The organism is Variovorax sp. VaC1 (assembly GCF_043658315.1).
In the GTDB taxonomy this organism is placed as follows: domain Bacteria; phylum Pseudomonadota; class Gammaproteobacteria; order Burkholderiales; family Burkholderiaceae_C; genus Variovorax.
Genome location: NZ_JBIGLT010000004.1, coordinates 57,127 through 113,356 on the forward strand (window position 1 = coordinate 57,127; position 56,230 = coordinate 113,356).

The window sequence follows — 56,230 nt, forward strand, 5'->3', positions numbered from 1 at the left end:
TGAGCACCAGCGCCGCCAGCCCGGTGTAGAGCGTGTAGCTGCCGTCGCCGATCACGAAGGTGTGGACCGGCTTGATGCCGTCCGAGAAAGCCAGCCAGCTGCCACCGACCAGCCCCACGGCCCATCCGGTGAGCAGCGCGGGCGCGCGGAACCAGCCAAAGAACAGGCCGAACACCACCGAGGGGAAGGTCTGCAGGATCCACAGGCCGCCCAGCAATTGCAGGTCGAGCGCGAACTGCGTGGGCAGGAACAGGATGAACACCAGCGCCCCCAGCTTGACCACCAGCGACACGATCTTCGCGACCTTGGCCTCGCCCGCCGGCGTGACGTCGGGCCGCACGTAGGCCTTCCAGAAGTTGCGGGTGAACAGGTTGGCCGCGCCGATCGACATCACCGCCGCCGGCACCAGCGCGCCGATAGCAATGGCCGCGAACGCGAAGCCCGCGAACCACGAGGGAAACAGCGCATTGAAGAGCGCCGGCACCACGTCGTTGTTGCTCTTCACCGAGAGATGGGCCGCGTACGCCATGTAGCCCAGCAGCGCGATCAGCCCCAGCAGCACCGTGTAGGCCGGCAGGAAGACGGCGTTCTTGCGGATGGTGTTGGCGCTCTTGGCCGCGAAGATGCCGGTCAGCGTGTGCGGGTACATGAAGGCCGCCAGCGCCGAGCCCAGCGCCAGGCTCGCGTACGGCAGGTACTGCGCGGGCTTGAGCGTGAGCCCGGTCGCGCCGCCCTTGGCCGTGAAGGCATCGCCGGCCACCTGGAACACGTGGCCGTAGCCGCCGAGCTTCATGGGCACCAGCACCACCGCCACCAGCACCACGATGTAGATCATCAGGTCCTTGACGAAGGCGATGAGCGCTGGCGCGCGCAGCCCGGCCGAGTAGGTGTAGAGCGCAAGAATCACGAAGGCGGCCGCCAGCGGCAGCTCGCCCGTGAGGCCCAGCGCCTTGATGACGACCTCCATGCCCACGAGTTGCAGCGCGATGTAGGGCATGGTCGCGACCACGCCGGTGACCGCAATGGCCAGCTCCAGCGCGCGCGAGCCGTAGCGGCCGTAGACCACGTCGGCCGCCGTCACGTGGCCGGCGCGGTGCGCGGCATGCCAGAGCCTGGGCATGATGATGAAGACGATCGGATACACAAGGATGGTGTACGGCAGCGCGAAGAAGCCGTAGGCGCCCACGGCGTAGACCAGCGCGGGCACGGCGATCACGGTGTAGGCGGTGTAGAAATCACCGCCCACCAGGAACCAGGTGATCCAGGTGCCGAAGTTGCGGCCGCCCAGGCCCCATTCGTCGAGATGGGCGCCCTTGCCCTTGGCGCCGCCGCTTTGCCAGCGCGAGGCCCAGAAGCCCATCACGGTGACCAGGAGGAAGAAGAAGACGAAGACCGCCAGCGCGGTCCAGTTGATCTGGCCGGCCATCATTCGTCTCCCTCGTCATAGTTGCTGCGGTAGACGACCCAGATCAGCAGGGCCGTCACAGGCACCCACAGCAGCTGGTACCAATAGAAGAAGGGAAAGCCGAACAGTGCCGGCAACTCGCTGTTGTAGAACGGCGGCCACAACAACCCCACGAAGGGCAACAAGAGCAGGGCCCACATGTGCTGTTCTCCTTGGTGTGATTTTTACGAAAGCACCCAAGGCTTATAGATCAAAAGCCGAACACGCGGCGGCGACCGGGTCGTTGGACTAGGGAGTGCGGCCCCCGCTGAAGGCATACATGCGCTCACCCAGAGGCGCCAGGAAGTCGCGCAGCAAGGGCTCGCGCATCAACGCCTGGACGTAGCCGGGCGCAAGACGACCGCCTTGTGCATACACGGCCAGGACGCGAAGGCACTCGCCGCGCAGCACGGTAGCGGCATGGGCATCGTCCTGCTGTCGGCAGGCGTGCGCGATCTCTCGCAGGAGCGCCGTGGCATCGGACGCATCGGGCGCCCATTGCAATCCATAGAGCCGCGCCAGGCGCTGGGCATCGGCCGATGGCAGACCGGGGAAAACCAGTGGGAGCAGACGTTCGCGAAGATGGGCCAGTGCGGTCACTTCCCTGGGCATCGGGGCAGCCGTCGCACGGCTGCCCGTGCAATGGCTCAACCCCACGTTCAGGTTTGCGAGCAAGGCATGGCCCTTGACCAGCTCCAGCAGCAGGCCGAGCCAGGCGAACTCGCCCAGGGTGGCATCGAAGCCGAGGCCGCTCTGCCGGACCCGCGGCAGCGCGAGCATCAGGCTGCCCATCAGCAGCGGCTGTTCGCGCGGCATGTGGGCCAGCAGCCCGGCGAGGATCTGCGGGTGCGTCTCGGGCAGGCGACGGATGGCGGGCTTGCCGTCATCGCCTGGGCCGGCAACGGTGTACCAAGACCCGACAGCGCCGACGGTCGGCAAGAGCCGCAGGAACGCGGCTTGCACTTGCAGCCGGGTCGCGTCGCTGCGCACGGAAGCCGGCCACAGGGCCAGCCCGTCGCCGTGTGCCTGCGACAGCCCCCACTGGGCCGCTGCCGCCCATCCCATCGGAACCGACGCCTGCAGCAGCAGGAGCCTGGAAAGACGCGGGTCGGCCTTCATCCGCTCGCGAATCACGGCCACGGTGCCATCGGTCGATGCGTCGTCCACCACGATGATCCGGTGCGGGGCGAGGGTTTGCGCCGCCATCGACGCCAATGCGTCGGCGATGTGCGCCTCGTCGTTCTTGGTGACCGTCAGCGTCGACACCTTGAAGTCGGTGTCGCTCGTGCCCAGCGCCTGCTGGCACGCCAGGCGTTGCCGGGCCGCCGCAAGATAGCGCTGCATCGCCGTGGCGAGCACCTCGTGCTGCGGCTGCAGCCCCAGCAGTGCCGCCGGCCCCGCCTTTTCGAGGGCACGACGGCGCGGCGCGTCGGCCACCAGGGCGCGCACGCGGTCCACGAGCTCGTCCCTCGAACAGCCTTCCACGGCATCGCGCACCGCAGGCGGCACTTCGGAATGGGGATAAAGCTCGGACACGACGGCCTTGCGATGCCGCAGCAGGATGGACAGGCGCGGCATCTCTGCCGTGGCCGCTTGCCCCGCCTTGCGCATGTTCAACCCGACCTTGGCGCGTGGCAGCAGGGCATCGCGTTGCGCCGGCGTCCAGGCCTGCCCGGTGGGGTAGACCACGCGCAGCCCGCAGGCGCTTAGCGCCTCCAGCACCTGCACGCGCTGGGTCGTGGTTTCGCCGAAGAAGATGACGTCGATGTCCTGCCCGGCGTCGTCGAGCACCTGCGACTCCGGTACGACGGGCGTGGCCCGCGGCTCGAAGGTCAGCGGCACGTAGTCGGACCTGAAGATGCCCAGGGCCTGGTGCTGCATCAGGTTCTCGAGGCTGTACTCCCACACGTGGGCGCGCTGCAACAGCCGTTGGTAGCCGGGCTGCTCCGCCAGCAGCTCGGGCAGGGCCGGCTCGAAGTTGACGACGATGGCATTGGGCGGCAGGTCGGCATCGGACGGCAGGCTGAGGCCCATCGCGAAGAAGAAGATGTTGATGTCGGCGTTGTCGATGCTCGGCGCCGCATCGACGCTGGTTGCGTAGCCGATCCGCTCGCACGCCAGCCTGAAGCTTTCCATCACCTCGGCGACGTTCTCGTTGCCGAGTGAACAGAATCGCAGATGCGGCCGGTACGGCAACCCCTCCGGCCAACCGGCCGGTTGCGCGCTCACAGCCGCCCTTCCTCCACCGCGTGGCAGGCCACCTGCACGCCCGCAATACCCAGCAGCTTGGGCCGCTCCGACGAACAGCGCGCATTGGCATGCGGGCAGCGCGGATGAAAGGCGCAGCCCGTGGGCGGGTTCAGCGGATTCGGCACCTCGCCCTGCACCGCCGTGCGCGCGCGCCCGGTGTGCTTCATCTGCGGAATCGCATCGAGCAGCATGCGCGTGTACGGATGCCGGGGCTCGGCAAAGAGCTTCTGCTTGTCGGCCACCTCGACGAGCCGGCCGAGGTACATCACACCGACCTGGTCGGCCACATGGCGCACCACGGCGAGGTTGTGCGAGATGAAGAGATAGGTCAGGCCCTGCTCGCGCTGCAGGTCCTTCATGATGTTGAGCACCTGCGCCTGCACGCTGACGTCGAGCGCCGAGGTGGGCTCGTCGCACACCAGGAACTCGGGCTGCGTGGCGAGCGCGCGCGCGATCGAGATGCGCTGGCGCTGGCCGCCCGAGAACTGGTGCGGGTACTTGCTCATGTCCAGCGGCGAAAGGCCGACCGACTTGAGCAGTTCGCCCACGCGCTCGCGCAGCGCGGCCTTGTCGCTGAGGATGTCGTGCTCGCGCAGCGGCTCGCCGATGATGTCTTCGACGATCCAGCGCGGGTTGAGGCTCGCATACGGGTCCTGGAAGATCATCTGGATGCGGCGGCGCAGCTTGCGGCCCTCGGGGGTCTTGAACGCGGCGTGCGCGTCCTGCCCGTCGAACTGCAGCCCGCCGCGCGTCGGCGCATAGAGGCCCACCAGCAGGCGCGCCACGGTGCTCTTGCCGCAGCCCGATTCGCCCACCAGCGCCAGCGTCTTGCCGCGCTCGATGGAAAAACTCACGCCGTCGACCGCATGCAATAGCACGCGCGGCTTGCGCTCCAGCACACGGTTGAGCCAGGGCGGCGAAACGTCGAAGGTGCGCGCCAGGTCGTGCGCCACCACGAGCGGCGCGCCGGTTGCGGCCTCTCTGCGGGGGTCGATCACGGCGCTCATCGGGTCACCTCGGCGAGCGGTTCGGCCGCTTCGGGCGTGGCGCGTTCGCCGGCCACCAGCGCGTCGTGGTGCCGGGCCGCGATCTCGGCCTGGCCCGCATGCGGATCGGCGGCATCGTGCAGCCAGCAGGCGGCGCGCGTGGCACCGGCGTGCATCAGTTCGGGCCGGTCGGTCAGGCAGCGCGCGAAGGTGCGCGGGCAACGCGGGTTGTACGCGCAGCCGGTCGGAATGGCATTGAGCCGCGGCATGGCGCCGTCGATCTGGTTGAGCCGCTCGCGGTCGCTCGTCATGTCGGGAATCGAGGCCATCAGGCCCGAGGTGTAGGGGTGCGCGGGCTGGTGGATCACTTCGTGCACGGGGCCGATCTCGGCGATGCGGCCGGCGTACATCACGGCCACGCGGTCGCAGGTCTCGGCGATCACGCCCATGTCGTGCGTGATGAGCATGACGGCCGCGCCGCGCTCCTTGCAGATGCGCTTGAGCAGCTGAATGATCTGCGCCTGGATCGACACGTCGAGCGCGGTGGTCGGCTCGTCGGCCACGATCAGCTTGGGCTCGGCCGCGAGCGCCAGCGCGATCACCACGCGCTGCCGCATGCCGCCCGAGAACTGGTGCGGGAAGTGGTCGATGCGCTGCTCGGCAGCGGGAATGCCGGTGTCCTGCAGCAGGCCGATGGCCCGGCGGCGGGCTTCGGCTTCGTTCACCGGCAAGTGGGTGCGGATGGTTTCGACCAGCTGCTGGCCCACGGTGTAGAGCGGGTTCAGCGAGGTCAGCGGGTCCTGGAAGATCGCGCCGATCTTGCGCCCGCGAATCGGGCGCATGGCATCGAAGCCGAGGTTGTCGATGCGCTGGCCCTCGAGCACGATCTGGCCGCCGGCCACGCGGCCCGGCGGTTCGAGCAGGCCGATGATGGCCGCACCGGTGAGCGACTTGCCCGCGCCCGATTCGCCCACCACCCCAAGGATTTCTCCCGGTGCGATGTCGAACGAGATCTGGTCGAGCGCGCGCAAGGTGCCGCGGCGGTGGGGAAATTCGACGACGAGGTCTTTGACCTGGAGCAGCGTCATGGTGGCGTTGTCCTTCTTGTCTTCAGCGCAGGCGCGGATTGAGCGCGTCGCGCAGCCAGTCGCCGAGCAGGTTCACGCTCAGGGCGATCAGCACCAGCATCAGGCCCGGGAACACCGTGATCCACCATTCGCCCGAAAACAGGTACTGGTTGCCGATGCTGATGAGCGTGCCCAGCGAGGGCGAGGTCGGCGGCACGCCAACACCGAGGAACGACAGCGTGGCCTCGGTGATGATCGCGGTCGCGACCTGGATCGTGGCCAGCACCATCACCGGCCCCATCACATTGGGCAGCACGTGGCGCAGCATGATGCGCAGCGGCGCGACACCGGTGACGCGCGCGGCCTGCACGTATTCCTTGTTGCGCTCCACCAGCGTGGAGCCGCGCACCGTGCGGGCGTACTGCACCCATCCGGTGAGCGAAATGGAAATGATCAGCACGCCGAAGGCCAGCGACTCGTGCGCGGCCGGGAACAGCGCGCGGCCGACGCCGGCAATGAGCAATGCGACGAGGATGGGCGGAAACGACAGCATCACGTCGCACACGCGCATGAGGAACGAATCGAGCCAGCCGCCGAGAAAGCCCGCCAGCAGGCCGAACACGACGCCGACGACGACCGACAGCACCACCGACACCAGGCCGACGATCAGCGAAATGCGTGCGCCATAAATGACGGCCGAGAGAATGTCGCGGCCCTGGTCGTCGGTGCCGAGCAGGTACTTGGAGGAGCCCTCGGCGCTCCACGCGGGCGGCAGCCGCGCGTCGCCCAGTTCGAGCGTGGCGAGGTCGAAGGGGTTGTGCGGCGACACCCAGCCGGCGAACACCGAGCAGAAGACACACACCAGCGCAATGAGCGCGGCGGCCATCGCGACCGGCGACGTGCGAAAGCTGTAGCCGACATCGCTGTCGAGCCAACGGGCAAGGGTTTTTTTCATCGCCGGGCCGCCCCAAGAAGGAAGGCGGCCCCCTCGGGGGGCAGCGGACCTTGCACAGCAAGGGAAGCGTGGGGGTTATTTTTCATCGTGAGGCAAAAAGGAATGGGCCCGCAAGAAGCGGGCCCATGGCCGGGCCGCTCAGGCGGCGGCCCACTGTCGAGTTACTTGATGCTCATCCACTTGAAGTACATGAAGTTGTCGGCCAGTTGCACCAGCTCGACCTTCTTGCTCACGCCCCATGCCAGCGACTGCTGGTGCAGCGGCAGGTGGCCCACGTCGTCCGCGTGGATCTTGAAGGCCTCCTTGATCATCTCGTTGCGCTTGGCCTTGTCGGACTCGGACTGGATCTTCTTGGTCAGCTCGTCGAGCTTGGGATTGCAGTACGCACCCAGGTTGAACTGGCCGGTGCCCTTGTCGTCGGGGCAGGAGGTGAGCGAACTCAGCGCGTTGTGCGAGTCATACGTGGTCGGCGTCCAGCCCAGCATGTAGAAGCTGGTGTCGCGACGCAGCACCTTCGGGAAGTAGGTGCCCTTGGTCTCGGCCACGAGGTTGATCTTCACGCCGATCTTCGCGAGGTTGGACGCGACGCTCTGGCAGATCTGGCCGTCGTTCACGTAGCGGTCGTTCGGGCAGTTGAGCGAGACCTCGAAGCCGTTCGGGTAGCCGGCTTCGGTCAGCAGCTTCTTGGCGGCTTCGACGTCGTACGGGAGGCGCTTGTCCTGCTCGGCGGTCCAGCCGTTGATGCCGGGGCCGACCAGCAGGCCGGTGGGACGCGAGGCGCCGCGCATGACGGTCTTCTGGATGCCGACGATGTCGATGGCCTGGTAGAAGGCCTGGCGAACGCGCTTGTCCTTGAACGGGTTCTTGCCCTTGATGTTCGAGTACTGCAGCTCATCGCGCTTCTGGTCCATGCCCAGGAAGATGGTGCGCATCTCTGGGCCGGTGATGACGCGGGCGTTGGGCGCGGCATTGATGCGGGCGATGTCCTGCACGGGCACCGGCTCCATCACGTCGACTTCGCCGGAGACCAGCGCGGCCACGCGGGTGGCGGGGTTGGCGATGGGCGTGAAGATGATCTCTTGCGCGTTGCCTTCGATCTTGCCCCAGTAGGTGCCGTTGCGCGTGAACACGGTGCGCACGTTGGGCTGGCGTTCGCGCACGCGGAACGGGCCGGTGCCGTTGGCCTTGAAGGAGGCGGTGTTCTCGATGCCCTTGCGTCGGTCGACGGGTTTGGTGGCCTGGTTTTCCTCGCACCACTTCTTGCTCATGATCATGGTGAGCGAAATGACGTCGGGCAGGATGGGGAACGGGCCGTTGGTCTCGATCTCGACGGCGAGGTCGCCGACCTTGCGCACGGCCTTGATGTCGCTCAGCGTGGCGCGCATGTCGGAGCCGTCGCCCTGGGCACGTGCGAAGCTGAAGACCACGTCGTCGGCGGTGAACGGCGTGCCGTCATGGAACACGACGCCCTTGCGCAGTTCGAAGCGCCAGACGTTCGGCGAGGTCTGCTTCCAGCTGGTGGCGAGCAGCGGCGCAAGGCTCAGGTCCTTGTTGCGACCCACGAGGGTTTCATAGACGTTGGCGGTCACGCTCAACTGCAGCGATTCGTTGAGCGAATGCGGGTCGAGCGACAGCGCGTCGCCCTGGTTCGCGATCCGGATGGTCTGCGCATTGGCGACCAGGCTGGCGGCGCCCAGTGCGCACAGGACAGCGACCGCAGCCGCTTTCTTCTTGAAACTCATGGGAACACTCCTCGGGTTGAAATCGGACACATCACGACGCCGCGGTGGCGGCGGCTTTCCCTGGCTGCGCGCCGCGGGTAGCGGCAAGCGGCATGCCCTGCTCGATCAGGCCCGCGTGCAACGCGGCGCCAAGCGGCAGGATCTCGTCGTTGAAGTCGTAGCGGCTGTTGTGCAGGAAGGCGCCTTCGCGCACGTCCTGGCCGATGCGCAGGTAGGCGCCCGCCTTTTTCTGCAGCATGAAGGAGAAGTCTTCGGCGCCCATGCTGGGCTCCATGCTGCGGTCGACGTTCTTTGCGCCGACCAGCGACTCGGCCACATCGGCGGCAAACATCGCCTCGGGGGCGGTGTTGATGGTGGCCGGGTAGATGCGCTCGTACTTGATGGTGGCGGTGGCGCCGAAGCCGGAGGCCACGGCGGTGCACAGCTCGGTCAGGCGCTGCTCGACCTGCGCCTGCACGCGCGCGCTGAAGGTGCGCACGGTGCCAACCAGCGTGGCTTCTCCGGGCACCACGCTCATGGCACCAAGGTCGCCCGCCTGCATCGCGCAGACGCTGATGACGGCGGCATCGATCGGGCGCACGTTGCGCGAGACGATGCTCTGCACCGCGGTGATGATGTGCGCCGCGACGATCACCGGGTCGACGGTGAGGTACGCATGCGCCCCGTGACCGCCCTTGCCCTTGATGCTGATGGTGATGCGGTCGGCCGCAGCCATCATCGCGCCGCGGTTGATGCCGACGGTGCCGGCCGGCATGGCGGGCCAGTTGTGCATCGCGTAGACGGACTGCACGGGGAAGCGGTCGAAGAGGCCGTCCTCGATCATCACGCGAGCGCCGGCAAAGCCTTCTTCGCCGGGCTGGAAGATCAGCACGGCGGTGCCATCGAAGTCACGGGTCTCGGCGAGGTAGCGGGCGGCGCCGACCAGCATGGCGGTGTGGCCGTCGTGGCCGCAGCCGTGCATGAGGCCGTCGCTGGCGGAGCGCCAACCGAAGTCGTTGTCCTCGCGCATGGGGAGCGCGTCCATGTCGGCGCGCAGGCCGATCATGCGGCCGCTGGCGGTCGACTTGCCGCGGATGACGCCGACCACGCCGGTCTTGCCGATGCCCTCGTGGATCTCGTCCACGCCGCAGGCACGCAGCGCCTCGCGCACGCGGCCCGAGGTGTAGACCTCTTCGAAGCCGAGCTCGGGATGGGCGTGCAGGTCGCGGCGAAAGGCCGTGATCTCGGGATAGAAGTTCGCGATGTGCGCAAACGCTCTGCCAGAGGCTTGCAGGCGCGGCGCGGTGGCTGTCGTCATTTCAATGCCCTCCTGCCTTGCCCACGCGCAGGCGCGGATCGACCACGAAGTACAGCAGGTCGACCACAAGATTGATCACCACAAAGATCAAGGCGATGAGGCACAGGTAGGCGGCCATCACCGGGATGTCGGCGAAGGTCACGGCCTGGATGAACAGCAGGCCCATGCCGGGCCACTGGAACACCGACTCGGTGATGATGGCAAAGGCGATCAGGCCACCGAGCTGCAGGCCGGTGATGGTCATCACGGGCACCAGCGTGTTCTTGAGCGCGTGGCCGAAGTGGATGGCCCGGTTCGAGAGGCCGCGTGCGCGCGCGAACTTGATGTAGTCAGTGCGCAGCACCTCGAGCATCTCGGCTCGCACCAATCGCATGATGAGCGTGAGCTGGAAGATCGCCAGCGTCACCGCCGGCAGCACGATGTGGTGCCAGCCGTCGGCGCTGAAGAGGCCGCTGGTCCACCAGCCGAACTTCACGGTATCGCCTCGGCCGAAGCTCGGGAACCAGCCCAGCGTCACGGCGAAGACGAGGATCAACAGGATACCGATCAGGAAAGTGGGCAGGGACACGCCGAGCAGCGACACAGTCATGAACACTTGGCTCATGAAAGTACCGCGGCGCAATGCGGTGTAGACGCCCATCGGAATGCCGATGAACAGTGCCAGCGCGGCGGCCACAAGTGCGAGCTCGAGCGTGGCCGGGAAGCGCTCGCCGATCAGGCGCGACACCTTCGCGCCCTGGCGCAGGCTCAGGCCGAACTCACCTTGCGCGGCATTGACGAGGAAGTGCCAGAACTGCACGAAGAAGGGCTTGTCGAGCCCCAAGGCGGAGCGCAGTTCACGGATCTGGTCGGGCTTGGCGTCTTGTCCCAACAGGAACACGACGGGGTCGCCGACATACTGGAACAAGAGGAAGGCGATGAACGCGACCGCGATCATCACGATCACGGCCTGGATCAGGCGGCGCAGTACAAAGGCAGTCATTCAGCAAACGAAGTGATCGGGCATGCTAGCAGTGCAAGGTGCGTGCCCGCACGGTGGTTCCCCGGGGGTGCGCTGCATGCTTTTCCGGGTTGCAGAACGAAAAAAGCCACTCGACTTTCGTCGAGTGGCTTTTGAGCTTTTCGATTCGAAGCTGGCTTACGCCAGCGTCAAATTAGAAAGCGTGACGGATACCGAAGTCGTAGCCGGTTGCGCTCTTCGGAGCGTAGCCGCCACCGTTGATGTAGCCAGGCGAACCACCGGTCACAGCGCCCATGACGGACGGGTTGTTGTAGGCGTTCTTCAGGTTGATGCGCGACAGCGTAGCGTACAGGGCAGTGCGCTTCGACAGGTTGTGCACGTAGCCGATGGCGAACTGGTTAGCACGGGCGTTGCCGTTGTTCGTGTTGAAGAAGTTGAACACTTGCGGAGCGCCGTTCTTGTACTTCACCGACGAATACGAAGCGCGGATCAGGCCAGCACCGACCGGCACCGTCACACCCAGCAGGTAGCCGTTGTACTTGTCGTTTTGCGTCGAGGTCGTCAGGAACGGGATGCCACCGAAGTTGATAGGCGTGCCCAGTTCGTTCTTGTCCTTGACTTGCGAGTACTCGCCGAACAGCTTGGCGGGGCCGAAGTCGTAAGAAGCACCCAGGTTGAAGGTGTTGATCTTGCGATTCTGCGTGCCAGCCAGTGCTGCCGAGTCGGCAGCCGTGCTTTGGCCGTACGAAGCGGCGACGTCCAGCGGGCCGTTGGCGTAGCCGAAACGACCACCAACGTAACGACCCTTCGACGACGGGCTGCTGAAGCCGGTGTCGCTGGTCTTGACGTTTTCATGCAGCGCGTACATGAACTGACCGTAGAAACCACCCAGGTTCGGCGGCAGGAAGTAGCCGATCGAGTTGCTCGAACGAACATAGTTGTCGCTGGTGGAAACTGCGGAGCCAGGGCCTGCAGCGCTTGCCAGACGGGTGCTGATGTTCGAGATCAGGTTGGTGCCAACGCCGTTGGTGCCGAACGGATCGAACACGGTGTCGTTCCAGAACGTCGGGGTGTAGTCACGGCCGAGGCGGACTTCACCGAACGGACCCGACAGGCTCACCGTCGAACGACGGTTGAAAGCCAAGCCACCGTTGCGATCGGTCGTAACGCCAGGGGTACCCGACAGACCACCGAGACCGGTGTCGTTGTTCAGACCAGCTTCGAGCCAGAAGCTTGCAGCCAGGCCACCACCGAGGTCTTCCGTACCACGGAAGCCCAGGCGGCTCGAGTTGTAACCCGAGTTAGCCAGTGCGGTTTGGCTTTGCTTGCGGCCAGCGGGAACAGCGAAAGGCTGGATCGCGAACGGGGTCGACGGCTGCCAGGTGCTCTTGGTCGAGTAGTTACTGATCGACGCGTCGACCACACCGAACAGCGTGACGGACGACTGGGCCGAGGCAACACCGGCAACAGCCAGGGCAGCCAGAGCAACTAGAGATTTTTTCATTGCAAGTTTCTCCAAGGTTAAACATAGGGCTCCGGTGCGAAGGGCTCACCGTGACTGGCACTTTTGTGCTCCCACCGGACCCCGGGCCAACCTCCTTTTGGGAAGTTGTTGCTATTGCACCAGAGCCGCTGCGGCAGGGCAAAACAATTCGCCCGAAATCTTGGATGGCCTGCGCGTTTCGTTGCAGTCCTGCAACAAAGGACTTAGGTCACCTGCCGCACCACAATATGAAATCAAGCGGTGCACCGGTGCGGCCTTTGTCATGTGCGTTCAAATAGCTGCATGACGCTCTTGCTCGACCCCGTCCTGACCGCCGCAGATGCGGCGTTGCGTACGCTCTTTGCCCGTCCTCATGCCACCCGGCTCATGCCCCTCCCCTCCCACACACCTGGAGAGATGAGCGACAACGAACGCCGGGATGCCGGCGCATTGATGCGCGTGAATCACGTAGGTGAAGTCTGTGCCCAGGCGCTTTACACGGCCCAGGCGGCCGTCGCAGGCGACCCGGCTCTGCGCGCCCAATTCCTTGAGGCTTCGCATGAGGAAACCGATCATCTGGCCTGGACACGCCAGCGCCTCGATGAGCTCGGCGCTCGGCCTTCAATCCTGAACCCACTCTGGTACGCGGGCGCATTCAGCCTGGGTCTTCTCGCAGGACGCCTCGGCGACCCGCTGAGCCTGGGGTTCGTCGCCGAAACCGAGCGCCAGGTGGAAGCTCATCTCGACAGCCATCTGGATCGCCTCCCTCCCGCAGACAGCGCATCCCGAGCGGTCGTCGAGCAGATGAAACTCGATGAAGCGCGCCATGCGGCGCAGGCCGTCGATGCAGGCGCGGCAGAGCTTCCGGCGCCTGCGAAAGCCCTGATGCGCGTGGCCTCCCGCGTGATGACCACGCTGGCGCACCGCATCTAGCGCGTCGACGTCAGGTTTCGATCAGATCGAAACTTGTAGTGATCTCGGCGGTCTTCGCCAGCATGATGCTGGCCGAGCAATAGGTTTCGTGGCTGAGCGCAATCGCGCGCTCCACAGCGGAAGCCGGAATGCCCTTCCCTGCAACGGTGAAATGCATGTGGATTTTCGTGAACACCTTGGGATCTTTTTCCGCGCGCTCGCTGGTCAACTTGACGCTGCAACGCTCGACACGATGCCGCCCGCGCTTCAGGATGAGCACGACGTCATAGGCGGTGCAGCCTCCCGTGCCGGCCAGCACGGTTTCCATCGGTCGTGCCGCGAGATTTTGCCCGCCGTTCTCGGGCTTTACGGCATCAGGGGCGCCGTCCATCATCAGAACGTGGCCACTGCCCGTCTCGGCAACAAAGCCCATGGCCGATCGGGTGCCTGCATCACCGGTCCAACTTACTGTGCATTCCATGGTTTTTGAGGGCTCCAGTCGAGGATGTCGGGCACAAATGCACGGCAACATCCATTAATGTGTGGGAAAAGCATCACTCGCTTGTTGCAACGCAACAAACAGTCGATATACTTTATTTCATTGCGCGCCAAGCTGTGCGCACCCAGTTGTCTCCTCCACCCTTCCAATTGGTGGATTTAGCCCCGAGCTGCAAAGCTCGGGGCTTTTTTCTTTCCAGCGGTCCAAGAGGCCCCACGCACTGCGGCGCCACTCTAGTGCGCCACACGAAAAGGGCAGCTGCTCTGGCTGCCCTGGCTGTTGCCGGTGTTGCCTCGGCCCAGTCGTCCGTCACGCTGTTCGGTGTGGTCGACGCGTCGATCAGTGGCTATTCGAACAGCTCGCGTGACGTGCGCAACGCCTTCCTCAATCGGGGCAGCGTCAAGACCAGCAGCCGCCAACTGGCTAACGGGGGCTACAACTCCAGCCGTTTGGGCTTCCGTGGCACGGAAGACCTTGGTGGCGGCCTCTCGGCCAGCTTCTGGCTCGAAGCCCCGATCAGCAATGACGACGGCCAGCAAGGCGTCGCGACGTTCAATCGTCGCTCGACGGTGAGCCTGTCGGGTCCGTTCGGTGAAGTTCGCCTCGGCCGTGACTACACCCCGACGTTCTGGAACGACACCGTGTTCGATCCGTTCGGCACCAACGGCGTTGGCACCAACCTGATCTCGACGGCCAACACCAGCTTCGGAGCCTTCGGCACTCCCGCAGCGACGGTGGGGTCCTTCGCCAATGGCGGCAAGAGCAACTACGACCGCGCCAGCAACACCATCGGCTACTTCCTGCCGCCGAACCTGGGTGGCTTCTACGGTCAACTGATGTACGGCTTCAGCGAAAAGACCAAGTACAGCCCTGGCATCGCGACGCCCGACATCCTGAACACGCAGCGTCAAGGTCGTTACGTTGGCGGTCGCTTCGGCTACGCCAACGGCCCGCTGGATGTTGCGTTGGCCTATGGCAGCAGCACTGTTGGCGACGACTACTATGCAGGCATCACCAGCAAGGTGAACACGTTCAACCTCGGCGCTTCGTATGACTTCGGTCCTGTGAAGCTCTTTGGTGAGTACTCGAAGGCCAAGAACAAGCTGGACTCCGACAACCAACGGTTCACGTTCAGCAACGTCAACTCGAATTCAGTCGACCTGACCGGTTACCTGCTCGGCGTGACCGTGCCAGTCGGCGTAGGCCTGATCCGCGCTTCGTACTCGGCGGTCAAGCTCGACCTGAACCAGCCGTTCGCATTCAACCAACGTGACCCGAAGGCCAACAAACTGGCACTCGGTTACGTACACAACCTGTCGAAGCGCACGGCGCTGTATGCGACGGTCGCTCGTATCAGCAACAAGAACGGCGCTGCTTTGACGACCGGCGGCCCCGGCTTCATCGCCAACAACACCTTCACCCCGAAGACATCGACCGGCTACGACTTCGGCATCCGCCACGCGTTCTGATCCGCAGGTCTTGATTCCCATGCTGGCTCGCGCCAGTTCGAATCGACAAAGCCTCAAGTCGCCCAGCTCACGCTGGGCGACTTTTTGCTCTTTCTCAGCTCATTCGTCCACGCCTGCTTTGCAGCAACCCCACATTCATTTCTCCGCTCAGCACCGATGCGTAGAAACGCTCGACCATGTTGACGCTCGTTCGCGCATTGCGCGCCAAGGTCAGCATGTCGATGCCCTGCCCATACAAGAGCCGCAACGTGATCGCGGTATGGCGCAGGCAATACAGCGTCCTCGACTGACCCAGCGGTCCCTTCTCGAGTCCCGCTTTTTCGAGCACCCAGTGAAAGAAGAAGTTGAGCACCGCGAGCGCGTGCTCGCGGTTCCTCAACTGCGGCATGAAGATGTAGTCTTCCGCCCCGCCAAAGCCATGCTCGCGACGATAAGTGAGCAAACATTCATGAACCCGCACGGCCGGACGCAAGCTCACGATGGGCTGGCTGTGTCGCTTGGTCTCGGGCAGGTTCATTCGCAGGTAGACATGCTTGCCGCGCACGACCTCGATGTGCTTGTGCTTCATGAGCTTGATGTCGCTCGGACGCACGAAGGTGTTCACCATCCAGCGGATCAGCCAAGGCAACTCGTCCGGCATGACGAGCAGTTCGCGCGCAATCCAGAAGCGTTCGCCGGGGGCGAGTTGATCGAGCACCGGATGCGAGTGTCCGCGCAAGCTGCGCGCGGTCTCGATGATCGTCCGGTACTCGGCGACGCTGAAGCTGCCGCGCGGCTGGCTGCGCACCTTGACCTTCGGAAATGCAGGCGCATCGCGAAGCACCCCGATGTGCACGCCGTGCATCACCACCTTGCGCAACAGCACCAGGTACTGGGCAATCGTCGTACTGGTGAAGCCCTGCTCTCCGAGGCGATCTATCAAACGTTGCGCGTCGGTGGTTGCAAACGACTGCGCCGGCACATCGCCCAGCAGCGGAACGATGTGCGCACGCAACCTGTTGCCCATCACTTGCCACGTTGCACGCCCAATTTCCTTTCGCTGGACGCGCGCGGCCTCCGCCTGCATCAGCCCTTTGGAAAGGTCGCTGACAGAAATTGATAACAAATTTTGCTCTGTCTTGAATTGATTGACGGTCGCGCGAACCGTGGGATAAGTGCGTTCAAAAAATCCCGAATCATTTGCAGCTGGGGCTTTGTTGAAGAGGTTTATGACATTTGTGTCCATGTCATATCCGCAAGCAATCCCGATGCCTCTTATCATCGTCAGTTAGCAAATGAAAACTCCCTTGAAAAAAATCATGCGCGGTGCGCCTGTTCATTCGGCGCTGACGCCCGCTGACTATCTCAGAAAAATTCTCAACGCCCGGGTTTATGACGTTGCGGTCGAGTCCGCGCTCGAGAAGTCGCGTGCACTCAGCGAGAGGCTCGGCAACACCGTGCTGCTCAAACGCGAGGACCAGCAACCAGTCTTCAGCTTCAAATTGCGCGGCGCGTACAACAAGATGGCGCACCTGAGTGCCGAGCAATTGGCAAGCGGCGTGATTTGCGCGTCAGCTGGCAATCACGCGCAAGGCGTCGCATTGGGTGCGCGCAAGCTCGGCACGCGCGCGGTCGTCGTCATGCCGGTGACGACGCCTCAATTGAAGATCGATGCGGTGCGCGGCTTCGGTGGCGAAATCGTCTTGCACGGCGACAGCTATTCAGACGCTTACTTGCACGCGCTCGAATTGCAGGCGCAGCAAAACCTGACCTTCGTTCATCCCTTCGACGACCCCGATGTGATTGCGGGCCAGGGCACCATCGCCATGGAAATCCTGCGGCAACACCAGGGACCGCTCGATGCCGTGTTTGTCGCGATCGGCGGCGGCGGTCTGATCTCCGGCGTGGCCAACTACATCAAGGCGGTGCGCCCCGAGATCAAGGTGATCGGCGTCCAGATGAACGACTCCGACGCGATGATGCAATCGGTTGCCGCACACGAGCGCGTGAACCTGCCCGACGTGGGCCTGTTCTCTGACGGCACCGCCGTCAAGCTCGTGGGCGAAGAAACCTTCCGCATCGCCAGCGAACTGGTGGACGACTACATCGCCGTCGACACCGACGCCGTGTGCGCCGCCATCAAGGACATCTTCGTCGACACGCGCAGCATCGTCGAACCGGCGGGCGCGCTGGCGGTGGCGGCCATCAAGGAATACGTGGCGCAGCACGGTCGCCATGGCGAGACTTACGCGGCCATCCTGTGCGGCGCCAACATGAACTTCGACCGCCTGCGTTTCGTCGCCGAGCGCGCCGAAGTCGGCGAAGAACGCGAGGCGCTGTTCGCGGTCACGATCCCCGAGGAGCGCGGCAGCTTCCGCCGCTTCTGCGAGCTGATCAGCGAGATGCCCGCGAACACCGCCGCGCCTGCGGGTGGTGGCGCGCCGCGCAACGTGACCGAGTTCAACTACCGCATCAGCGATGCCGCCAAGGCCCATGTGTTCGTCGGCCTCACGACATCGGCGCGCGGCGAATCGGCCACCATCGCGAAGACCTTCATCGACCACGGCTTCGATGCGCTCGACCTCACGCACGACGAACTCGCCAAGGAGCATCTGCGGCACCTGGTCGGCGGACGCACGGGCCTGGCGCACGACGAGCGGCTGCTGCGCTTCGTGTTCCCCGAGCGCCCGGGTGCGTTGCTGAAGTTCCTGAGCCTGATGCGGCCGAACTGGAACATCAGCCTGTTCCACTACCGCAACCAGGGCGCCGACTACGGCCGCATCCTGGTCGGGCTGCAAGTGCCGGCCGGTGAGGCCGCCGCGTTCGATGCCTTCCTCGAAACGCTGGGCTATCCCTACGTCGAGGAAACGGCCAACCCCGCGTACCGGCTGTTCCTGCAGGCCTGACGCACGGCGGAAAAGAAAAAGCCGGCGCAAAGCCGGCTTTTTTCATTCATTCGCTCGTTCAACAACGGCGCTGCTACTGAGCGGCGGCCCCCTGGGGCGGCGGCGTCATCGCCGGCTGCTGTTGCAGGGACCCGCCGCCCATCTGCGGCGGCGCCGCGACAGCCGGCATGGTCGCGGGCAGAAGCCCTGCTGGCGCGGCCTGGGGCGCAGGCGTTGCCAGCGGAGGCGGCGGCACGCTGCTGCTGACGCTGATCGGCGCGCGCACGGGCAACTGCAGCGTGAACGCGGCCGGTCCATCGACCTGCGCACCCAGCGTCGCCGCACGCACACCCACCGACTGCAGCACGTAGTTGTCGCCCACCTTCGAGCCAACACGGAACGGCCGGGGCGGCTTGCCATCGATGGAAATCAGCGCGGCCCCTTGCTTCGAGGGGTCCGCCACCACACCCGACAGCGCGAAGCGACTGGCCGCCTCGGGGGCCACGGGTGCCGTGCTCGTCGAAGGCAGCACGCCGAGCAACCGCGCGACCGCATCGGAATCGGCAGACACCGAAGGCCGGGGCATCGTTGCCGCGGCCGCCACGGCGTCGGCCGGCGAGGCCAGGCGCAGCCCCCAGAACACCGCGGCGCCGGCGGCCAGTGCCCAAAGGCCGGTCGTTGCAAGTGGGGCATGCCAGCGGGCTGCGGAGTAAGGACTTGTCATGGCCGCGGATTATCATGCAGCGCGCTTTCCGAACCATGTCGCCCAACCTATGACCAAATTCCTTCGTGCCACCTCCCGCACCGCCCAACGCGGCTTCACGCTGATCGAGCTGATGGTGGTGCTGGTCATCATCGGCGTGCTGGCAGCGCTGATCGTGCCGAACGTGATCGAGCGCGCCGACGACGCCCGCGTGACGGCCGCCCGCACCGACATCAACAACCTGATGCAGGCGCTGAAGCTCTACCGCCTGGACAACCAGCGCTACCCGACCGCCGAGCAGGGCCTGCAGGCGCTGCTCACGCGCCCGACCACCGGCCCGGCCGCCCCCAACTGGAAGCCCTACGTCGAGAAGCTGCCCAACGACCCCTGGGGCCATCCCTACCAGTACCTGAACCCGGGCATCAAGGGCGAAATCGACGTGCTCTCGTTCGGCGCGGACGGCGTGAGCGGCGGCGAAGGCAAGAATGCCGACATCGGCAGCTGGCAATAGCGGCACCGGCGCCCGCCGCCACCCCAAGCAGCAGCGCCGCGCCCTCGGCGGCTTCACCCTGCTGGAGTTGATCGTCGTGATCGCGATCATCGCGATCGCCACCGCCAGCGTGAGCTTCGCGATGCGCGACACCAACGCCGCCAAGCTCGACCGCGAGGCCGACCGGCTCGCCGCCCTTCTCGAATCGGCCCGCGCTCAATCGCGGGCCAGTGGCGTCGCGGTGCGTTGGCGGCCAGTCGAAGGCAGCTTCGTGTTCGATGGCCTGCCGGCCGACGCACTGCCTGGCGGCTGGGTCGCCGAAGGCATCACGGCCCAGGTCTCGCTCGCTAGCGGCGTGCTGGTTCCCGCCTTGCAGCTCGGACCCGACCCGATCATTGCAGCCCAACAGGTCACGCTGTATTCCGCCGGCCCGCCCGCGCGCGCGCTGCGCATCGCCACCGACGGGCTGCGCCCCTTCACCGTCTCCGCCGTGCCATGAGCCGCCGGCCCTTTTCTTCTTCCTCGCGCAGCGACGGCGGCTTCACGCTGATCGAGGTGCTGATCGCCCTGGGCATCGTCGCGCTGGCGCTCGCCGCCGGCTCGCAGGCCACGATGTCGCTCACGCGCAATGCGCAGCGCCAGTCCGACCTGGTGCTGGCCGACCTGTGCGCCGAGAACGAACTCGCCAAGGCGCGCCTGTCGCGGCAGATGCCTGCGGTGGGCGACTCGGGTTCGATCTGCGTGCAGGCGGGCGCGTCGTTCAACGTGACGACCTCGACGGTGCCCACGCTCAATCCCAATTTCCGCCGCGTCGACGTGCAGGTGCGCGACGAAGGCAACGCGCCGATCCTGCGCATCTCGACCATCGTGGGGAGGTACTGATGACCGGCCCCAGGCTGCACGCGCCTCGCGTCGCTTCTCCTTCTTCTCCTTGCCGGGCGCAACACCCACGGCCGGACGAAGCCCGCTCCCCGATGCTCCAGCAGCGGGCCTCGCGACATCGGGCGCGCGGCTTCACTCTGATCGAGTTGCTGGTCGCCATCTCCGTGATGGCGCTCCTGTCGCTCGTGAGCTGGCGCGGGCTCGACAGCATGTCGCGCGCCACCACGCAGAACCAGCAACGCGCCGACGCCGTGCTGACGCTGCAAGCCACGCTCGCCCAGTGGGGCGCCGACCTCGACGCCACGACCGCGCTCGCCCAGACCCGTCCGATCGACTGGGATGGCCGCGTGCTGCGCCTCACCCGCCGCAACAGCGACGCGGCCGCACCGGCGGTGCAGGTGGTGGCATGGACACTGCGCGGCGGCCCCGACGGCGTGCGCTGGCGACGCTGGCAATCGCCCACCTTCACCACGCGCGGCGAATGGCAGCAGGCCTGGAACCTCGCCGCCAGCTGGGCGCAAGACGGTGGCGCGCAACCGGGCGGCTACGGTGATGTCGCCTTGATGGCCGCCGACAGCTGGCAGCTTTTCTTCTTCCGCGACAACACCTGGGTGCCGGCCGGCGAGTTGCCCGCCGCCACGCCGCCGCCGACCAATCCGCCCACGCCGGGCAACCCGGCCAGCCCTACCACCCCCATCGTCAACATGCCCGATGGCGTGCGCCTGGTGCTGAGCCTGCCGCCCGGCGACGGGCTGTCGGGCGTCCTCACCCGCGACTGGGTCCGGCCGACAGTCGGAGCGCCGAAATCATGACGACGCCGCGCACCACCCCGCCGATGCAACGCGCGCGCCGCCAGGCCGGTGCCGCGCTGCTCGCCGCCATGCTGACGGTGATGCTGGTCGCCACCTTCTCCGCCGCGGCGCTGTGGCAGCAATGGCGCGCATCGGAAGTCGAAGGCGCCGAGCGCGCGCGCGTGCAAGCCGCCTGGGTGCTGATCGGCGCGCTCGACTGGTCGCGCCTGATCCTTGCCGAAGACGGCCGCGCCGGCGGTGCCGATCATCTGGGCGAACCCTGGGCTGTGCCGCTCGAAGAGGCGCGCCTCACCAGCTTTCTGGCGGCCGACAAGAACGCGTCGAGCGACAGTCTCGACGGCCTGCCCGATGCCTTCCTCTCGGGCCGCATCGTCGATGCGCAGTCCAAGCTCAACGTGCTGTCGCTGGTCGATGGCGGCAAGCCGGTGCCGGCCAGCGTCGCCACCTTCACCCGGTTGTTCAACCTGCTGGGGCTGCCGCTGTCGGAACTCAACCGGATGACCGCCGGCCTGGCCAGCGCGCTGTCGAACGGCACCACGGCCGATGGCAGCGCCGATGTCGATGCAGGCGCCGCGCCGTTGCTGCCGCAAGAGGTCTCGCAGCTGGTGTGGCTGGGCCTCTCGCCCTCGACTGCCACGGCGCTCCAACCCTACGTGACGATCCTTCCAGTACGCACCAGGCTCAACATCAATACGGCAAGTGCCGAGGCGATCAGCGCCAGCATGGAATCGCTCAGCATCGCCAACGCGCGGCAACTGGTCGACCGCCGCACACGCGCCTTCTTCAAGGACCTCCCTGCCGCCAACGCCGCATTGCCCAGCGGCAGCAGTTCGCTCTTCAACGAGGCGCAGCATTCTGTGGGCACCAACTACTTCGAGGTGTATGGCCGCCTGCGCCTGGACCGCACCTGGGTCGAGGAACACTCGCTCCTGCAGCGCAACGGCATCACGGTGACGACGGTCTGGCGCACGCGCGGCGCCGGTGCGACGAACACTCCGGTCAAACCCTGATGTCGAAAGTAATCTTCCTCCTCAAAAAGGCCGTTCCAGAAGCGTCATATCTGCGAGTTACGCTATCGAAATAAGAGCGCTCTACTGTAAGACGCCCACCTACAATCACCGGCTTTTCCAAGATCGACATGACTCCCCTGCTGCTCATTGCCCCCCTCCCTCCGGCCGACGCCGCGGGTGAGTACGACTGGGCCCAGGCAGGCGACGACGGCATTGCGTTGCGCAACCAAGGCCGCGCGCTGCTGGCGCTCCTGCCATCGAGCACAGAAGTCACGCTCGGCATTCCTTCCGCCGCGTTGTCGTGGCACCGCGTCACGCTGCCCAAGGGCAGCACGGGCAGCGCCTCCAAGCTGCGCGCCGTGCTCGACGGCCTGCTGGAAGAGCACCTGCTCGACGACCCCGAGGCATTGCACTTCGCGCTCGAACCCGACGCCAAGGCTGCCGGCACGCCGGTGTGGGTCGCGGCCTGCAACCGCATCTGGCTGCGCAGCGTCGTGCAGGGGCTCGAAGCGGCGGGGCGGCGCGTGGTGCGCATCGTCCCCGAGTTCGCGCCGCAGCCGGCCGACGGCCCGCCGCTGCTGCAGATCACGGGCGAACCCGAGGCGCCGCAGCTCACCGTCTGCGATGCCGACGGCGTCGTCTCGCTGCCGCTGGCCGGTGCCGGGCTGGCCCTGTCGGGCGGCCTGCCGCTCGACACCGCCGTCATCACCACCGAGCCCGCCGTGGCCGAAACGGCCGAGCACCTGCTCGGGCGCCGCGTGCCCATCGTGCAGACGCCGCAGCGCTGGCTGCAGGCCGCACGCACGCCCTGGGAGCTGGCGCAGTTCGACCTTGCCGCAACCGGCCGCGCGCGTGCCGGCAAGCGGTTCGCCTCGGTGCTCCAGACCCTGCGCTACGCACCCGAGTGGCGCGCCGCGCGCTGGGGCGCCGTCGCGCTGCTGCTGACCCAACTGATCGGCCTCAATGCCTGGGCCTGGAAAGAGCGCAACGCGCTCGAAGCCAAGCGCAAGGCTGCCGACGCCATCCTCACCCAGACCTTCCCCTCGGTGAAGATCGTGGTCGACGCACCGCTGCAGATGGCGCGCGAGGTCGCGGCACTGCAGCAGGCCGTGGGCGACGTGGCCAGCAGCGACTTCGAACCGATGGTCGGCGCGCTCGCCACCAACCTGCCGCCGGGCAAGGTGCCGGCCGCCGTCGACTACAGCGCCGGCCAGCTGCGCCTGCGCGGCCTCGGGCTGCAACCCTCCGAGGTCTCCCAGCTCACCGGCGCGCTCGCGCCGCGTGGCTACAACGTGCGCACTGAAGGCGATCTGCTGCTGGTACAGGCCGAGGCCACCCGATGAATTTCAGCGAACAGCTCAAGGCCCGCTGGGCCACCCTTGAAGCGCGCGAGCGCCGCCTGGTCGCCGCCGCGGTCGCGCTCGTGGCACTCGCCTTGCTTTGGTGGATTGCGCTCGCCCCCGCGTTGCGCACGCTGGCCGCGGCCCCGGCCGAACACGCGAAGCTCGATGCCCAGCTGCAGCAGATGGCCACCTTGCAGAACCGCGCGAAGGCGATGCAGTCGCAGCCCCGGCTGAACCGCGACGACGCCATGCGTGCGCTCGAAACCTCGGTGCGCGAGGGCCTGGGCACCCACAACGCCCAGCTCATGAACGCCGGCGGCGACGGTGCCACCGTCACGCTGCGCGCGGCGCCCGCGCAGGCAGTCGCCCAATGGCTGGCGCAGGCACGCGGCAACGCCCACGCGGTGCCGCGCGAAGCCCACCTGACCCGCGCCCCCGCCGCAACGCCGACGACGCCCACGACACCCGCAGCGGGAGGCAAGGACGCATCGGCGCAAGCGCCGCAGGTCCGCTGGGAAGGCACACTCGTCATGGCGCTGCCCGCGGCGCGATGAGCCACGGCAACCCGGCGGCATGGTGACGCGCCCCCTTCTCCCCGAAACCAGGCCGCGTGGCGGCTGGCGCTGGGCCCTGCTCGGCGTCGTGATCGGTGCCGTGCTGACGGTGGTGCTGTTCGCGCCCGCGCGCTGGCTTTCGGCCGCGCTGTCGAACTGGAGCCAGGGCCGGCTGGTGCTGGCCAACCCGCGCGGCACCGTCTGGAACGGCACGGCCGCCGTGGTGTTCGCCAGCGGTGCCGGCGGCGCCGAAGCCATCTCGCTGCCGGGCCTGCTGCACTGGCGCATGCGACCGAGCTGGAGCGGCATGTCCGCCAGCCTCGACCTGCCCTGCTGCGCGGCCACGCCGCTCGAACTCAAGGCCAGCCCGCGCGCCAAGGGCATGCAGCTCGAATGGCAGGACGCTCGCTCGCGCTGGCCCGCGACCATGCTCACCGGCCTGGGTGCGCCCTGGAACACGCTCAAGCTCGACGGCGCGCTCGACCTCTCCACCAAGGCCTTCGCGATGCAGTGGGACGGCCCCACGCTGCACATCGCGGGGCAGGCGACGCTCGACGCCACCGATGTTTCTTCCAGCCTGTCGACCCTGCGGCCGATGGGCAGCTACCGGCTCACGCTCGAAGGCGGCAACCGCCCCACGCTGCTGCTCAGCACGCGCGAGGGCAGCCTCGAGCTGAACGGCAGCGGCAGCTGGAACGGCACCACCTTCCGCTTCAATGGCGAAGCCAGTGCCGCGCCCGGCCGCGAAGACGCGCTTTCCAATTTGTTGAACATCATCGGACGACGCGACAACGCGCGTTCGATCATCACCCTGGGTTGATCCGATCATGATGAAGCCACTGTCTTCGCCCGGCGCCCGCCTCGGCATCGTCGCCATCGCGGCGCGCATGCTGATCGCGGCGTCGCTCCTGCAGGCCGTCTCGCCTGCCTTCGCACAGGCCGGCGACGCACCGCGGCGCGGCGAACCGATCACGCTGAACTTCGCCAACGCCGACATCGAGGCCGTGGCCCGCACCATGGCCGTGGTGACTGGGCGCGACGTGGTGGTCGATCCGCGCGTCAAGGGCACGATGAACCTCGTCACCGACCGCGCCATCGCACCGGCAGCCGCGTTCAACCAGTTCGCCTCGGCGCTGCGGCTGCAGGGCTTCACGGTGGTCGAGGCCGACGGGCTCTACAAGGTCGTGCCCGAGGCCGACGCCAAGCTGCAGAGCAGCACGGTCAACACCTCCATCGGCGCGACCGCGTCGAGCGGCAGCAACCAGATCGTCACGCAGATCTTCAGGCTCAACTACGAGTCGCCCAACAGCCTGCTGCCAGTGCTGCGCCCGCTGATCCCACCGAACAACACCATCAACGTGAACCCGGGCAACAACTCGCTCGTGATCACCGACTACGCCGACAACATGCGCCGGCTGGCCCGCATCATCGCGTCGCTCGACGTGCCCAATGCGTCGGACATCGAAGTGATCCAGCTCAAGCACTCGGTCGCCACCGACCTGCTGCCGCTGGTCCAGCGGCTGGTCGACGGCAGCGGCTCGGGCGCACCGGGCGCCGCCGCTGCGCCGGGCGCGGCCGATGCGTCGTTCCGCACCACGCTGCTGGCCGATCCGCGCAGCAACTCGCTGATCTTGCGCGCGGCCAATCCGGCGCGCGTGCAGCTCGTGCGCACGCTGGTCGAGAAGCTCGACCGCGCACCCACGGACAGCGGCAACGGCGCGGCCGGCAACATCTACGTGGTCTACCTGAAGAACGCCGACGCGGTGCGGCTGGCGGCCACGCTGCGCGCCGCGATGGCGGCCAACCAGCAGTCGGGTACGCAAGGCGCCGTGGGCGGTGGCGGCAGCAGCCCGGTGCCGCAGCAAAGCAGCGCGCCGCAGGCCATGCAGACCAGCATGAGCGGAAGCAGCGGCGGTGGCTCGGCCGCCGCCAATGCGCCGCTGAACAACAACAACCAGCCTTCGACCGGCGGCCAGATCCAGGCCGACCCGACGACCAACTCGCTGATCATCACCGCGCCCGAGCCGCAGTACCGCCAGATCCGCGCGGTGATCGACAAGCTCGACGGCCGCCGTGCGCAGGTCATGATCGAAGCGCTGATCGTCGAGGTCAACGCCACCAAGGCGGCCCAGTTCGGCGTGCAATGGCAAAGCGCGCTCGGCAGCAACGGCGTCATCGGCACCAACTCCAGCCTCAACAAGTCCAACATCCTGGCACTGACGCAGGCATTGGCCACCCGCAACCCCGCCAACCTGGCGGGGTCGATCCAGCCGGGGCTGAACATCGGCATCGCGGGCAAGATCGGTGGCCAGTACATCCTGGGCGCGGTGGCGAACTTCTTCAGCAACGACAACGACGCCAACGTGCTGTCCACGCCCAACCTGCTGACGCTGGACAACGAAGAAGCCAAGATCGTGATCGGCCAGAACGTCCCCTTCCCCACGGGCTCCTATGCCAGCACTTCGGGCTCGGTGGGCGTGAACCCGTTCACCACCGTCGAGCGCAAGGACGTCGGCCTCACCCTGCGCGTGCGTCCGACCATCAACGAGAACGGCACCGTGAAGATGACGATCTTCCAGGAGACCTCCAACGTGACGGCCGGCACCCTCACCGACCCGAACGGTCCGACCACGGACAAGCGCTCGCTCGAATCGAGCGTGCTCGTGGACGACGGCGGCCTCGTGATGCTCGGCGGCCTGTTGTCGGACACCTACGGCACCAGCATCGACAAGGTGCCGCTCGCCGGCGACATCCCGGTGTTCGGCAATCTGTTCAAGAGCGAGAACCGCTCACGCAGCAAGAAGAACCTGATGATGTTCCTGCGCCCGGTCGTGATGCGCGACAACGCGTCGACCGAGGCTTTCGCCTACGACCGCTACGACCAGATCCGCGCCCTGCAACAAGTAGCCCAACCCAATGCCGACAACGTGATGCTGCGCGCCGTCGATGCCGCGCCGGTGCTGCCGCCGCTAGGCACCTCCGACAACCGCAACGGCACCCTGCGCGAGCAAGGCACCCAGCTGATTCCGCAGCCGTCCGCGCCGGTCGACAACCGCAAGCTGGCCCCGAGCCCCCTGCGCGGCGCGCTGCCGCCCACGGGCGACCCGGTGAGCGCGCGCGAGCTGCCCTGATCGCCCCGATCGTTCTATCCTCCGTTTCAACGACGCCATCCACGCACACGCCCCGCCGACCCTGCCCATGCGCTATCCCCTGCCCTATGCCTTCGCTCGCAGCCAGCAATTGCTGCTCGAAGAGGCCGACGACGGCCGCTACACGCTGTGGATGTCGGCCCAGCCCGCACGCAGCGCGGTCGGCGAGGTGTCGCGCAAGTACGGCGTACAGGCCTTCGAGGTGCTGGCCGACGGCACGCTGGCGCAGCGCATCAGCGCGGCCTACGCGCAGGGCGAATCGAGCGCCGCCGCAGTGGTGAGCGAAGTGCAGAACGACGCCGACCTCTCGCGCATGATGCAGGAGCTGCCGGCAGTCGAAGACCTGCTGGCCAGCGCCGGCGACGCGCCCATCATCCGCATGCTGAACGCGCTGCTCACGCAGGCCGCGCGCGACGGCGCCAGCGACATCCACATCGAGCCCTACGAGCGCACATCGTCCGTGCGCTTTCGCATCGACGGCACGCTGCGCGAAGTGGTGCAGCCCAACCGCGCGCTGCACGCCGCGCTGATCTCGCGCCTGAAGATCATGGCCGACCTCGACATCTCCGAGAAGCGGTTGCCGCAGGACGGGCGCATCTCGCTGCGCATCGGTACGCGCGCGGTCGACGTGCGCGTATCGACGCTGCCGAGCGCGCATGGCGAACGCGCCGTGCTGCGCCTGCTGGACAAGAGCGAATCGAAGCTCACGCTCGAATCGGTGGGCATGCAGGGCGACACGCTGCAGCGCTTCGAAAAGCTCATCACGCAGCCGCACGGCATCATCCTCGTGACCGGCCCGACCGGCTCGGGCAAGACCACCACGCTGTATGCCGCGCTGGCCCGGCTCGATGCGACGCGCAGCAACATCATGACGGTGGAAGACCCCATCGAGTACGAGCTGCCGGGCGTGGGCCAGACGCAGATCAACGCCAAGATCGAACTCACCTTCGCCAAGGCCCTGCGCGCCATCCTGCGGCAAGACCCCGACGTGATCATGATCGGTGAAATCCGCGACTTCGAAACCGCGCAGATCGCCATCCAGGCGTCGCTCACGGGCCACCTCGTGCTGGCCACGCTGCACACCAACGATTCGGTCAGCGCCGTCACACGGCTGACCGACATGGGCGTGGAGCCCTTCCTGCTGAGTTCGTCGCTGCTGGGCGTGCTCGCGCAGCGCCTCGTGCGCAAGGTCTGCACGAGCTGCGGCGGCGCCGGCTGCGATGCCTGCGGCCAGACCGGCTACCAGGGCCGCACCGGCATCTTCGAGTTGCTGGTGGCCGATGAAACCGTGCAGGGCCTGATCCACAGCAAGGCGGCCGAGAGCGAACTGCTGCAAGCCGGCGCGCGCGGCGGCCTGCGCCTGATGCGCGAAGACGGCGAGCGGCTGGTGCAGGCCGGCATCACCTCGCGCGCCGAGCTGTTGCGCGTCACGCGCGACTAGCGATTAGCGTTCCGGCCCCGCCATGCCCGCCTATTCCTTCGAAGCCATCGATGCCAGCGGCCAGTCGCGCGAAGGCGTGCTCGAGGCCGACACCGCGCGCAGCGCCCGCAGCCTGCTGCGCGCGCAAGCGCTGATTCCGCTGTCGGTTACGCCGGTCGGCAGCGATCACATCAACGGCACCGGCGAACGCAGCGGCCTCGGCCGATGGCTCGGCGGCGGCAAGCGCGTCTTCAATTCCACCGGGCTTGCGGTGTGGACGCGGCAGCTCGCGGGCCTCGTGTCTTCGGGCCTGCCGCTCGAACGCGCGCTGACCGCGCTCACCGACGAAGCCGAGTCCGAGCCGCAACGCAACCTCGTCGCGTCGCTGCGCGCCGAGGTCAATGCGGGTTCGCCTTTTGCGCGTGCGCTGTCGGCGCACTCGCGCGAGTTCTCGCCCATCTACACGGCCGTGATCGGTGCCGGCGAGCAGAGCGGCAACCTCGGGCTGGTGCTCGACCGCCTCGCCGACGACCTCGAAGAACGCCAGGCGCTGCAGCAGAAGCTGATCGGCGCGGCGCTGTACCCGGCCATCGTCACGCTGGTGGCCATCGTCATCGTGATCTTCCTCGTGAGCTACGTGGTGCCGCAGGTGGCGCAGGTGTTCGCGGGCACCAAGCGCTCGCTGCCCTTCCTCACCACCGTGATGCTGTCGCTGAGCGCGGGCGTGCGCAACTACGGCTGGTGGATGCTCGGCGCCGTGGTGCTGATGGCCATTGGCGCGCGCTTGGCGCTGGCTCAGGAAGCCTTTCGCATGAAGTTCGATGCCGCGTGGCTCAAGCTGCCGCTGGTCGGCAAGCTTGCGCGCGGCTACAACGCGGCGCGCTTCGCGAGCACGCTCGCCATGCTGGCCACGGCCGGCGTGCCGATCCTGCGGGCGCTGCAGGCCGCCTCCGAAACGCTGGGCAACCGCGCGATGCGCGCCGACGCGCTCGACGCGCTGGTGCTGGTACGCGAAGGCGCGCCGCTGGCCTCGGCACTGGCGCAGAAGAAACGCTTTCCGGGCCTGGTCTCGATGTTCGCGCGGCTGGGCGAGCAGACCGGCACGCTGCCGCTGATGCTGCAGCGCGCGGCCAACCAGTTGGGCGCCGAGGTGCAACGCCGCGCGATGCACCTGGCCACCATCCTCGAGCCGCTGCTGATCGTGGCGATGGGTGGCGTGGTGATGCTGATCGTGCTGGCCGTGATGCTGCCGATCATTCAACTCAACCAGTTCGTCAAGTGACAACGGCCAGGAAGCAGAACGCATGCCGGTAACGCTCGAAGACAAGCTCGTGGTCGCGATCTCCTCGCGGGCGCTGTTCAACCTCGAAGAAGAAAACCGCATCTTCGAGGCCGGCGACAACGAAGGCTACATGCGGCTGCAGCTCGACCGCATCGACGTGCCGGCCGCGCCCGGCATCGCCTCCTCGCTGATCCGCAAGCTGCTGCGCTTCAACGAAGACGGCGTGCAGCGTGTCGAGGTGGTGATCCTCTCGCGCAACGACCCGGTCTCGGGCATGCGCATCTTCAAGTCGAGCGCGGCCGCCGACATCAAGCTGCAGCGCGGCGTGTTCACGCAGGGCCGCCCGCCCTTCGGCTACCTGCGCCCGTTGCGCGCGCACCTGTTCCTGTCGGTCAACGCGCAAGACGTGCGCGAGGCGCTGGCCGCGGGCTTCCCCGCCGCGCGGGTGCTGGTCGAATCGGTGAAGGCCAGCGATGCGTGGCCGAACGAAGTGCGCATCGCCTTCGACGGCGACGCGGTGCTGTTCTCGGACGAGGCCGAGCGCGTGTTCCAGGCCGAAGGCCTCGACGCCTTCCAGGCGCATGAACTCAGCAAGGCCGACCTGCCGCTGCCCGAAGGCCCGTTCAAGCCGCTGCTGGCCGCGCTGCACCGCCTGCAGCTGGCCGGCAATGCGCAGATGCGCATCCGCACCGCGCTGGTGACCGCGCGCAGCGCACCGGCGCACGAGCGCGCGATCCGCACGCTGATGAAGTGGAACATCCGCGTCGACGAGGCCATGTTCCTCGGCGGCCTGCCCAAGGGCGAGTTTCTGCGCGAGTTCGAGCCCGACTTCTTCTTCGACGACCAGACCGGCCACGTCGATGCGGCATCGCTGCACGTGCCCGCCGGCCATGTGTCCAGCGGCATCAGCAACGAGCCCTGAACGCGGCGCGATGCCGCGCCACGTTTTCGTTGCGGCTGTTGTTCCGGTCCGTCGATGGGCATGGCGCTGTCACGCCCATGGCGTAGAACCCGGAATGCCCTGGGCGCCCTGCACGCCACGAACCGACGGAGCACGACCATGACCTCACGCCGCCAATTCCTCACAGGCACCGCCACCACGGGTGCCGCCGCGCTGGCGCTCTCGGCCTTTCCGCCGAGCATCCGCCGCGCCCTCGCCATTCCCGCCAACAACAAGACCGGCACGATCATGGACGTCGAGCACGTCGTGATCCTGATGCAGGAAAACCGCGCCTTCGACCACTACTTCGGCACGCTGAAGGGCGTGCGCGGCTTCGGCGACCGCTTCACCATTCCCCTGCCCAACGGCCTGAGCGTGTGGCAGCAACTCGACGACGCGGGCCGGCAGGTGGTGCCCTACCACCTCGATGGCACCAAGGGCAACGCGCAACGCGTGAGCGGCACGCCGCACACCTGGATCGACTCGCACAAGGCCTGGGACGGCGGCCGCCTGTCCCAGTGGCCGCGCTTCAAGAAGGTGAGCAAGACGGCGCCCTTCACGCAGTCGATGGGCTACCTGACGGAGGCGGAGCTTCCGTTCCAGTTCGCGCTGGCCAACGCCTTCACGATCTGCGACGGCTACCACTGCGCGATGCACACCGGCACGCACGCCAACCGCGCCTTCCACTGGACCGGCACGAACGGCCCGACGGGCGCGAATGTGGCCTACGTGAACAACGTCAACAGCTGGGCGATGACCGGACCTTCGACCGAGGGCTACGAGTGGAAGACCTATGCAGAGCGCCTGCAGGAGGCGAACGTCAGCTGGCTGGTCTACCAGAACATCTCCAACAACTACGGCTGCAATCCGCTGCTGGGCTTCAAGCCCTACCGCAAGGCGAACGAAGCATCCGCCAGGCCGGTGAACTCCACCGACGCCCAGGGAACCGCACACGCCTATGCACCCGGCGACGATGCCGGCAACCCGCTCTACAAGGGCACCGCCAACACGCTGCCGGTGGCCGACCAGGCCGCCTTCGACGCGGGCGCGATCTTCGATGCCTTCCGCGCCGACGTGAAGGCAGGCCGGCTGCCGCAGGTGTCGTGGATCATTCCGCCCGACGTGTACTCCGAGCACCCCGGCCCATCGAGCCCGGTGCAGGGCGCATGGTTCATCCAGCAGGCGCTGGATGCGCTCACCGCGGTGCCCGAGGTGTGGAGCAAGACCGTGCTGTTCGTCAACTTCGACGAGAACGACGGCTACTTCGACCACATGCCATCGGCCTCGGCGCCTTCGCCCATTCCATCGGCCGACCCCGCCGTGAAGGCCTTCGCGGGCAAGACCACGATGTCCGACGCGGACCTGGGCTGCGAGTACTTCAACCACCCGCCACCGCCGGGCGTGCCCACCGCCCAGCCCAAGCCCGACGGCAATGTCTACGGCCCCGGCATGCGCGTACCGATGTACGTGATCTCGCCCTGGAGCCGCGGCGGCTGGGTCAATTCGCAGACCTTCGACCACACCTCGGTGCTGCGCTTTCTCGAAGCGCGCTTCGGCGTCAAGGAGACCAACATCGGGCCGTTCCGCCGCGCGGTCAACGGCGACCTCACGAGCGCCTTCAACTTCGCCACGCCGAACGGAGAACTGCTGCCCACACTTGCGGGCCGAAAGACCAAGGCCGAGGCCGACCGGTTGCGCGCCGAGCAGGACACCCTGCCGCAGGTCACGCCACCGGCCGATGGCAAGCTGCCAGTGCAGGCCACGGGCACACGGCCTTCGCGCGCTCTGCCCTACGAACTGCATGCGAGCGCCAAGGCCGATGCGGCTGGCGGCACGCTGCAGCTGCTGTTCGCCAACACCGGCAAGGCGGCCGCCGTGTTCCATGTGTACGACAAGCTGCACCTCGACCGTCTGCCGCGCCGCTACATGGTGGAAGCGGGCAAGTCGCTCGACGACACCTGGGCCGCCATGGCCGACGACGCCGGCGCCTACGACCTGTGGGTGCTGGGGCCGAACGGCTTTCACCGCCACTTCAAAGGCGACCTCGCCACGCTGAACAAGGCCGGTGCAGCCCGCCCCGAAGTCCATGTGCGCTACGACATCGCAAGCGGCAATGTCCACCTGCGCATGCGCAACGACGGCAGGCAGGCCTGCACCTTCACCATCGCGGCCAAGGCCTACCGCACCGATGGCCCGTGGACCGCAACGGTGAATGGCGGCGCGGCCACTGAGCGGCACTGGAGCCTTTCAGACAGCGGCCAGTGGTACGACTTTGCCGTGACCTGTGACGCCGACCCCGCCTACTACCGGCGCTTTGCGGGCCGCATGGAAACCGGCAGGCACACCGTGAGCGATCCGGCGATGGGCATGGCCGACCTCTGAGCCTCGCCATGCATCGCTGACGGAGCGGAAAGCGCACACAGCGTGCGCTTACGCCTCCACATTGAAGGGGTCATCTCGATGTCACCCGGGCTGACTAGCCTCGGCGCCACAACATCGAGAGAGGATTTCCCATGCGACTCATCACGTCGCGCACGCATCACGCGTGCGCGCTGTTCTTCATTGCCTGCGCGCTTTCCGCTTGCGGCGGCAGCAGCAACAGCGTCGGCCTCCCCAACCCGCCCGTCGCGGGCACGCCAGACCCCACGCCTCCCGCACCGGACACCGGCGTCAAGCCCGAAAAGCGCTGCGCCCCCTGAGCGCCCGAAGAACCACAACGAGAAGTCCATGAATTCACGCCGCAAATTCCTCACCGGCACGGCCACCACGGGCGCCGCCGCGCTCGCACTCTCGGCCTTTCCGCCGAGCATCCGCCGCGCGCTCGCCATTCCGGCCAACAACAAGACCGGCACCATCGAAGACGTCGAACACATCGTCATCCTGATGCAGGAGAACCGCTCCTTCGACCACTACTTCGGCACGCTGCCGGGCGTACGTGGTTTTGGCGACCGCTTCACCGTTCCGTTGCCGGGCGGGCGCAACGTCTGGCAGCAGAGCGATGCCGGCGGCAAGATCGTGCTGCCCTACCACCTGGACCAGACCAAGGGCAACGCACAGCGAACGACCGGCACGCCGCACACGTGGGTCGACAGCCAGGATGCCTGGGACGGCGGCCGCCTGTCCCAATGGGCACGCCACAAGACCACCGCCGGCATGGGCTATTTCAAGGAAGCGGAAATACCGTTCCAGTTCTCGCTGGCCAACGCCTTCACGCTGTGCGACAGCTATCACTGCGCCATGCACACCGGCACCGACGCCAACCGCTCGTTCCACCTGACCGGCTCCAACGGGCCGGCCGCGCAGGGCGTGGCCTTCGTCAATAACGAATGGGACTGGCTCGACGGCCGCACCCCGGCGGTGGACACCGGCTACACATGGAAGACCTACGCCGAGCGGCTCGAAGAGGCAGGCGTGAGCTGGATCTGCTACCAGAACATGCCCGACGAATGGGGTGACAACATGCTCGGCGCCTTTCGCCAGTACAGGCGCGCCAACCGGGCCTCGCCCTTCCCGGTCTCCAGCGGTGGGAAGCCCAACAAGCCCTATTCCGACACCGGCCAGGCAGTGCCCTATCACGCCTACGACCCCGCCAGCGACAACCCGGGCAACCCGCTCTACAAGGGCATCGCCAACACCTTGCCGGGCAACAAGCCCGAGGAATACCTCGACGCGTTCCGGCGCGACATCAAGGCTGGCCGCCTGCCGAAGGTGAGCTGGATCAACGCGCCCTCGATCTATTGCGAACACCCCGATCCGTCCAGCCCGGTGCAGGGCGCATGGTTCCTGCAGGAAATACTGGATGCGCTGACGGCCGTGCCCGAGGTCTGGAGCAAGACCGTGCTGCTGGTCAACTTCGACGAGAACGACGGCTACTTCGACCACGTGCCGTCGCCGTCCGCGCCCTCGCGGATCGACCCCACCAACCCCCAGAGCCCCATCGCGGGCAAGACGACGCTCGCCGACGCCGACATGGCGCACGAATACTTCACCCAGCCAGCGCCGGCGGGCAGCAGCTCGCAGCCCACGCCTGACGGCCGCGTGTTCGGCCCCGGTCCGCGCGTGCCGCTGTATGTGCTCTCGCCGTGGAGCCGCGGCGGCTGGGTCAACTCGCAGGTGTTCGACCACACCTCGGTGCTGCGCTTCATCGAGGCTCGCTTCGGCGTGAAGGAGCCGAACATCTCGCCCTACCGCCGCACCGTGTGCGGCGACCTCACGAGCGCCTTCAACTTCGCGACGCCGAACAGCGAGGCGCCGCCCACGTTGACCGGACGCAAGAACAGGCCCGAGGCCGACCAGTTGCGCATCGACCAGGAAGCGCTGAAGCAGGTGCCGCTGCCACTCGACCCGCAACTGCCGCGCCAGCCCACCGGCTCGCGGCCTTCCCGCGCGCTCCCCTACGAGCTGCACACCAGCGCGCTGGCCGATGCGACCGGCGGCAAGCTCAAGCTGCTGTTCGCCAACAGCGGCAAGGCGGCTGCCGTGTTTCATGTCTACGACAAGCTGCACCTGGACCGACTGCCGCGCCGCTACGTCGTCGAGGCCGGCAAGACGCTGGACGACACCTGGGCCGCCATGGCCGACGATGCCGGCGCCTACGACCTGTGGGTGCTGGGCCCCAACGGCTTTCACCGCCACTTCAAGGGCAACCTCAACACCCTGCGCGCAGGCGGTGTGGCGCTGCCCGAGGTGCGCGTGTGCTACGACATCGCCAACGGCAACGTCTACCTGAACATGCGCAATGACGGCAAGGCCGCATGCAAGTTCACCATCACCGCCAAGGCCTACCGCACCGACGGCCCGTGGACCGCAACGGTGAACGGCGGCGCCAACATGGACCAGCACTGGGCGCTTGCGGACAGCGGCCAGTGGTACGACTTCGCCGTCACCTGCGATGCCGACCCCGCCTACTACCGTCGCTTTGCGGGCCGCGTGGAAACCGGCAAGCACACCGTGAGCGATCCGGCCATGGGGTTGCCCGACCTCTGAGCGCGGGCAAGAATGCCGGCATGCTGATCCTTCGACATGCCGACGTTCTGGTCACCATGGACGCCGCGCGGCGCGAAATCGCCGACGGCGCCGTGGTGTGCGACGGGCCCGCCGTGGCCTGGGTGGGGCCCACGGCCGAGTTGCCCGCCGTGTATCTCGACGCGCTGCGCAACGGTGGCGCCGAAGCCATCGACATGCACGGCCATGTCGTGATGCCGGGCCTGGTCAACACGCACCACCACATGTACCAGAGCCTCACGCGCGCCGTGCCCGAGGCGCAGGACGCCGAGCTGTTCGGCTGGCTCACCAACCTGTACCTGCTGTGGGCGCGCATCACGCCCGAGATGATCCGCGTGTCGACGCAGACCGCGATGGCCGAGCTGATGCTCTCGGGCTGCACCACCACCAGCGACCACCTCTACCTGTTTCCCAACGGCTCGAAGCTCGACGATTCGATCGAGGCGGCCGATGCGATGGGCATGCGCTTCCACGCCGCGCGCGGCAGCATGAGCGTGGGCCGCAGCGCCGGTGGCCTGCCGCCCGACGAGGTGGTCGAGACCGAAAAAGCGATCCTGCGCGACAGCGAGCGCCTCATCGGCCGCTGGCACGACGCCTCGCGCCACTCGATGCGCCGCATCGTGCTCGCGCCCTGCTCGCCGTTCTCTGTCTCGCGCGACCTGATGCGGCTGTCGGCAGAACTCGCGCGTGAGCGCGGCGTGTCGCTGCACACGCACCTGGCCGAGAACGACAACGACGTCGCCTACTCGCGCGAGAAGTTCGGCATGACGCCGGCCGAGTACGCCGAAGACCTGGGCTGGGTCGGCCGCGACGTGTGGCATGCGCACTGCGTGAAGCTCGACGAAGCCGGCATCGCGCTGTTCGGCCGCACCGGCACCGGCGTGGCGCACTGCCCCTGCTCCAACATGCGGCTGGCCTCGGGCATTGCGCCCATCGGCGCGATGCGCCGCGCGGGCGTGCCCGTGGGCCTGGGCGTGGACGGCAGCGCATCGAACGACGGCGCCCACATGCTGGGCGAAGCACGGCAGGCCATGCTGCTGCAGCGCGTGGGCTACGGCCCGGCGGCGATGACGGCACGCGAGGCGCTGGAGATCGCCACGCTCGGCGGCGCGCGCGTGCTGGGGCGCGACGACGTGGGGGCGCTGGCGCCGGGCATGTCGGCGGACGTTGTGGCCTTCGACATGCGCGGCGTGGCGCATGCGGGTGCGGGGCATGACCTGGTGGCGGCGCTGGTGTTCTGTACGCCGGGTTCGGTTGCGTTGAGCGTGATCGATGGGCGCGTGGTGGTCCGCGGCGGCGACTTCATGGGCCTGGAGCTGGCACCGCTGCTGGCACGGCACCGGACGTTGGCGCAAACGCTCTACGAAAACGCGCGACATCCACACACTGCCTGAAGAAGGGCTCTGGTACTGCGGATGTGTACCTTCGCCCTCAGTACCGACCCTCATTGCCAATTCAAGGGCCGCTCCGCAGAATCCGCCCACTAAATAGAACGAGCGTTCGATTTAGTGGGCCGAATCCATCCCCCTCCCGTCTTCGGCTCCCCACACCCACAACAACAGGGACCCCTTCGATGAAGCGCAGAGACATCCTCAAATGGTCCGCCTCGGCGGGCGGCCTGGGCCTGCTGGCCGGCAAACCTTCGACCGCATCCGCGGCCCTGCCGGTGCTCAAGCCCACGTTGCCGCAGAAGATCGATCCGATCAGCGCCACGCTGCGGCGGCTCGAGCTGGTGGGGCGACAGGCCACCTACCTGTGGACCGAATCGCACATCAACCTTGCCGGCGTGCCGATGGGCGCGGTAGTGCCGCTGAGCGAGCTGCCGGCGGTCGAGCATCAGTTGAAGACGGTGGCGAAGGCGGTCGAGGCGGTGATCAATTTCGCGGCCTCGTTCGCCACCAGCACGCTGGCGTCGAACAACCTGCAGACGCTCGACAACCTGCGCACGCGCATCGCCGGGTTGCAGGCCAGCTTCGACCAGCTGGCCGCGCAGAACGCGGGCCTGCTCACGCTGCCGGCCGCGGTGCTGACGCTGCTGGGCACGCTCGCCGGCAGCGTGGGCGACATCACCACGCAGCTCAAGCAGATCCACCAGGACCTGCTCTCGCAAGGCCCGCTGGGCGCGCTCAACGGGCCGAAGACGCTCGCGCAGTACGACGCGCTGTTCGTCACCATCGACAAGCCCGCGATCTCGCAGATCCTGCATGACAACGACCTGTTCGCGTACATGCGCGTGGGCGGGCCCAACCCGATGCTGCTGCAGCGCGCGACGTCGCTGCCGACGAAGTTCCCGCTGGCCGACGCGCAGTACCGGCAGGTGATGGGCAACGACGACAGCCTCGCCGATGCGGCCGCATCGGGCCGGCTGTACCTGCTCGACTACGTGGGCCTGGGCGACATGGCACCGACCGGCCCGGTGACCAAGCCGCTCACGGGCACGAGCTATGTCTACGCGCCGGTGGCACTGTTCGCGCGGCCGAAGAACGGGCGCTCGCTGGTGCCGGTGGCGATCCAGTGCGGGCAAGACCCGGCGCTGTATCCGATCTTCCTGCGCGTGGACGACACCACCAATGCCGAGGCCTACTGGGGCTGGCAGTCGGCCAAGACCACGGTGCAGGTGGCGGACTTCAACTATCACGAGATGTTCGTGCACTTGGGCCGCACGCACCTGATGTCCGAGGCCTTCGCGATGGCCACGCAGCGGCAGTTGGCAACGGCGCATCCGCTGAGCCGGCTGCTTTCGCCGCACCTCGAAGGCGCGATGTTCATCAACGAGTTCGCGACGCTCATCATCATGGCGCCGCTGACCACGGGCGACGTGATCCTGACCGCGCCCATCGAGACGCTGCAGCAGCAGTGCGGCCGCGACCGGCTGGCCTACGACTTCTACGCCAGCATGCTGCCCAACGACCTGCGCACGCGCGGCGTGGACGATGCCGCCGCCCTCCCCGACTACCCCTACCGCGACGACGCGCTGCTGGTGTGGAACGCCATCGCGCAGTGGGTCGGCGACTACGTGGCGACCTACTACCTGAGCGACAGCGACGTCACCGGCGACTACGAGCTGAATGCCTGGGCCACCGAGCTGGCGACCAGCGGAAAGATCAAGGGCTTTCGCGCGATCACCACGCGCGCGCAGCTGGTCGACGTGCTGACCGCGATCATCTTCAACGCGAGCGCGCAGCACGCGGCGGTGAACTTCCCGCAGTACTCGGTGATGACCTACGCGCCCTTCAGCGCGGGCGCGGGCGGCACGCCGGCCCCCACGGGCAACGCGGGCCAGAGCGAGGCGAGCTGGTCGCAGATGCTGCCGTCGCGGCTGGCGGCGCAAGAGCAGATCCTGCTGTTCCACATCCTGGGCGGCGTGTACTACCGGCCGCTCGGCGAATACAAGGACAACGCCTTCCCGCACCTGCCGGTGCTGCTGGACCCAGCCATCGCCGGGCCGGGCGGGCCGCTGGAGCGCTTTCGCAATGCGCTCGGCGTCATCGAGAACACCATCGGCCAGCGCAACACCGCGCGCTCGCGGCCTTACGAGCATCTGCTGCCGAGCCGGATTCCGTCGAGCACCAACATCTGACAGACCGCCAACGGCAGCCCGGCGACCCGGTGCGGCGGCTCAGCGCCGCATCGTGTCGAGTTGCGTGACGGGCGCGCTGTTGTTGCCCCACGAGCCGCGGATGTAGGTCAGCACCGAGGCCACGTCGTCCGCATCGAGCGTCTGCCCGAACGGCGGCATGCCATAGGGGCGCGGGTTGCCCGGCGTCGAGGGCAGGAAGCCGCCGTGGGCGATCACCTGGATCAGGTTGGTGGGCTTCGCCATGTTCACCGCGCGGTTGCCCGCGAGCGGCGGGTACGCGCCCACCGCGCCCTGCCCCTGGTCGCCGTGGCAGTAGGCACAACGCTGGTCGTAGATCTTCGCGCCGCGCGCCATGGTGCCGGCGTCGCGGCGGATGGGTGCCTTGGTGCCGGCTGTGGCCTCTGCCTTCGGCACGTCGGGCAGGTCCTTCAGGTAGCTGGCCATCGCGGTCAGGTCCGAATCGCTCAGGTACTGCGTGCTGCGAAACACCACATCGGCCATCGGCCCCATCACCGAGCCGCGCGGCGCCACGCCGCTCTTGAGCAGCGACACCACGTCGGCTACCGGCCAGTCGGCCAGGCCCGCTTCATGCGGATCGGTGAGCGACGGGGCATACCAGTTCTCGACCGCGATCAGGCCGCCCGAGAGGCCGAGCTTGGTGTTGGTGGCGCCCAGCGAATTGCGGCTGCCGTGGCAGGCGATGCAATGCCCGAGCCCATCGACGAGGTAGGCACCGCGGTTCCACTCGGCCGGCTTGCCCGCATTGGCGACGAAAGCCTCGGGCTTGAACGAGAGCGCACGCCACACGGCCAGCGCGGCCTGCGTGTCGTACGGAAAGCGCAGGCGGTGCGCGCGGTTCTGCTCCGTTGCGGGCTCGATGCTGCGCAGGTAGGCGTAGATCGCGTCCGAGTCCTCGCGCGTCACCTTGGTGAAGTTCGGGTACGGAAAGGCCGGGTACAGCAGGCGCCCGTCCTTGCTGCGGCCGTTGTGCATCGCGCGCCAGAAATGCGCGCTGCTCCAGCTGCCGATGCCGGTGTGCGCATCGGGCGTCAGGTTGCTCGAATAGATGGTGCCGAAGGGCGTCTCGATGGGCAGGCCGCCCGCATAGGGACGGCCGCCGCGCGTGGTGTGGCAGCCCGCGCAGTTGCCGGCCAGCGCCAGGTAGCGGCCGCGCTCGACCAGTTGGGGCGTGGCGTTGAAGCTCTCGGCCTGCTCGGGCAGGGCATCTTCGCCGCGCAGGTTCATCATCACCAGGGCGCCGGCGGCCAGCGCCGCCAGCACGACCAGCACCAGCGCCACCCATCCGGTGCGTCGCAACAGGCTCATGCGTGCTTCTTTCGTCACTTCGAGGTACCGCCGCAGGCGATGGGCATGGGCGCGGGCAGTGACGCGACGGCCTTCGTGTTGGCCGGCATCGGCTGCGTGGCCAGCCAGCTCGCGACGGCATTGACGTCCGAGGTCCACATGCGGCGGCCGACTTCGGCCATGCAATCGGGCGCCACCGCATGCCGGTCGTTGGTCAGCCAGGCACCGAGCTGCGACGCCACGTACAAGCGCGGCAGGCCCAGCAGGCCGGGGGTGGCGGGCTGCACGCCCGTCAACGCGGCACCGTGGCACTGCACGCAGGCCGGCAGACGGCGCTCCGCATCGCCCTGCAGCGCGAGCACGCGGCCGCGCTCGAGCACCTCGGGCTTGGCGTCGCTCAGCGGCGAGATCGGTGGATAAGGCAGGTCGAGCCCTGCGAAGTACTCGGCCATCTCGCGCAGGTAGTCGTCCGAGAGGTGCTGCACCATGTAGGTCATGTCGCTGTTGAAGCGACGGCCATCACGGAAGCTCACGAGCTGGTTGAACAGGTAGCCGGCCGGCTTGCCCGCCAGGCGCGGAAAGTAGCCGGCATTGGTGGTCGCGCCCTCGCGGCCGTGGCAGGCGATGCAGGCGGCCACGCGCTGTTCGATGGTGTCGGGCACGGTCGTGGGCGTTGCGGCGCCTGCAACGCTCGCCACGCCGGATGCGAGGAGCAGCAGCGCTGCGGCGGCGGATCGAAGGCGCATCCTCATGCGCCGGCTGCGTAGTGCGCCAGGCCCAGCAGGCCCGCGATCAACAGCAGCACCACGACGAAGGCCACACCGATCAGCGGCAGGATGCCGACCTGCGCCGTCCGCTTGTCGGCATCGGCGCGACGGCCACCCAGCCCGATGAAACTCCAGAGAACGGCGCGCAGCGCGCGCATGAGATTCGACATGGGGTCGAGTGTCGCCCAGGCGGGCCCAAAAAAACAGATGCAGATCCGCCTCGATTCACCGGAGCAGATAAAGTCCCCCGCGAATGACAACCACCCCGCGATGAAGCGTTACGAAGCCCTGGCCGCCGACATCGAGGCCTCGATCCGCAACGGCACCCTGAAGACCGGCGACCGCCTGCCCTCGGTGCGGCACACCGGCCAGACCCGTGGCGTGAGCGCGTCCACCGTGTTCCAGGCCTACTACCTGCTCGAAGCGCGCGGGCTGGTGCGCGCACGCGACCGCTCGGGCTACTACGTGGCGGCTGGCGGTCTGCGCGATGCGCCACCGGAATCGACGCTCACCTCCCGCCCCGCCGAAGGCCCGATGTCGCTCGACATGAGCGACCGGGTGTTCGACATCCTCGAAGCCAGCATGTCGCGCAGGGTCGTGCCCTTCGGCTCGGCCTTTCCGAGCCCGCTGCTGTTTCCGCTCGCGCGGCTCGGGCAGTTCATGGCCGCCAGCGCCAAGTCGCTCGACCCGTGGCGCACCGTGGACGACCTCACGCCCGGCAGCACCGCACTGCGGCGCCAGATCGCGCTGCGCTACCTGGCCGACGGCATGCCGGTCGCGGCCGATGAAATCGTCATCACCAATGGCGCGCTGGAGGCGCTCAACCTGTGCCTGTCGGCGGTCACGCGGCCGGGCGACGCGGTGATCGTCGAGTCACCCACCTTCTATGCCGCGCTGCAGGCGCTGGAGCGCATGGGCCTGCAGGCCATCGAGGTGCCGACGCACCCGGGCGAGGGCATCGACCTCGCCGCGCTGGAGCTGGCCATCGCGGCCCACAAGCCGCGCGCCTGCTGGCTCATGACCACCTTCCAGAACCCGCTCGGCAGCCTGATGCCCGACGCGAAGAAAAAGGCGCTGGTCGAACTGCTGGCGCGGCATGAACTGCCGCTGATCGAAGACGACGTGTATGCCGAGCTTTACTTCGGCGACCGGCGCCCTCCCCCGGCCAAGGCCTTCGACACGCAGGGCCTGGTGCTGCATTGCGCCTCTTTCTCGAAGTGCCTGGCGCCGGGGTATCGCATCGGCTGGACATCGGCCGGGCGCTTCGCGCGCAAGGTGGCGCGGCAGAAGCTCACGACCACGCTCAGCACCTCGGCGCCGGCGCAGCTCGCGCTCGCGACCTATCTGGAAAAAGGCGGGCTCGACAAGCACCTGCGCAAGCTGCGCCAGACGCTGGCGATGCAGCAAGCCACGTTTGCGCAGGCGGTGGGGCATTACTTTCCGGCGGGCACGCGCGCGACGCGGCCGCTGGGCGGGTACTTCCTGTGGGTCGAACTGCCGGCGCACGTGAACGCGCTGGACATTCACCGAAGGGCGCTGGAGCGGGGCATCAGCGTCGCGCCCGGCCCGATCTTCTCGGCCACGCGCGCCTTCACGAACTGCCTGCGCCTCAACTACGGCCACGCATGGGACGCGCAAAGCGAACAGGCGATGCAGACGCTCGGCCGGCTCGTTGCCGAAGCCGCCTGAAAAGTCCGGCGCGCGCCTTCAGGCCACGGCAAGCGTGCGCACGCGGCGCAGCCGGAACAGCAGGAAGCTCGCGATGCTCACGTTCACCAGGTTCCAGCCGATGCCGTTCAAGAAGGCCGCGTGGTAACTGCCGGTCAGGTCGAAGACCTTGCCCGACATCCAGCCGCCCAGCGCCATGCCGAACAGCGTGAACATCAGCACCGTGCCCACGCGCGCACCCGCTTCCGCCGGCGGGAAATGCTCGCGCACGATGATCGCGTACGACGGCACGATGCCGCCCTGGAACAGCCCGAACAGCGCCGAGATCACATACAGCGGCACCAGTCCGTCGAAGGGCAGGAACAGCAGCAGCGCCACGCACTGCAGCACACCGCCCAGCAGCAACGTGCGCAGCCCGCCGATGCGGTCGCAGATCACGCCCGACACCAGCCGGCTCACGATGCCGAAGCCCAGCATCAGCGACAACATGATCGCGCCCTGTGCCGGCCCATAACCCAGGTCGCCGCAATAGGCCACGATGTGCACCTGCGGCATCGCCATCGCCACGCAGCAGGCCACGCCCGCCACGCACAACAGGCTTTGCGCCGCGCCCATGCTCAGGCCGAAGGGGCGCGTGAGGTCGCGCGGCCGTGCGGTGCTCGATGCGCTGGCCTTGGCCGTCGCCGGCGCAAGGGCCGGTGGCCGCGCCTTGAAGCACAGCGCCAGCAGCGCCATCGTGACGCCGCAGAAGATGCCCATGCCGATGTAGGTCTGGCGCCAGCCCACCAGTTCGACGAAGTGCTGCGCGATCGGCGGCCACACCGCGCCGGCCAGGTAGTTGCCGCTCGCGCACACCGCGACCGCGATGCCGCGCCGCTTGACGAACCAGAGCGAGGTGTCGGCCACCAGCGGCGCGAAGGCCACCGAACTGCCGAGCAGGCCGACCAGCAATGCCTGCGCGATGGTGAACGACACAATGCCACCCGACATGCCCGTCGCGACGTACCCCACGCCCAGGAACACCGAACCGAAGAGCAGCGGCCACATCACGCCGACACGGTCGGCCACGCGCCCCATGAGCACACCGCCCAGGCCGAAGCCCAGCATCAGCAAGGTGTAGGGCAGCGAGGCATCGGCGCGCGCGATGCCGAACTCGGCCTGCACCGCGGGCAGCATCACCGACACCACGTACATGCCGCTGCTGCCGACCGTCATGATCAGCAGCGTGAGCGCCAGGCGCAGCATGGCGTAGCGCGAATCCGCCTGGTGGGCGGTCGTCTCGTGTGTTGTCATTGTTTTTTGCTCCGCGCCGGGAATGGCCGGCGCATGTCGTATGGCATTCTCGCGGAAGACAGCCGCCGACGCGGTGCCTGCCGTCCTTCCAGCCAGAACACTCCATCAACGTAGAAGAGCTTTCCATGACCATCCAGCGCACCGGCCATCGCTATCGCGACGTCGAGACGGGCAAGACCCTCGACGTCTGGTTTCCCAGGCACGTCACCTTCAACCACCGGCGCTGCCTTGCCGAGAAGGTCGGCCTGATCGCGGGCGACACCATCGAGGTGCGCATCGAATCGCTCGATGCGCCGCCGGCATCGACCGAAGAGGCCTACCTGCGCCTGCACCTTCTGTCCGAACTGGCGATGCGGCCAAACGAGATCAACCTCGAAGGCCTGTTCGGCCTGCTCCAGAACGTGGCATGGACTTCAGCCGGCCCGGTGCTTCCATCGAAGGTCGATGAACTGCGGCACCTGGTCGCATCCGAATACCACCACCTCACGGTGCCCTCGATCGACAAGTTCCCGCGCATGAGCGACTACGTCGTGCCGACCGGCGTGCGCATCGCCGACGCCGACCGCGTGCGGCTCGGCGCGCATCTGTCGCCGGGCACCACCGTCATGCACGAGGGCTTCGTCAACTTCAATGCGGGGACGCTGGGCGAGTCGATGGTCGAAGGGCGCATCACGCCGGGCGTGACCGTCGGCAAGAACTCCGACATCGGCGCGGGCGCGTCCATCATGGGCACGCTCTCCGGCGGCGGCAAGACGAAGAACGCCATCGGCGAGCGCAGCCTGTTGGGCGCCAATGCGGGCATCGGCATTTCGCTGGGCGACGAATGCATCGTCGAAGCGGGGCTGTATGTGACTGCGGGCACGAAGGTCAAGCTGCCGGACGGCAGCGTGGTGCCTGCCAGGGCGTTGTCGGGCAAGTCCGGCCTTCTCTATCGGCGCAACAGCCAGAGCGGTGCGGTCGAAGTGCTGGAGACCAATGCGCAGCGCTGGGGCGGGTTGAACACGACGCTGCACAGCAACGACTGATGCGCGTGAATGAACGGAACGCATGAACGTCGTCTACAGAAAAGCGGTTCCTCAAGACACGCCCGCGTGCATCGACTTGCGAGGCAAGACCCGTGAGAACGCCTTCTCGGTCGAAGAACTGAAAGCCATCGGCATCACGCTGGAGAGCTGGCAATCCGCCATCGCCGACGGCTCTTTGCCCGGCTACGTGGCACAGGTCGATGGCGAGCTGGCCGGCTATTGCTTCGGCGAGCGCGAGACCGGCGAGATCGCCGTGCTTGCGCTGCTGCCGGCGTACGAAGGCAAGGGCATCGGCAAGGAACTCCTCGGCCTGATGGTCGAGGCGTTCAGGGCACTGGGCTTCAAGCGGCTTTTTCTGGGCTGCTCGTCCGATCCGCAAGTCCGCTCGCATGGCTTCTACAGGCACCTGGGCTGGAAGCCCACGGGCGAGATCGATGCGGCGGGCGACGAGGTACTGGAGTACCTCTTGCCCTGACCTGCAGAAGGCCCGCTAGGCCCGCCGCCTGGGCGACGACGAGGGCGGGTGCACGTCGTGCACCACCTGCCCCGCCGTGAGCGTGTTGATCGTCTCACCCGCGATGTCCATGAGGATGCGGCTGCGCTCCGCCGTCAACGACACGGTCAGGTGCAGCACCGGCCGCGCGTCCAGGTCGTGCAGCAGACGCACCATCTTCAGCAGCGGCGCGCCCGTCTCGATCTGCAGCAGCCGCGCGCGCGCGGGGTCGGCCACCTCGGCCGTGATCTCCTGCACCACACGGCCGAACTTCACGCCCTGCGCCAGCAGGATCTCGTAGAGCGCGTGCTTGCGCAACGCGCTGGCCGACACGCGCTTGCCCAGCTGTGCCGGCACCCAGGCGTCGGTGAGCATGACCGGCACGCCATCGATGCTGCGCAGGCGCAGCGCATGCACCGCCTTCTCGCCGGCTTCGATCTGCAGCAGCGCGGCCACATCGGGCGGCGTCTCCGCTTGCGCGACCTCGAGCACCTCGACATCGGTTTCGAGCGCCGCCTTGCGCAGCCCGTCGATCAGGCCGAGGCTGGGCCTTGCGCGCACCTGCGGCAGATCGGCGCGCACGAAGGTGCCGAGCCCATGGCGGCGCTCCACGAGACCAAGCGAAGCGAGGTCGCCCAGCGCGCGCCGCACCGTGATGCGCGACACGCCGAAGCGCTCGCACAGCGCTTCTTCCTTCGGCAACGCGCCGGAGGCATAGACGCCACGGGTGATTTCGTCGCGCAGCACGACGAACAACTGCCGGTGCAGCGAGGTGCCAGGACCACGTTCGAGCGAAGGAGCGGATGTGGGAGGACGTGCCATGGGAGAAGGAAAAACGAAGGTCGAGCATAGCAAGACGCCCGGCCGCGTCCCATGGGTGACTTGCGGATTTCAGTTAGTTGTACTTAGAATATAAACACATAAACTCAAGCACCACGGAACAAGGCCCGCCATGAACCCTTCCCTCACGCTTCGCCAGTTGCTCGACGCGCCCGGCATGGTGATCGCCCCCGGCGCCTACGACGCCATCGGCGCGCGCCTGATCGAACAGGCCGGCTTTGCCGCCGCCTACATGACGGGCGCCGGCACCTCGGCCGCGCGCGGCTTTCCCGACTTCGGCCTGCTCACGATGAGCGAGATGGTCGACAACGCCGCGGTGATGGCGCGCTCGATCGCCATTCCGCTCATCGCCGATGCCGACACCGGCTACGGCAACGAGCTGAACGTGACGCGCACCGTGCGCGAGTACGAGGCGCGCGGCGTGGCCGCCATCCACATCGAGGACCAGGTCTCGCCCAAGCGCTGCGGCCATCTCGACGGCAAGGAGGTGGTGTCGCGCGAGGAGTTCGTCTCGAAGATCCGCGCCGCGGTGGAGGCGCGCCGCAGCAAGGAGTTCGTGGTCATCGCCCGCACCGACGCGCGCGCCATGCTCGGCCTGGACGAAGCCATCGACCGCGCCAATGCCGCGCTGCAGGCCGGTGCCGACATGGCTTTCGTCGAAGCCACGCAGACGCCCGAGGAAGTGGCCGCCGTGCCGAAACGCGTGCACGGCCCCTGCCTGCTCAACGTGGTGCCTGGTGGCCGCACGCCGGTGTTCGACCTGCGCGAAGCCGAAGCCATGGGCTACAAGCTCGCGATCCTGCCGGGGCTGATGCTCAAGGCCGCCATCGAGGCGGGCGACGCGGCGCTGGCCGAACTCAAGGCGACCTTCAAGGCCCCTTCGGTGAACGCCACCGTGGCGCAGACCTTCCGCCGCTTCGGCGCCGACGAGTGGGACGCCCTGCGCACGCGTTTCAACGCGGGCGCCACCATGGAAAGCCGCTGACATGGCCCGCACCCTGTTCGACAAGCTCTGGGACGCCCACGTCGTGCGCGAGCTCGGCGATGGCTGGGCCCTGCTGCACATCGACCGCCACCTGCTGCACGACCTCTCGGGCCCGCCCGCACTGGCCGAAGTGGCCGCGCGCGGGCTGCCGCTGCACGACCCGGCGCTGGTCTTCGCCACGCCCGACCACGCGGCATCGAGCCAGCCCGGCCGCACGGCCGGCACCTTCCCGCTCGGCGGCCGGCTGCACGGCGCACTGCGCGACCTCAGCGCGAAATCGGGCGTGCGCTTCTACGACCTCGGCCAGCCGGGCCAGGGCATCGTGCATGTGATGGGCCCCGAACTGGGCATCGTGCTGCCGGGCCTGACCGTGATCTGCGGCGACAGCCACACCTGCACCAACGGCGGCCTCGGTGCGCTGGCCTTCGGCGTGGGCTCTTCGGAGAGCACGCACGCCCTGGCCACGCAGACGCTGCGCCAGCAGAAGCCACGGCGCATGCGCATCCGCTGCGACGGCGTGCTCGGCACGGGCGTCACCGCGAAAGACCTGGCGCTGCACATCATCGGCACGCTCGGCGCGGCGGCCGGCGTGGGCTACGCGATCGAGTTCGCGGGCGAGGCGGTGCGCGCGCTCGATGTCGAGGCGCGGCTCACGCTGTGCAACCTCACGGTGGAACTGGGCGCGCGCTTCGGCCTGATCGCACCCGACCAGCGCACGGTCGACTGGGTGCGCGGACGCAGCTTCGCGCCCACGGGCGTGGCCTTCGATGCGGCGGCGGCGTACTGGCTCTCGCTGGCTTCGGACGACGACGCCGTGTTCGACCGCGAAGAGGTCATCGACGCCGGCGCGATCGCACCCACCATCACCTGGGGCACCAGCCCCGAGGACGCCATCGCCATCGACGGCACCGTGCCCGATCCATCGGCGGCTGCCGATGCTGCCGGCCGCGGCGCCATCGAAGCCGCGCTCGACTACATGGGCCTTGCGCCGCGCACCGCCATCGCCGGCACGCCGGTCGACTGGGTCTTCATCGGCTCGTGCGCCAACTCGCGCCTGCCCGACCTGCGCGCGGCCGCCGAAGTGGCGCGCGGCCGCCATGTGGCGCAAGGCGTCACTGCGTGGGTGGTGCCCGGCTCCGAGAACGTCAAGCGCGCCGCCGAGGCCGAAGGGCTGCGCGAGGTGTTCGAGGCCGCCGGCTTCCAGTGGCGCGAACCCGGCTGCAGCATGTGCGTGGCCGCCAACGGCGAGCAGGTGCCGCCCAAGGCACGCTGCGTGTCGACCTCCAACCGCAACTTCGTCGGACGGCAAGGGCCGGGCGCACGCACGCACCTCGCGAGCCCGGCGATGGCCGCGGCCGCGGCGGTGACCGGCTGCATCACCGACGTGAGGACGCTGAAATGACCATGACCCCCTTCACCGCCGTCACCGGCCCCGCCGTGCCGCTGATGCGCGCCAACGTCGACACCGACGTCATCATCCGCATCGAACGCCTCACCTCGTTCCAGCGCGACCAGCTCGGTCCCTTTGCCTTCGAAGCGCTGCGCCTGCGCGCCGATGGCAGCGAAGACCCGGCCTGCGTGTTGAACCAGCCCGCCTTCCGCCAGGCCCCCGTGCTGCTGGCCGCCGAGAACTTCGGCTGCGGTTCGTCGCGCGAGGGCGCGGTATGGGCGCTGATGGGCCTGGGCGTTCGCTGCGTGATCGCGCCGAGCTTCGGCGACATCTTCTTCAACAACTGCTTCCAGAACGGCGTGCTGCCGCTGCGCCTGCCCATCGCGCAGGTCGAGGCACTGGCAGCGCAATGCGCGGGCGGTGCGGCGGTGACGGTCGATCTGCAGGCACGCACGGTCACGGCGCCGGACGGCAGCGTGTCGCCGTTCGAGATCGATCCGCTGCGCCGCGAGGCCCTGCTCCATGGCCTCGACGACATCGGCCTCACGCTGAAGGACGACGCGCTCATCCGCGAATGGCAACAGGCCGACCGCGCGCGCCGCCCCTGGGCATGGCCCGCCGCACAAGGAGCCGCGGCGTGACGCACAGCGCTGCAAGCCCGCTGCAACGGCACCCCTGGGTGCTGCGCTGGGCCGGACTGCTCACGCGCGGACGCCATGCCGGCGATGCGAGCCTGGCCTGCAGCGACGCGATGCTCGCCCGGCTGCCCACGACGATCGAACTGCGGAGCACGGACTTCGCGCATGGCAAGGCGATGGCGCAGCGGCAGGCGGGCGAAGGCGTCGGCGACAACCGTTCGCCCGCGCTGGCGTGGCAAGGGCTGCCGCCGCAGGCCACGCATTGGCTGCTGCTGTGCGAAGACCCCGACGTGCCGCTGGCCCACGCCATCACGCATGCGCTCGCTTGGGGTCCTTCTTCATTGAACGCACTGCCCGAAGGTGCCTTGAACAGCGGCCATGCCCCGGCTGGCGTGACGCTGGCGATGAACGGCCTCGGGCGCATGGGCTACGACGGCCCGCGCCCCTTGCCCGGCCACGGCCCGCACCGCTACGTGTTCCAGCTCTACGCGCTCGACGCCATGCCGCCGCCCGATCTTTCGCGCGAAGGCGGTCTGCTGCCCTGGCTGCATGCCCACGCCCTGGCGCGTGGGCGCCTCGATGGCCTCTACCAGCGCGACTGGCGCGGCCGGACGGTCGTGCCTTCGTCGCCCTGAGGCACGGCGCCGCCTCTCGCTCATTGATTCATTCATTCAAAAAACGGAGACAAGATGTTCGACAGCCCCTTCAGGCCCAAGCGGCCTCCATCAGCGTGTGCCCTGCTCCCCGCGGCCGTGTTGCTCGCATTGGCACCACCGGCCTTCGCCCAGGCGAGCTGGCACCCCGACCGCCCCGTGACGCTGGTCGTTCCCTATTCGGCCGGCGGCGGCACCGACGCCACGGCCCGCGCCGTCTCCAAGCAGCTCGGCGTGATCTGGAAGCAGCCCGTGGTGGTCGAGAACGTCCCCGGCGCCGACGGCCTGATCGGCACGCGCCGCGTGATGGAGGCCAAGCCCGACGGCTACACGCTGCTGCTGCAGGTGCCGTCCATCGTGGTCACCAAGTACACGCCGGGCCTGAAGGGCGTCGACCCGCTCGCGCGGCTGGAGCCGGTGACGGCGGTGTCGCAATCGCCCGCCGCCGTGGTCGTCAGCGCGAAGCTGCCAGTCAAGACCTTCGGCGAGTTCATCCGCTACTGCAAGACCGCCGCGCAGCCCTGTTCGCTCGGCACCGGCGAAGCGACGGCGCGCGTCTCCGCGAAGCAGCTTGCCGCCGAGGCGGGCCTGCCGAACCTGATCGTCGTCAACTACCGCGGCACGGGCGCGATCGTGACCGACATGATCGCCAACAACGTGAACATGGCGTTCACCGGCATCACGGCCGCGCTGCCGCACTACAAGTCGGGCGCGCTGAAGATCCTCGCCACGCAGGGGTCGAAGCGCGCGGCCGCGCTGCCCGAGGTGCCGACCACCGCCGAGGCCGGCTATCCGCAGTTCCGGTCGGTCACGTGGTTCGGCCTGTTCGCACCCAAGGGCACGCCGCCGGCCGTGACGCAGGGCATCGTCGCCGCGCTGCACGAGGCCGTGAAAGACGCCGACGTGCAGCAGACGATTGCCTCCGCCGGCGCCGAGCCGGTGGTCAACGCGCCGGCAGCCTTCGCGGCGCAGGTGCGCGAAGACAGCGAGCGCATGGCGGCGCTCGTCAAGCTCTATCCGCTCGACTGATCCACCCATCCACCTTCCCCATGCCGGGCGCCGCGCATCGGCCGCGCCCGGCGGCTTTCCATCTCCATTCAAGGACAAGGAACAAGACCATGGCTTCCACCTCCGGGACCGAACAGGTCGCCGTGCGCTGCGTGCTGATGCGCGGCGGCACCAGCAAGGCGCTTTTCTTTCATGAGCGCGACGTGCCGCCCGCGGGCCCCGCGCGCGACCGGCTGCTCAAGCGCGCGATGGGCACGCCCGACGTGCTGCAGATCGACGGCATGGGCGGCTCGCGGCTCGTGACTTCCAAGGTCGCGATCATCCAGCGCTCGGCGCGAGAGGACGCGGACGTCGACTACACCTTCGCGCAGGTCGACGTGGACCGCGACATCGTCGGCCACGACGCCAACTGCGGCAACATCTCCTCGGCCGTCGCGCCTTTCGCCATCGACGAGGGGCTGGTGGAAGCAATCGAGCCGGTGACCACCGTGCGCATCTACAACACCAACACCGACAAGCTGCTGGTCTCGAAGGTGCAGGTGAAGAACGGCAAGGCCCGCGTGCACGGCGACTGCGCCATTCCCGGCGTGCCCGGCACGGGCGCCGAGATCCTCATGGACTACGCGGGCACCGTGGGCGCCAAAACCGGCCGCCTGCTGCCCACGGGCAATGCCGTGGACACGGTGGCGCTGGAAGACGGCCGTCGCATCGAGGTCTCGGTGTGCGACACCGCCAACCCCTGCGTGTTCATCGCGGCATCGTCCCTCGGCATGAGCGGCAGCGAGCTGCCCGACGCCATCAGCGCCGACCGCGCACTCATCGAGACGCTGGGCGAGATCCAGTCGAAGATGGGCCAGCGCATCGGCCTCTATGCCGACTGGCGCGACGTGCACCTGCCGGGCCTGCCGCTGGCGGTGATCGTCGCGCCGCCGGCGGGCTACGCCGACGTGAACGGCGACACGCAGGAGGCCGCTTCGATGGACCTGCGCGCGCGGCTCGTGTTCCTCGGCAAGTGCCACGACAGCATGGCCGGCACGGGCTCGATGTGCACGGCGGCCGCCTCGCGCGTGCCGGGCTCGACGGTGCACCAGGCGGTCGGCGCGGCGCGTGCGGCCACCGGCACGCTGCGCATCGGCCATCCGCTGGGCGTGATGGAAGTGAAGGTGGTGGCCGAAGCGGCGGCCGACCCTGCGGACATCCGCTTCTCGGCGCTCGGCCTCACGCGCACGGCGCGCCGGCTGATGGCGGGCGAGGTCTATGTGCCGGTGGAGGAACAGGCATGAAGAAGGCAAGCCTCTCGCGGCGTGTGCTCGGCGCGTTCTGCATTGCCGCCGCAACCACTGCGGCATTGGCCCAAGGCCCGCTGCCGGCCAAGCCGCTGCGCATCGTGGTTGGCTACCCGGCAGGGCAGACGGTGGACATCATCGCGCGCAACTACGCCGCCGCGCTCACCAAGGAGCTGGGCCAGCCCGTCTACGTCGACAACCGCGCGGGCGCCAACGGCAGCATCGGCGCACAGGAAGTGAAGAAGAGCGCGCCCGACGGCAGCACGCTGCTGCTCGGCACGCTGGGTCAGATGGCCATCAACCCCACGCTCTACAAGAAGCTGCCCTACGACACGCTGAAAGACTTTGCGCCGATCTCGATGGTGAGCATGGGCCCGCTGCTGCTGGTGGCCAATCCGTCGTTCCCGCCGAACAACGTGAAGGAGCTGGTCGCCTATGCGAAGACGCGGCCCGGCAAGATCGACTTCGGCTCGGGCGGCAACGGCATCACCGCGCACCTGGCGATGGAACTGTTTCAGGCGCAGGCCGGCATACAGCTCAATCACATTCCCTACAAGGGCTCGCCCGCCGCGCTGAACGACCTGATGGGCGGCCAGGTGTCGCTGATGTTCGACGCCGTGCCGGCAGCATTGCCGCACGTGAAGTCGGGCAAGCTGAAGGCGCTGGCCATCTCGGGGCTCCAGCGCAACCCGCAGCTGCCCTCGCTGGCCACGGTGGATGAACAGGGCCTCAAGGGCTTCGAGGTCAATTCGTGGGTCGGCTTTCTCGCGCCGGCTGGCACGCCGCAGGCCACGGTCGATGCGCTGAACGCGGCCATCCACCGCGCCGCCGCCAGCCCCGAGCTGGTGGAGGCCACGCGCGCCATCGGCTCCGAAGTGCAGGTCGACACGCCCGCCCACTTTGCGGCCTTCCTGCAGACCGAAGTGAAGAAATGGGGCAAGGCCGTGACCGACGGCCGCGTCCAGATCGATTGAAGAAAACCGGAGCCACCGCATGCACACCGCCCCCGCCACCACTGCGACCGACGCCACCGATCCCACAGGCCCCACCGGCCGCCTTGCCCATTGGCTCGCCGGCTTCCGACTCGGCGACGCACCCGCCTCGGCGCGCGAACGCGCCAAGGCGCTCACGCTCGACGGCATCGCCTGCGCCATCGTGGGCGCACAGCTGCCGTGGTCGCGCACCGCCGCGCAGATCGTGCAGAAGTTCGAGGGCCGCGGCGACCGCACCATCGTCGGCTGGGGCGCGCGCACCAGCGCGCCGGGCGCGGCGCTGCTCAACGGCACCTTTATCCAGGGCTTCGAGCTGGACGACTACCACCCGCTGGGGCCGCTGCACAGCGCATCGATCGTGCTGCCCGCGCTGTGGGCCGCTTCGGAAGGCGATGCGAAGGTGAGCGGTCGCCAGTTCCTCGAAGCCGCGCTGGCCGGCTACGAGGTCGGGCCGCGCGTGGGCATGGCGCTGCACGGTGCGCAGATGCTGTCGCGCGGCTGGCATTCGGGCTCGGTGTTCGGCACGCATGCGGCGGCCGCGTCGGTCGGCAAGTTGCTGGGCCTCGACGCGGCACGCTTCGAAGACACATTGGGCCTGGCGGGCACGCAGTCGGCCGGCCTCATGGCCGCGCAGTACGAGGCGATGTGCAAGCGCATGCACCACGGCTTCTCGGCGCGCAACGGGCTCTATGCGGCGGTGCTGGCCGAAGGTGGCTACACCGGCATCAAGCGCGTGTTCGAGCGCGAGTACGGCGGCTTTCTCTCGACCTTCGGCGAAGGCCACGACCCCGACGCATCGAAGATCACCGAGGCGCTGGGCGAGCGTTGGGAAGTGGAGCGCATCGTCATCAAGCCGTATGCCGCGATGGGCGGCATCCACTCGCCGCTCGACGCGCTGTTCGACGCCGGTGCACAGCGCAAGCTCGTGCCGCAAGAAATCGCGCGCATCGAGGTCGAAGTGAGCCATGCGGTCTACCACCACGGCTGGTGGGTGCCCGAACGGCCGCTGACGCCCATCGGCGCGCAGATGAACATCGGCTACGCGCTCGCCGTGGCGGTGCTCGACGGCGAAGCGATGGTGAAGCAGTTCGCGCCCGCGCGCATCGACGCCGACGACGTGTGGGCGCTGATTCCGCGCATCGAGGTGCGGCACCAGCCCGAGTTCGACGCGGGTGGCCCGCTCAAGCGGGGCCGTGTGCGGCTGGTGGTGAGCTTCATCGACGGCCAGCGCATCCAGGTCGAGCGCAATTCATCGCGCGCCATCGAGTCGCCGCAAAGCAGCGACGAGGTGGCCGCCAAGTACCGCACGCTGACCGATGGGCTGATCGACGGCGCACGGCAGAAGGCCATCGAAGACATGGTCCGTTCCATCGAAGACCTGCCCGACGTGCGCGAACTGCTCGCGCTGCTGGCGCCGCCGGTGGCGGCCGCCTTCGACTGACGCGCCCCAAAAAAGGAGACAAGACACCATGACGCACACACTTGCGCACCCCGACCGCCGCACCTTCTCGCTGGGCCTGCTGGCACTCGCGGGCACCGCCGCCCTGCCCGCTCGCGCACAAGACCCGTGGCCCGCCGGCAAGCCGATACGGCTGGTGCTGCCGTTTTCCGCCGGCGGCCCCGGCGACACCAACGTGCGCGCGATGGCGCAGGCGCAGGGCAAGCGGCTGAACCAGACCATCATCGTGGACAACCGGCCGGGCGCGGGCGGCATCATCGGCAGCGAGTACGTGGCCAAGAGCGCGCCCGACGGCTACACGTGGCTGTCGGCCGGCAACGGCGCCATCGCCAACGCGCTGTTGCGCCCGAAGATGCCCTATGCGGAAACCGATCTGGTGCCGGTCGTGGGCACCAGCACCGCGCCCTCGGTGCTGGTCACCAATGCGAGCGTGCCGGCGAAGAACCTGAAGGAGTTGCAGGCCTGGGCGCGCGCCAAGGGCCGGCTGAACTTCGGCACCGCTGGCAGCGGCAGCACGGGCCACTTCGTGGCGGAGATGGTGGAGTCGGCACTCGGCGTGCCGGTGACGCTGGTGCACTACAAGAGCGGCTCGCAGACGGTGAATGCCATCGTCGGCGGCGAGGTCGACCTGGCCTCGGAGGCGCCCATCGGCGTTTCGGCTTTCGTGCAATCCGGCCGGCTGCGCGCGCTGGCCCTGGCGGCGCGCGAGCGCACAGGGCCGATGAAGCAGGTGCCGACCACGGTGGAGCAAGGCTTCCCCACGATCCTCATGCAGCACTGGGGCGGCATCTTCGCGCCAAAGGGCACGCCGGCCGCGATTCTCGACCGCATCGCCGACGTCACGCTGCGGGCCTTCAGGGAAGACGCCGACTTGATCGCGCAGACCGAGCGCGGCGGCGCGCAGCCGATGCTGCTGGCGCGTGCGGAGTTCGAGAAGTTTCTTTCCGAAGAACGCACGCGCATGGCGCAGATCGTCACCGCGTCGCACATGACGCTGGAGTAGCCCGCGCCCCGCGTGGAGAGGTGCCGGTCGGTCAGCGCTGCGGCGCGGCCGTCCCGGTGACGGTGCCGGCCGCAGTTGCCTTGGGCACCGGCACGCCGGGCTTGGTCGGCTTGTCGTCGCACGCGGCCATCAGCAGGCCGAGGCAGAAGAGAAGAACAAAGGCTGTGCTTCGCATGCGAGGCATGCTAGGCCCGCGCGCGCGGGCGTCAAGTCGGACGCTGCCGCTTTCGCCGGACAGCGCCGTATGGCATCCGATCGGGTCAGGCCGCCGTGGACGGGCGCTCGCCCGCCTGCAGCCGGCGCTCGATGTCTTCCAGCACCTTCGGC

The 56,230-nt window shown here is 67.9% G+C and carries 52 protein-coding genes (2 of these 52 running past the window's edge); 32 read left to right on the forward strand and 20 right to left on the reverse strand.

The window, feature by feature from the left end; genetic code table 11:
* From mctP to ACGLHS_RS17205, 10 genes are all read right to left on the reverse strand, one after another.
* On the reverse strand, window positions 1–1,426 hold the 5' portion of the coding sequence (gene mctP, locus ACGLHS_RS17160) for a monocarboxylate uptake permease MctP (protein ID WP_394481585.1). Its footprint begins 80 nt before the window's first position; the window shows 1,426 of its 1,506 coding nt (coding positions 1–1,426); it begins with the start codon at window positions 1,424–1,426; its stop codon lies beyond the left edge, outside the window.
* On the reverse strand, window positions 1,426–1,605 hold the full coding sequence (locus tag ACGLHS_RS17165; RefSeq protein WP_093245403.1) for a DUF3311 domain-containing protein: 180 nt from the start codon (window positions 1,603–1,605) through the stop codon (window positions 1,426–1,428). The genes mctP and ACGLHS_RS17165 overlap by 1 nt, the downstream gene beginning before the upstream one ends.
* An 88-nt stretch (window positions 1,606–1,693) precedes the next feature.
* On the reverse strand, window positions 1,694–3,673 hold the full coding sequence (locus ACGLHS_RS17170; RefSeq protein ID WP_394481588.1) for a glycosyltransferase: 1,980 nt from the start codon (window positions 3,671–3,673) through the stop codon (window positions 1,694–1,696).
* Window positions 3,670–4,701, reverse strand: coding sequence for an ABC transporter ATP-binding protein (locus tag ACGLHS_RS17175; RefSeq protein ID WP_394481590.1), 1,032 nt, complete (start codon window positions 4,699–4,701; stop codon window positions 3,670–3,672). The genes ACGLHS_RS17170 and ACGLHS_RS17175 overlap by 4 nt, the downstream gene beginning before the upstream one ends.
* Window positions 4,698–5,768 carry an ABC transporter ATP-binding protein gene (locus ACGLHS_RS17180; RefSeq protein WP_394481592.1) on the reverse strand — a complete coding sequence of 357 codons (1,071 nt, stop codon included), beginning with the start codon at window positions 5,766–5,768 and terminating at the stop codon, window positions 4,698–4,700. Before ACGLHS_RS17180 ends, ACGLHS_RS17175 begins: the two co-directional genes overlap by 4 nt.
* A gap of 22 nt (window positions 5,769–5,790) precedes the next feature.
* Window positions 5,791–6,702 carry an ABC transporter permease gene (locus tag ACGLHS_RS17185; RefSeq protein ID WP_394481594.1) on the reverse strand — a complete coding sequence of 304 codons (912 nt, stop codon included), beginning with the start codon at window positions 6,700–6,702 and terminating at the stop codon, window positions 5,791–5,793.
* A gap of 161 nt (window positions 6,703–6,863) precedes the next feature.
* Entirely contained in the window at window positions 6,864–8,444 is a 1,581-nt protein-coding gene (locus ACGLHS_RS17190) for an ABC transporter substrate-binding protein (RefSeq protein WP_093245390.1), read from the reverse strand.
* A gap of 31 nt (window positions 8,445–8,475) precedes the next feature.
* Window positions 8,476–9,741, reverse strand: coding sequence for a M20 aminoacylase family protein (locus ACGLHS_RS17195; RefSeq protein WP_394481597.1), 1,266 nt, complete (start codon window positions 9,739–9,741; stop codon window positions 8,476–8,478).
* Window position 9,742: 1 nt separating this feature from the next.
* Window positions 9,743–10,723, reverse strand: a complete 981-nt coding sequence (locus ACGLHS_RS17200; protein ID WP_093245385.1) for an ABC transporter permease — start codon at window positions 10,721–10,723, stop codon at window positions 9,743–9,745.
* Window positions 10,724–10,895: 172 nt separating this feature from the next.
* Window positions 10,896–12,206, reverse strand: a complete 1,311-nt coding sequence (locus ACGLHS_RS17205) for a porin (RefSeq protein ID WP_394481599.1) — start codon at window positions 12,204–12,206, stop codon at window positions 10,896–10,898.
* A 282-nt stretch (window positions 12,207–12,488) separates the two neighbouring features.
* Here ACGLHS_RS17205 and coq7 point away from each other — a divergent pair, with 282 nt between their 5' ends.
* Window positions 12,489–13,118, forward strand: coding sequence for a 2-polyprenyl-3-methyl-6-methoxy-1,4-benzoquinone monooxygenase (coq7, locus tag ACGLHS_RS17210; protein ID WP_394481601.1), 630 nt, complete (start codon window positions 12,489–12,491; stop codon window positions 13,116–13,118).
* Between the two features lie 10 nt (window positions 13,119–13,128).
* Here coq7 and ACGLHS_RS17215 read toward each other — a convergent pair whose 3' ends face one another.
* The gene (locus ACGLHS_RS17215) at window positions 13,129–13,578 is read right to left on the reverse strand and encodes an OsmC family protein (RefSeq protein WP_394481603.1); all 450 of its coding nucleotides are present in this window, start codon (window positions 13,576–13,578) and stop codon (window positions 13,129–13,131) included.
* Between the two features lie 281 nt (window positions 13,579–13,859).
* Between ACGLHS_RS17215 and ACGLHS_RS17220 the strand changes: the two genes are divergently transcribed.
* The gene (locus ACGLHS_RS17220; protein WP_394482480.1) at window positions 13,860–15,065 is read left to right on the forward strand and encodes a porin; all 1,206 of its coding nucleotides are present in this window, start codon (window positions 13,860–13,862) and stop codon (window positions 15,063–15,065) included.
* Between the two features lie 94 nt (window positions 15,066–15,159).
* On the opposite strand, the gene ACGLHS_RS17225 is transcribed toward ACGLHS_RS17220, so the two are convergent.
* Window positions 15,160–16,290 (reverse strand): hypothetical protein, encoded by a 1,131-nt coding sequence (locus ACGLHS_RS17225; protein ID WP_394481606.1) that lies wholly within the window; start codon window positions 16,288–16,290, stop codon window positions 15,160–15,162.
* 49 nt (window positions 16,291–16,339) lie between these two features.
* Between ACGLHS_RS17225 and ilvA the strand changes: the two genes are divergently transcribed.
* Window positions 16,340–17,950, forward strand: coding sequence for a threonine ammonia-lyase, biosynthetic (gene ilvA / locus ACGLHS_RS17230; protein WP_394481608.1), 1,611 nt, complete (start codon window positions 16,340–16,342; stop codon window positions 17,948–17,950).
* A gap of 73 nt (window positions 17,951–18,023) precedes the next feature.
* On the opposite strand, the gene ACGLHS_RS17235 is transcribed toward ilvA, so the two are convergent.
* On the reverse strand, window positions 18,024–18,653 hold the full coding sequence (locus ACGLHS_RS17235) for a hypothetical protein (RefSeq protein ID WP_394481610.1): 630 nt from the start codon (window positions 18,651–18,653) through the stop codon (window positions 18,024–18,026).
* Between the two features lie 49 nt (window positions 18,654–18,702).
* Here ACGLHS_RS17235 and gspG point away from each other — a divergent pair, with 49 nt between their 5' ends.
* The 17 genes from gspG (at window position 18,703) to ACGLHS_RS17320 (ending at window position 39,098) form a co-directional block, all read left to right on the forward strand.
* Window positions 18,703–19,143 carry a type II secretion system major pseudopilin GspG gene (gspG, locus tag ACGLHS_RS17240; RefSeq protein ID WP_394481612.1) on the forward strand — a complete coding sequence of 147 codons (441 nt, stop codon included), beginning with the start codon at window positions 18,703–18,705 and terminating at the stop codon, window positions 19,141–19,143.
* Entirely contained in the window at window positions 19,118–19,621 is a 504-nt protein-coding gene (locus ACGLHS_RS17245) for a prepilin-type N-terminal cleavage/methylation domain-containing protein (protein ID WP_394481614.1), read from the forward strand. The genes gspG and ACGLHS_RS17245 overlap by 26 nt, the downstream gene beginning before the upstream one ends.
* Complete coding sequence (gene gspI, locus ACGLHS_RS17250; protein ID WP_093245365.1) at window positions 19,618–20,004, forward strand: type II secretion system minor pseudopilin GspI; 387 nt, start codon at window positions 19,618–19,620, stop codon at window positions 20,002–20,004. The genes ACGLHS_RS17245 and gspI overlap by 4 nt, the downstream gene beginning before the upstream one ends.
* A gap of 92 nt (window positions 20,005–20,096) precedes the next feature.
* Window positions 20,097–20,816: a type II secretion system protein J gene (locus ACGLHS_RS17255; protein ID WP_093245363.1), complete on the forward strand. Its 720-nt coding sequence runs from the start codon at window positions 20,097–20,099 to the stop codon at window positions 20,814–20,816.
* Window positions 20,813–21,826, forward strand: a complete 1,014-nt coding sequence (gene gspK, locus ACGLHS_RS17260) for a type II secretion system minor pseudopilin GspK (RefSeq protein WP_394481617.1) — start codon at window positions 20,813–20,815, stop codon at window positions 21,824–21,826. Before ACGLHS_RS17255 ends, gspK begins: the two co-directional genes overlap by 4 nt.
* Before the next feature lie 128 nt (window positions 21,827–21,954).
* Complete coding sequence (gene gspL, locus ACGLHS_RS17265; RefSeq protein ID WP_093245361.1) at window positions 21,955–23,169, forward strand: type II secretion system protein GspL; 1,215 nt, start codon at window positions 21,955–21,957, stop codon at window positions 23,167–23,169.
* Complete coding sequence (gspM, locus tag ACGLHS_RS17270; protein WP_394481620.1) at window positions 23,166–23,723, forward strand: type II secretion system protein GspM; 558 nt, start codon at window positions 23,166–23,168, stop codon at window positions 23,721–23,723. Before gspL ends, gspM begins: the two co-directional genes overlap by 4 nt.
* Window positions 23,724–23,742: 19 nt before the next feature.
* On the forward strand, window positions 23,743–24,543 hold the full coding sequence (gene gspN, locus ACGLHS_RS17275; protein ID WP_394481622.1) for a type II secretion system protein N: 801 nt from the start codon (window positions 23,743–23,745) through the stop codon (window positions 24,541–24,543).
* A 10-nt stretch (window positions 24,544–24,553) separates the two neighbouring features.
* Window positions 24,554–26,854, forward strand: coding sequence for a type II secretion system secretin GspD (gene gspD, locus ACGLHS_RS17280; RefSeq protein WP_394481624.1), 2,301 nt, complete (start codon window positions 24,554–24,556; stop codon window positions 26,852–26,854).
* A gap of 67 nt (window positions 26,855–26,921) precedes the next feature.
* A complete protein-coding gene (locus ACGLHS_RS17285; RefSeq protein ID WP_394481626.1) occupies window positions 26,922–28,313 on the forward strand; it encodes a GspE/PulE family protein in 1,392 nt (463 codons plus the stop codon).
* 22 nt (window positions 28,314–28,335) lie between these two features.
* Window positions 28,336–29,574, forward strand: a complete 1,239-nt coding sequence (gene gspF, locus ACGLHS_RS17290; RefSeq protein ID WP_093245347.1) for a type II secretion system inner membrane protein GspF — start codon at window positions 28,336–28,338, stop codon at window positions 29,572–29,574.
* Between the two features lie 22 nt (window positions 29,575–29,596).
* Complete coding sequence (locus ACGLHS_RS17295; RefSeq protein ID WP_093245344.1) at window positions 29,597–30,496, forward strand: 5'-nucleotidase; 900 nt, start codon at window positions 29,597–29,599, stop codon at window positions 30,494–30,496.
* Window positions 30,497–30,634: 138 nt separating this feature from the next.
* Window positions 30,635–32,896, forward strand: coding sequence for a phosphocholine-specific phospholipase C (locus ACGLHS_RS17300; protein WP_394481629.1), 2,262 nt, complete (start codon window positions 30,635–30,637; stop codon window positions 32,894–32,896).
* A gap of 131 nt (window positions 32,897–33,027) precedes the next feature.
* Entirely contained in the window at window positions 33,028–33,213 is a 186-nt protein-coding gene (locus ACGLHS_RS17305) for a hypothetical protein (protein WP_093245339.1), read from the forward strand.
* Between the two features lie 28 nt (window positions 33,214–33,241).
* Complete coding sequence (locus ACGLHS_RS17310) at window positions 33,242–35,500, forward strand: phosphocholine-specific phospholipase C (RefSeq protein ID WP_394481631.1); 2,259 nt, start codon at window positions 33,242–33,244, stop codon at window positions 35,498–35,500.
* Between the two features lie 20 nt (window positions 35,501–35,520).
* A complete protein-coding gene (locus ACGLHS_RS17315) occupies window positions 35,521–36,912 on the forward strand; it encodes an 8-oxoguanine deaminase (protein WP_394481633.1) in 1,392 nt (463 codons plus the stop codon).
* A 179-nt stretch (window positions 36,913–37,091) separates the two neighbouring features.
* Window positions 37,092–39,098 carry a lipoxygenase family protein gene (locus tag ACGLHS_RS17320; RefSeq protein WP_394481635.1) on the forward strand — a complete coding sequence of 669 codons (2,007 nt, stop codon included), beginning with the start codon at window positions 37,092–37,094 and terminating at the stop codon, window positions 39,096–39,098.
* Window positions 39,099–39,137: 39 nt separating this feature from the next.
* On the opposite strand, the gene ACGLHS_RS17325 is transcribed toward ACGLHS_RS17320, so the two are convergent.
* Genes ACGLHS_RS17325 through ACGLHS_RS17335 form a run of 3 tightly spaced genes read right to left on the reverse strand, consistent with a single transcriptional unit; the run spans window position 39,138 to window position 41,340 of the window.
* Window positions 39,138–40,424: a c-type cytochrome gene (locus tag ACGLHS_RS17325; protein WP_394481637.1), complete on the reverse strand. Its 1,287-nt coding sequence runs from the start codon at window positions 40,422–40,424 to the stop codon at window positions 39,138–39,140.
* Between the two features lie 14 nt (window positions 40,425–40,438).
* Window positions 40,439–41,155 (reverse strand): c-type cytochrome, encoded by a 717-nt coding sequence (locus ACGLHS_RS17330; RefSeq protein WP_394481639.1) that lies wholly within the window; start codon window positions 41,153–41,155, stop codon window positions 40,439–40,441.
* Window positions 41,152–41,340 (reverse strand): DUF2970 domain-containing protein, encoded by a 189-nt coding sequence (locus tag ACGLHS_RS17335; protein ID WP_394481641.1) that lies wholly within the window; start codon window positions 41,338–41,340, stop codon window positions 41,152–41,154. The genes ACGLHS_RS17330 and ACGLHS_RS17335 overlap by 4 nt, the downstream gene beginning before the upstream one ends.
* 100 nt (window positions 41,341–41,440) lie before the next feature.
* Between ACGLHS_RS17335 and ACGLHS_RS17340 the strand changes: the two genes are divergently transcribed.
* The gene (locus tag ACGLHS_RS17340; protein WP_394481644.1) at window positions 41,441–42,859 is read left to right on the forward strand and encodes a PLP-dependent aminotransferase family protein; all 1,419 of its coding nucleotides are present in this window, start codon (window positions 41,441–41,443) and stop codon (window positions 42,857–42,859) included.
* An 18-nt stretch (window positions 42,860–42,877) separates the two neighbouring features.
* Here ACGLHS_RS17340 and ACGLHS_RS17345 read toward each other — a convergent pair whose 3' ends face one another.
* Entirely contained in the window at window positions 42,878–44,131 is a 1,254-nt protein-coding gene (locus tag ACGLHS_RS17345; protein WP_394481646.1) for an MFS transporter, read from the reverse strand.
* A gap of 125 nt (window positions 44,132–44,256) precedes the next feature.
* Here ACGLHS_RS17345 and ACGLHS_RS17350 point away from each other — a divergent pair, with 125 nt between their 5' ends.
* Together ACGLHS_RS17350 and ACGLHS_RS17355 are read left to right on the forward strand one after the other, a co-directional pair.
* A complete protein-coding gene (locus tag ACGLHS_RS17350; RefSeq protein ID WP_394481648.1) occupies window positions 44,257–45,156 on the forward strand; it encodes a DapH/DapD/GlmU-related protein in 900 nt (299 codons plus the stop codon).
* A gap of 22 nt (window positions 45,157–45,178) precedes the next feature.
* Window positions 45,179–45,631, forward strand: a complete 453-nt coding sequence (locus tag ACGLHS_RS17355) for a GNAT family N-acetyltransferase (RefSeq protein WP_394481650.1) — start codon at window positions 45,179–45,181, stop codon at window positions 45,629–45,631.
* A 15-nt stretch (window positions 45,632–45,646) separates the two neighbouring features.
* On the opposite strand, the gene ACGLHS_RS17360 is transcribed toward ACGLHS_RS17355, so the two are convergent.
* Window positions 45,647–46,471: a GntR family transcriptional regulator gene (locus ACGLHS_RS17360; RefSeq protein ID WP_394481652.1), complete on the reverse strand. Its 825-nt coding sequence runs from the start codon at window positions 46,469–46,471 to the stop codon at window positions 45,647–45,649.
* A 130-nt stretch (window positions 46,472–46,601) separates the two neighbouring features.
* Between ACGLHS_RS17360 and ACGLHS_RS17365 the strand changes: the two genes are divergently transcribed.
* The 9 genes from ACGLHS_RS17365 (at window position 46,602) to ACGLHS_RS17405 (ending at window position 55,903) form a co-directional block, all read left to right on the forward strand.
* The gene (locus ACGLHS_RS17365; protein WP_394481654.1) at window positions 46,602–47,474 is read left to right on the forward strand and encodes an oxaloacetate decarboxylase; all 873 of its coding nucleotides are present in this window, start codon (window positions 46,602–46,604) and stop codon (window positions 47,472–47,474) included.
* A gap of 1 nt (window position 47,475) precedes the next feature.
* Complete coding sequence (gene leuC / locus ACGLHS_RS17370) at window positions 47,476–48,876, forward strand: 3-isopropylmalate dehydratase large subunit (RefSeq protein ID WP_394481656.1); 1,401 nt, start codon at window positions 47,476–47,478, stop codon at window positions 48,874–48,876.
* Between the two features lie 2 nt (window positions 48,877–48,878).
* Complete coding sequence (leuD, locus tag ACGLHS_RS17375) at window positions 48,879–49,505, forward strand: 3-isopropylmalate dehydratase small subunit (RefSeq protein WP_394482482.1); 627 nt, start codon at window positions 48,879–48,881, stop codon at window positions 49,503–49,505.
* Complete coding sequence (locus tag ACGLHS_RS17380) at window positions 49,502–50,137, forward strand: YbhB/YbcL family Raf kinase inhibitor-like protein (RefSeq protein WP_394481658.1); 636 nt, start codon at window positions 49,502–49,504, stop codon at window positions 50,135–50,137. Before leuD ends, ACGLHS_RS17380 begins: the two co-directional genes overlap by 4 nt.
* Window positions 50,138–50,191: 54 nt before the next feature.
* A complete protein-coding gene (locus ACGLHS_RS17385) occupies window positions 50,192–51,184 on the forward strand; it encodes a Bug family tripartite tricarboxylate transporter substrate binding protein (protein WP_394481660.1) in 993 nt (330 codons plus the stop codon).
* Between the two features lie 89 nt (window positions 51,185–51,273).
* On the forward strand, window positions 51,274–52,446 hold the full coding sequence (locus ACGLHS_RS17390; protein ID WP_394481662.1) for a 2-methylaconitate cis-trans isomerase PrpF family protein: 1,173 nt from the start codon (window positions 51,274–51,276) through the stop codon (window positions 52,444–52,446).
* Complete coding sequence (locus ACGLHS_RS17395; RefSeq protein WP_394481664.1) at window positions 52,443–53,423, forward strand: tripartite tricarboxylate transporter substrate binding protein; 981 nt, start codon at window positions 52,443–52,445, stop codon at window positions 53,421–53,423. Before ACGLHS_RS17390 ends, ACGLHS_RS17395 begins: the two co-directional genes overlap by 4 nt.
* A gap of 19 nt (window positions 53,424–53,442) precedes the next feature.
* Window positions 53,443–54,882, forward strand: coding sequence for an MmgE/PrpD family protein (locus tag ACGLHS_RS17400; protein ID WP_394481666.1), 1,440 nt, complete (start codon window positions 53,443–53,445; stop codon window positions 54,880–54,882).
* 28 nt (window positions 54,883–54,910) lie between these two features.
* The gene (locus ACGLHS_RS17405; RefSeq protein WP_394481668.1) at window positions 54,911–55,903 is read left to right on the forward strand and encodes a tripartite tricarboxylate transporter substrate binding protein; all 993 of its coding nucleotides are present in this window, start codon (window positions 54,911–54,913) and stop codon (window positions 55,901–55,903) included.
* 31 nt (window positions 55,904–55,934) lie between these two features.
* Here ACGLHS_RS17405 and ACGLHS_RS17410 read toward each other — a convergent pair whose 3' ends face one another.
* Window positions 55,935–56,078, reverse strand: a complete 144-nt coding sequence (locus ACGLHS_RS17410) for a hypothetical protein (RefSeq protein WP_176801209.1) — start codon at window positions 56,076–56,078, stop codon at window positions 55,935–55,937.
* A gap of 85 nt (window positions 56,079–56,163) precedes the next feature.
* On the reverse strand, window positions 56,164–56,230 hold the end of the coding sequence (gene phnX / locus ACGLHS_RS17415; protein ID WP_394481670.1) for a phosphonoacetaldehyde hydrolase. Its footprint extends 764 nt past the window's final position; only the last 67 of its 831 coding nucleotides appear in the window; the start codon falls outside the window, past its right edge — the gene reads right to left on this strand; its stop codon occupies window positions 56,164–56,166.

Bases quoted from the DNA above. Each gene is read 5' to 3' on its own strand.
- ACGLHS_RS17165 (WP_093245403.1), bottom strand. From the start codon at position 1,605: ATGTGGGCCCTGCTCTTGTTGCCCTTCGTGGGGTTGTTGTGGCCGCCG.
- ACGLHS_RS17175 (WP_394481590.1), bottom strand. From the start codon at position 4,701: ATGAGCGCCGTGATCGACCCCCGCAGAGAGGCCGCAACCGGCGCGCCG.
- ACGLHS_RS17180 (WP_394481592.1), bottom strand. From the start codon at position 5,768: ATGACGCTGCTCCAGGTCAAAGACCTCGTCGTCGAATTTCCCCACCGC.
- ACGLHS_RS17185 (WP_394481594.1), bottom strand. From the start codon at position 6,702: ATGAAAAAAACCCTTGCCCGTTGGCTCGACAGCGATGTCGGCTACAGC.
- ACGLHS_RS17190 (WP_093245390.1), bottom strand. From the start codon at position 8,444: ATGAGTTTCAAGAAGAAAGCGGCTGCGGTCGCTGTCCTGTGCGCACTG.
- ACGLHS_RS17195 (WP_394481597.1), bottom strand. From the start codon at position 9,741: ATGACGACAGCCACCGCGCCGCGCCTGCAAGCCTCTGGCAGAGCGTTT.
- ACGLHS_RS17200 (WP_093245385.1), bottom strand. From the start codon at position 10,723: ATGACTGCCTTTGTACTGCGCCGCCTGATCCAGGCCGTGATCGTGATG.
- ACGLHS_RS17205 (WP_394481599.1), bottom strand. From the start codon at position 12,206: ATGAAAAAATCTCTAGTTGCTCTGGCTGCCCTGGCTGTTGCCGGTGTT.
- coq7 (WP_394481601.1), top strand. From the start codon at position 12,489: ATGACGCTCTTGCTCGACCCCGTCCTGACCGCCGCAGATGCGGCGTTG.
- ACGLHS_RS17215 (WP_394481603.1), bottom strand. From the start codon at position 13,578: ATGGAATGCACAGTAAGTTGGACCGGTGATGCAGGCACCCGATCGGCC.
- ACGLHS_RS17225 (WP_394481606.1), bottom strand. From the start codon at position 16,290: ATGGACACAAATGTCATAAACCTCTTCAACAAAGCCCCAGCTGCAAAT.
- ilvA (WP_394481608.1), top strand. From the start codon at position 16,340: ATGAAAACTCCCTTGAAAAAAATCATGCGCGGTGCGCCTGTTCATTCG.
- ACGLHS_RS17235 (WP_394481610.1), bottom strand. From the start codon at position 18,653: ATGACAAGTCCTTACTCCGCAGCCCGCTGGCATGCCCCACTTGCAACG.
- gspG (WP_394481612.1), top strand. From the start codon at position 18,703: ATGACCAAATTCCTTCGTGCCACCTCCCGCACCGCCCAACGCGGCTTC.
- ACGLHS_RS17245 (WP_394481614.1), top strand. From the start codon at position 19,118: ATGCCGACATCGGCAGCTGGCAATAGCGGCACCGGCGCCCGCCGCCAC.
- gspI (WP_093245365.1), top strand. From the start codon at position 19,618: ATGAGCCGCCGGCCCTTTTCTTCTTCCTCGCGCAGCGACGGCGGCTTC.
- ACGLHS_RS17255 (WP_093245363.1), top strand. From the start codon at position 20,097: ATGCTCCAGCAGCGGGCCTCGCGACATCGGGCGCGCGGCTTCACTCTG.
- gspK (WP_394481617.1), top strand. From the start codon at position 20,813: ATGACGACGCCGCGCACCACCCCGCCGATGCAACGCGCGCGCCGCCAG.
- gspL (WP_093245361.1), top strand. From the start codon at position 21,955: ATGACTCCCCTGCTGCTCATTGCCCCCCTCCCTCCGGCCGACGCCGCG.
- gspM (WP_394481620.1), top strand. From the start codon at position 23,166: ATGAATTTCAGCGAACAGCTCAAGGCCCGCTGGGCCACCCTTGAAGCG.
- gspN (WP_394481622.1), top strand. From the start codon at position 23,743: ATGGTGACGCGCCCCCTTCTCCCCGAAACCAGGCCGCGTGGCGGCTGG.
- gspD (WP_394481624.1), top strand. From the start codon at position 24,554: ATGAAGCCACTGTCTTCGCCCGGCGCCCGCCTCGGCATCGTCGCCATC.
- ACGLHS_RS17285 (WP_394481626.1), top strand. From the start codon at position 26,922: ATGCGCTATCCCCTGCCCTATGCCTTCGCTCGCAGCCAGCAATTGCTG.
- gspF (WP_093245347.1), top strand. From the start codon at position 28,336: ATGCCCGCCTATTCCTTCGAAGCCATCGATGCCAGCGGCCAGTCGCGC.
- ACGLHS_RS17295 (WP_093245344.1), top strand. From the start codon at position 29,597: ATGCCGGTAACGCTCGAAGACAAGCTCGTGGTCGCGATCTCCTCGCGG.
- ACGLHS_RS17300 (WP_394481629.1), top strand. From the start codon at position 30,635: ATGACCTCACGCCGCCAATTCCTCACAGGCACCGCCACCACGGGTGCC.
- ACGLHS_RS17305 (WP_093245339.1), top strand. From the start codon at position 33,028: ATGCGACTCATCACGTCGCGCACGCATCACGCGTGCGCGCTGTTCTTC.
- ACGLHS_RS17310 (WP_394481631.1), top strand. From the start codon at position 33,242: ATGAATTCACGCCGCAAATTCCTCACCGGCACGGCCACCACGGGCGCC.
- ACGLHS_RS17315 (WP_394481633.1), top strand. From the start codon at position 35,521: ATGCTGATCCTTCGACATGCCGACGTTCTGGTCACCATGGACGCCGCG.
- ACGLHS_RS17320 (WP_394481635.1), top strand. From the start codon at position 37,092: ATGAAGCGCAGAGACATCCTCAAATGGTCCGCCTCGGCGGGCGGCCTG.
- ACGLHS_RS17325 (WP_394481637.1), bottom strand. From the start codon at position 40,424: ATGAGCCTGTTGCGACGCACCGGATGGGTGGCGCTGGTGCTGGTCGTG.
- ACGLHS_RS17330 (WP_394481639.1), bottom strand. From the start codon at position 41,155: ATGAGGATGCGCCTTCGATCCGCCGCCGCAGCGCTGCTGCTCCTCGCA.
- ACGLHS_RS17335 (WP_394481641.1), bottom strand. From the start codon at position 41,340: ATGTCGAATCTCATGCGCGCGCTGCGCGCCGTTCTCTGGAGTTTCATC.
- ACGLHS_RS17340 (WP_394481644.1), top strand. From the start codon at position 41,441: ATGAAGCGTTACGAAGCCCTGGCCGCCGACATCGAGGCCTCGATCCGC.
- ACGLHS_RS17345 (WP_394481646.1), bottom strand. From the start codon at position 44,131: ATGACAACACACGAGACGACCGCCCACCAGGCGGATTCGCGCTACGCC.
- ACGLHS_RS17350 (WP_394481648.1), top strand. From the start codon at position 44,257: ATGACCATCCAGCGCACCGGCCATCGCTATCGCGACGTCGAGACGGGC.
- ACGLHS_RS17355 (WP_394481650.1), top strand. From the start codon at position 45,179: ATGAACGTCGTCTACAGAAAAGCGGTTCCTCAAGACACGCCCGCGTGC.
- ACGLHS_RS17360 (WP_394481652.1), bottom strand. From the start codon at position 46,471: ATGGCACGTCCTCCCACATCCGCTCCTTCGCTCGAACGTGGTCCTGGC.
- ACGLHS_RS17365 (WP_394481654.1), top strand. From the start codon at position 46,602: ATGAACCCTTCCCTCACGCTTCGCCAGTTGCTCGACGCGCCCGGCATG.
- leuC (WP_394481656.1), top strand. From the start codon at position 47,476: ATGGCCCGCACCCTGTTCGACAAGCTCTGGGACGCCCACGTCGTGCGC.
- leuD (WP_394482482.1), top strand. From the start codon at position 48,879: ATGACCCCCTTCACCGCCGTCACCGGCCCCGCCGTGCCGCTGATGCGC.
- ACGLHS_RS17385 (WP_394481660.1), top strand. From the start codon at position 50,192: ATGTTCGACAGCCCCTTCAGGCCCAAGCGGCCTCCATCAGCGTGTGCC.
- ACGLHS_RS17390 (WP_394481662.1), top strand. From the start codon at position 51,274: ATGGCTTCCACCTCCGGGACCGAACAGGTCGCCGTGCGCTGCGTGCTG.
- ACGLHS_RS17395 (WP_394481664.1), top strand. From the start codon at position 52,443: ATGAAGAAGGCAAGCCTCTCGCGGCGTGTGCTCGGCGCGTTCTGCATT.
- ACGLHS_RS17400 (WP_394481666.1), top strand. From the start codon at position 53,443: ATGCACACCGCCCCCGCCACCACTGCGACCGACGCCACCGATCCCACA.
- ACGLHS_RS17405 (WP_394481668.1), top strand. From the start codon at position 54,911: ATGACGCACACACTTGCGCACCCCGACCGCCGCACCTTCTCGCTGGGC.
- ACGLHS_RS17410 (WP_176801209.1), bottom strand. From the start codon at position 56,078: ATGCGAAGCACAGCCTTTGTTCTTCTCTTCTGCCTCGGCCTGCTGATG.